The 57,671-nt window shown below is 58.0% G+C and carries 49 protein-coding genes and 4 pseudogenes (1 of these 53 cut by a window edge); 23 read left to right on the top strand and 30 right to left on the bottom strand.

Annotated elements, in window-relative coordinates; all coding sequences use genetic code 11:
• The 4 genes from HX851_RS42195 to HX851_RS45355 form a co-directional block, all read left to right on the top strand.
• Positions 1-1,371, top strand: partial view of a hydantoinase/oxoprolinase N-terminal domain-containing protein gene (locus tag HX851_RS42195; protein WP_177063957.1) — the 3' portion only. 168 nt of this gene lie to the left of the window's left edge; 1,371 of the gene's 1,539 nt are visible here — the last part of the coding sequence; its start codon lies beyond the left edge, outside the window; it ends in the stop codon at positions 1,369-1,371.
• Positions 1,372-1,406: 35 nt separating this feature from the next.
• Complete coding sequence (locus tag HX851_RS42190) at positions 1,407-2,519, top strand: S-methyl thiohydantoin desulfurase family protein (protein WP_177063956.1); 1,113 nt, start codon at positions 1,407-1,409, stop codon at positions 2,517-2,519.
• A gap of 134 nt (positions 2,520-2,653) precedes the next feature.
• Positions 2,654-3,574, top strand: coding sequence for a hypothetical protein (locus HX851_RS42185; protein WP_177063955.1), 921 nt, complete (start codon positions 2,654-2,656; stop codon positions 3,572-3,574).
• A gap of 102 nt (positions 3,575-3,676) precedes the next feature.
• The gene (locus HX851_RS45355; protein WP_177063954.1) at positions 3,677-6,373 is read left to right on the top strand and encodes a helix-turn-helix transcriptional regulator; all 2,697 of its coding nucleotides are present in this window, start codon (positions 3,677-3,679) and stop codon (positions 6,371-6,373) included.
• A 34-nt stretch (positions 6,374-6,407) separates the two neighbouring features.
• On the opposite strand, the gene HX851_RS42175 is transcribed toward HX851_RS45355, so the two are convergent.
• A complete protein-coding gene (locus tag HX851_RS42175) occupies positions 6,408-7,022 on the bottom strand; it encodes a Rossmann-fold NAD(P)-binding domain-containing protein (RefSeq protein WP_177063163.1) in 615 nt (204 codons plus the stop codon).
• A 62-nt stretch (positions 7,023-7,084) separates the two neighbouring features.
• Complete coding sequence (locus HX851_RS42170; protein ID WP_177063953.1) at positions 7,085-7,294, bottom strand: ABC transporter permease family protein; 210 nt, start codon at positions 7,292-7,294, stop codon at positions 7,085-7,087.
• A 63-nt stretch (positions 7,295-7,357) separates the two neighbouring features.
• On the opposite strand from HX851_RS42170, the gene HX851_RS45535 reads away from it, so the two are divergent.
• The 9 genes from HX851_RS45535 (at position 7,358) to HX851_RS42130 (ending at position 13,733) form a co-directional block, all read left to right on the top strand.
• The gene (locus tag HX851_RS45535; RefSeq protein WP_439899231.1) at positions 7,358-7,627 is read left to right on the top strand and encodes an amidase family protein; all 270 of its coding nucleotides are present in this window, start codon (positions 7,358-7,360) and stop codon (positions 7,625-7,627) included.
• Positions 7,522-7,905 (top strand): amidase family protein, encoded by a 384-nt coding sequence (locus tag HX851_RS42165; RefSeq protein ID WP_177063165.1) that lies wholly within the window; start codon positions 7,522-7,524, stop codon positions 7,903-7,905. The genes HX851_RS45535 and HX851_RS42165 overlap by 106 nt, the downstream gene beginning before the upstream one ends.
• A gap of 211 nt (positions 7,906-8,116) precedes the next feature.
• Positions 8,117-8,965, top strand: coding sequence for a transporter substrate-binding domain-containing protein (locus HX851_RS42160; protein ID WP_177063166.1), 849 nt, complete (start codon positions 8,117-8,119; stop codon positions 8,963-8,965).
• A gap of 11 nt (positions 8,966-8,976) precedes the next feature.
• Positions 8,977-9,633: an amino acid ABC transporter permease gene (locus HX851_RS42155; protein WP_177063952.1), complete on the top strand. Its 657-nt coding sequence runs from the start codon at positions 8,977-8,979 to the stop codon at positions 9,631-9,633.
• Entirely contained in the window at positions 9,633-10,280 is a 648-nt protein-coding gene (locus HX851_RS42150) for an amino acid ABC transporter permease (RefSeq protein ID WP_177063168.1), read from the top strand. The genes HX851_RS42155 and HX851_RS42150 overlap by 1 nt, the downstream gene beginning before the upstream one ends.
• 4 nt (positions 10,281-10,284) lie before the next feature.
• On the top strand, positions 10,285-11,091 hold the full coding sequence (locus HX851_RS42145; protein ID WP_177063951.1) for an amino acid ABC transporter ATP-binding protein: 807 nt from the start codon (positions 10,285-10,287) through the stop codon (positions 11,089-11,091).
• Positions 11,088-12,320, top strand: coding sequence for a M20 family metallo-hydrolase (locus tag HX851_RS42140; RefSeq protein ID WP_177063950.1), 1,233 nt, complete (start codon positions 11,088-11,090; stop codon positions 12,318-12,320). The genes HX851_RS42145 and HX851_RS42140 overlap by 4 nt, the downstream gene beginning before the upstream one ends.
• A gap of 14 nt (positions 12,321-12,334) precedes the next feature.
• Entirely contained in the window at positions 12,335-13,045 is a 711-nt protein-coding gene (locus HX851_RS42135) for a DUF1989 domain-containing protein (protein ID WP_177063171.1), read from the top strand.
• An 85-nt stretch (positions 13,046-13,130) separates the two neighbouring features.
• Positions 13,131-13,733 (top strand): cupin domain-containing protein, encoded by a 603-nt coding sequence (locus HX851_RS42130; protein WP_177063172.1) that lies wholly within the window; start codon positions 13,131-13,133, stop codon positions 13,731-13,733.
• A gap of 17 nt (positions 13,734-13,750) precedes the next feature.
• Here the strand turns inward: HX851_RS42130 and HX851_RS42125 are convergent, their stop codons facing one another.
• The 5 genes from HX851_RS42125 to HX851_RS42105 all read right to left on the bottom strand — a co-directional run bounded on the left by HX851_RS42125 (position 13,751) and on the right by HX851_RS42105 (position 22,272).
• The gene (locus HX851_RS42125; RefSeq protein WP_177063949.1) at positions 13,751-15,697 is read right to left on the bottom strand and encodes a sensor domain-containing diguanylate cyclase; all 1,947 of its coding nucleotides are present in this window, start codon (positions 15,695-15,697) and stop codon (positions 13,751-13,753) included.
• A 16-nt stretch (positions 15,698-15,713) separates the two neighbouring features.
• Positions 15,714-16,355, bottom strand: a complete 642-nt coding sequence (locus tag HX851_RS42120) for a response regulator (protein ID WP_177063174.1) — start codon at positions 16,353-16,355, stop codon at positions 15,714-15,716.
• A gap of 519 nt (positions 16,356-16,874) precedes the next feature.
• Positions 16,875-17,897, bottom strand: coding sequence for a chemotaxis protein CheW (locus tag HX851_RS42115; RefSeq protein ID WP_177063948.1), 1,023 nt, complete (start codon positions 17,895-17,897; stop codon positions 16,875-16,877).
• A 566-nt stretch (positions 17,898-18,463) separates the two neighbouring features.
• Positions 18,464-19,096, bottom strand: coding sequence for a response regulator (locus HX851_RS42110; protein ID WP_177063176.1), 633 nt, complete (start codon positions 19,094-19,096; stop codon positions 18,464-18,466).
• On the bottom strand, positions 19,093-22,272 hold the full coding sequence (locus tag HX851_RS42105; protein ID WP_256262755.1) for a PAS domain S-box protein: 3,180 nt from the start codon (positions 22,270-22,272) through the stop codon (positions 19,093-19,095). Before HX851_RS42105 ends, HX851_RS42110 begins: the two co-directional genes overlap by 4 nt.
• Positions 22,273-22,477: 205 nt before the next feature.
• Between HX851_RS42105 and HX851_RS42100 the strand changes: the two genes are divergently transcribed.
• A complete protein-coding gene (locus tag HX851_RS42100; protein ID WP_177063178.1) occupies positions 22,478-22,816 on the top strand; it encodes a hypothetical protein in 339 nt (112 codons plus the stop codon).
• A 103-nt stretch (positions 22,817-22,919) separates the two neighbouring features.
• On the opposite strand, the gene HX851_RS45530 is transcribed toward HX851_RS42100, so the two are convergent.
• From HX851_RS45530 to HX851_RS45515, 10 genes and pseudogenes are all read right to left on the bottom strand, one after another.
• Positions 22,920-23,762, bottom strand: a complete 843-nt coding sequence (locus HX851_RS45530) for a methyl-accepting chemotaxis protein (protein WP_438362386.1) — start codon at positions 23,760-23,762, stop codon at positions 22,920-22,922.
• Between the two features lie 12 nt (positions 23,763-23,774).
• Positions 23,775-24,848, bottom strand: a pseudogene (locus HX851_RS45525) (Cache 3/Cache 2 fusion domain-containing protein); the annotation flags it as partial.
• Between the two features lie 417 nt (positions 24,849-25,265).
• Positions 25,266-25,670, bottom strand: a complete 405-nt coding sequence (locus tag HX851_RS42090) for a type 2 periplasmic-binding domain-containing protein (protein ID WP_177063180.1) — start codon at positions 25,668-25,670, stop codon at positions 25,266-25,268.
• Between the two features lie 11 nt (positions 25,671-25,681).
• Positions 25,682-26,842: a hypothetical protein gene (locus tag HX851_RS42085; RefSeq protein WP_177063181.1), complete on the bottom strand. Its 1,161-nt coding sequence runs from the start codon at positions 26,840-26,842 to the stop codon at positions 25,682-25,684.
• A 24-nt stretch (positions 26,843-26,866) separates the two neighbouring features.
• A complete protein-coding gene (locus HX851_RS42080; protein WP_177063182.1) occupies positions 26,867-28,489 on the bottom strand; it encodes a methyl-accepting chemotaxis protein in 1,623 nt (540 codons plus the stop codon).
• A gap of 314 nt (positions 28,490-28,803) precedes the next feature.
• A complete protein-coding gene (locus tag HX851_RS42075; protein ID WP_177063946.1) occupies positions 28,804-30,438 on the bottom strand; it encodes a sensor domain-containing protein in 1,635 nt (544 codons plus the stop codon).
• Between the two features lie 533 nt (positions 30,439-30,971).
• Entirely contained in the window at positions 30,972-31,838 is an 867-nt protein-coding gene (locus HX851_RS42070; protein ID WP_177063945.1) for an HDOD domain-containing protein, read from the bottom strand.
• A gap of 551 nt (positions 31,839-32,389) precedes the next feature.
• The gene (locus HX851_RS42065) at positions 32,390-33,040 is read right to left on the bottom strand and encodes a hypothetical protein (RefSeq protein WP_177063944.1); all 651 of its coding nucleotides are present in this window, start codon (positions 33,038-33,040) and stop codon (positions 32,390-32,392) included.
• 135 nt (positions 33,041-33,175) lie between these two features.
• Positions 33,176-33,904, bottom strand: a complete 729-nt coding sequence (locus tag HX851_RS45520) for a methyl-accepting chemotaxis protein (RefSeq protein WP_438362385.1) — start codon at positions 33,902-33,904, stop codon at positions 33,176-33,178.
• A 126-nt stretch (positions 33,905-34,030) separates the two neighbouring features.
• A pseudogene (locus HX851_RS45515) lies at positions 34,031-34,801 on the bottom strand (MCP four helix bundle domain-containing protein); the annotation flags it as partial.
• Between the two features lie 546 nt (positions 34,802-35,347).
• On the opposite strand from HX851_RS45515, the gene HX851_RS42055 reads away from it, so the two are divergent.
• The gene (locus HX851_RS42055) at positions 35,348-35,767 is read left to right on the top strand and encodes a molybdopterin-dependent oxidoreductase (protein ID WP_256262746.1); all 420 of its coding nucleotides are present in this window, start codon (positions 35,348-35,350) and stop codon (positions 35,765-35,767) included.
• Positions 35,768-35,816: 49 nt separating this feature from the next.
• Here the strand turns inward: HX851_RS42055 and HX851_RS42050 are convergent.
• Both HX851_RS42050 and HX851_RS42045 read right to left on the bottom strand, forming a co-directional pair.
• Positions 35,817-36,073, bottom strand: a pseudogene (locus HX851_RS42050) (XdhC family protein); the annotation flags it as partial.
• 410 nt (positions 36,074-36,483) lie between these two features.
• Entirely contained in the window at positions 36,484-37,869 is a 1,386-nt protein-coding gene (locus HX851_RS42045; RefSeq protein WP_177063187.1) for an aminotransferase-like domain-containing protein, read from the bottom strand.
• A gap of 271 nt (positions 37,870-38,140) precedes the next feature.
• Here HX851_RS42045 and HX851_RS42040 point away from each other — a divergent pair, with 271 nt between their 5' ends.
• The 6 genes from HX851_RS42040 (at position 38,141) to HX851_RS42015 (ending at position 43,069) form a co-directional block, all read left to right on the top strand.
• Positions 38,141-39,010 carry a substrate-binding periplasmic protein gene (locus HX851_RS42040; RefSeq protein WP_177063188.1) on the top strand — a complete coding sequence of 290 codons (870 nt, stop codon included), beginning with the start codon at positions 38,141-38,143 and terminating at the stop codon, positions 39,008-39,010.
• A 57-nt stretch (positions 39,011-39,067) separates the two neighbouring features.
• Positions 39,068-39,748, top strand: coding sequence for an amino acid ABC transporter permease (locus HX851_RS42035; protein ID WP_177063189.1), 681 nt, complete (start codon positions 39,068-39,070; stop codon positions 39,746-39,748).
• Positions 39,749-40,525 carry an ATP-binding cassette domain-containing protein gene (locus HX851_RS42030; protein WP_177063190.1) on the top strand — a complete coding sequence of 259 codons (777 nt, stop codon included), beginning with the start codon at positions 39,749-39,751 and terminating at the stop codon, positions 40,523-40,525. It begins immediately after the preceding gene.
• 20 nt (positions 40,526-40,545) lie between these two features.
• Complete coding sequence (locus tag HX851_RS42025; RefSeq protein ID WP_177063191.1) at positions 40,546-40,941, top strand: RidA family protein; 396 nt, start codon at positions 40,546-40,548, stop codon at positions 40,939-40,941.
• A 56-nt stretch (positions 40,942-40,997) separates the two neighbouring features.
• On the top strand, positions 40,998-42,599 hold the full coding sequence (locus HX851_RS42020; protein WP_218173482.1) for a gamma-glutamyltransferase family protein: 1,602 nt from the start codon (positions 40,998-41,000) through the stop codon (positions 42,597-42,599).
• Between the two features lie 80 nt (positions 42,600-42,679).
• Positions 42,680-43,069 (top strand): HNH endonuclease, encoded by a 390-nt coding sequence (locus HX851_RS42015; protein ID WP_177063193.1) that lies wholly within the window; start codon positions 42,680-42,682, stop codon positions 43,067-43,069.
• Positions 43,070-43,158: 89 nt separating this feature from the next.
• Here the strand turns inward: HX851_RS42015 and HX851_RS42010 are convergent, their stop codons facing one another.
• Positions 43,159-43,494 (bottom strand): DUF6124 family protein, encoded by a 336-nt coding sequence (locus HX851_RS42010; RefSeq protein WP_256262745.1) that lies wholly within the window; start codon positions 43,492-43,494, stop codon positions 43,159-43,161.
• A gap of 643 nt (positions 43,495-44,137) precedes the next feature.
• On the opposite strand from HX851_RS42010, the gene HX851_RS42005 reads away from it, so the two are divergent.
• Positions 44,138-45,004 carry a MurR/RpiR family transcriptional regulator gene (locus tag HX851_RS42005; RefSeq protein WP_177063943.1) on the top strand — a complete coding sequence of 289 codons (867 nt, stop codon included), beginning with the start codon at positions 44,138-44,140 and terminating at the stop codon, positions 45,002-45,004.
• Between the two features lie 41 nt (positions 45,005-45,045).
• Here HX851_RS42005 and HX851_RS42000 read toward each other — a convergent pair whose 3' ends face one another.
• From HX851_RS42000 to HX851_RS41960, 9 genes are all read right to left on the bottom strand, one after another.
• Entirely contained in the window at positions 45,046-46,263 is a 1,218-nt protein-coding gene (locus HX851_RS42000; RefSeq protein WP_177063942.1) for a DmpA family aminopeptidase, read from the bottom strand.
• Positions 46,264-46,284: 21 nt separating this feature from the next.
• A complete protein-coding gene (locus tag HX851_RS41995) occupies positions 46,285-47,613 on the bottom strand; it encodes an aspartate aminotransferase family protein (RefSeq protein ID WP_177063941.1) in 1,329 nt (442 codons plus the stop codon).
• A gap of 66 nt (positions 47,614-47,679) precedes the next feature.
• The gene (locus HX851_RS41990; RefSeq protein WP_177063940.1) at positions 47,680-48,501 is read right to left on the bottom strand and encodes an ABC transporter ATP-binding protein; all 822 of its coding nucleotides are present in this window, start codon (positions 48,499-48,501) and stop codon (positions 47,680-47,682) included.
• A 35-nt stretch (positions 48,502-48,536) separates the two neighbouring features.
• Positions 48,537-49,256 (bottom strand): ABC transporter permease, encoded by a 720-nt coding sequence (locus HX851_RS41985; protein ID WP_177063235.1) that lies wholly within the window; start codon positions 49,254-49,256, stop codon positions 48,537-48,539.
• Positions 49,253-49,939, bottom strand: coding sequence for an ABC transporter permease (locus tag HX851_RS41980; protein ID WP_177063236.1), 687 nt, complete (start codon positions 49,937-49,939; stop codon positions 49,253-49,255). Before HX851_RS41980 ends, HX851_RS41985 begins: the two co-directional genes overlap by 4 nt.
• A gap of 10 nt (positions 49,940-49,949) precedes the next feature.
• The gene (locus HX851_RS41975) at positions 49,950-52,031 is read right to left on the bottom strand and encodes an oxidoreductase (RefSeq protein WP_177063939.1); all 2,082 of its coding nucleotides are present in this window, start codon (positions 52,029-52,031) and stop codon (positions 49,950-49,952) included.
• Between the two features lie 132 nt (positions 52,032-52,163).
• Positions 52,164-52,940: an ABC transporter substrate-binding protein gene (locus HX851_RS41970; RefSeq protein ID WP_177063938.1), complete on the bottom strand. Its 777-nt coding sequence runs from the start codon at positions 52,938-52,940 to the stop codon at positions 52,164-52,166.
• Positions 52,941-52,968: 28 nt separating this feature from the next.
• Complete coding sequence (locus HX851_RS41965) at positions 52,969-54,303, bottom strand: acetyl ornithine aminotransferase family protein (RefSeq protein ID WP_177063937.1); 1,335 nt, start codon at positions 54,301-54,303, stop codon at positions 52,969-52,971.
• Positions 54,304-54,338: 35 nt separating this feature from the next.
• Positions 54,339-55,910, bottom strand: a complete 1,572-nt coding sequence (locus HX851_RS41960) for an aldehyde dehydrogenase family protein (protein ID WP_177063936.1) — start codon at positions 55,908-55,910, stop codon at positions 54,339-54,341.
• Positions 55,911-56,156: 246 nt separating this feature from the next.
• Here HX851_RS41960 and HX851_RS41955 point away from each other — a divergent pair, with 246 nt between their 5' ends.
• On the top strand, positions 56,157-56,543 hold the full coding sequence (locus tag HX851_RS41955; protein WP_177063935.1) for a hypothetical protein: 387 nt from the start codon (positions 56,157-56,159) through the stop codon (positions 56,541-56,543).
• Here the strand turns inward: HX851_RS41955 and tnpA are convergent.
• Positions 56,429-56,731, bottom strand: a pseudogene (tnpA, locus tag HX851_RS41950) (IS66-like element accessory protein TnpA); the annotation flags it as partial. The gene HX851_RS41955 and the pseudogene tnpA overlap by 115 nt on opposite strands.
• Positions 56,732-57,671 lie beyond the last annotated feature (940 nt).

Here is a 57,671-nt window from a genome sequence, read left to right as displayed (position 1 = left end):
CTTGGCGCCGTCATGATCGGCACGACACATTTCACCAATGCCGTCGTCGAGCGGCGTGAACTGTCCAGGGTCGGAGTACTTCGCCTGGCGCTTCCTGCGAGTTCCGATGTACCTCCGTTGTCGGGTTGGCCGGCGGACCTTGTAGAGGCCATCAACCCTCTGGTGCGGTTGAGCGCTGGAGGGTATGAGTTCGATGGGCGGGAAATTTCTGGCATCGACACCTCGTCCGTTGTCCGGTTTGCCGAGGAATGTGCGAAAGCCGGCATTCATTACATCGCCATATCTGGCGTCTTTTCTCCACTGGTGCCCGACCAGGAACTTGAGGCGGCCGACATCATTCGCAAGGTCTTGCCGGATGCCCACATCACGCTTTCGTCTTCTCTCGGGAATCTAGGGCTGCTCGAGCGTGAGAATGCCAGCATTCTCAATGCCGGCCTGGTTGACCTGGGCAAGCGCATCAGTCGTTCCTTTGCCGAAGCGATGCGAACCACTGGGGTCGTCGCGCCCTTTTTTCTTACGCAGAACGATGGCACCTTGATTGCGGCAGAACGGGTCGCGGACTTTCCGATCCTGACGGTCGCCTCCGGTCCTACGAACTCCATGCGTGGCGCGGCTTTCCTGTCTGGCACCCAGGATGCGATCGTCGTGGATATCGGCGGCACCACCTCCGATGTGGGGTTGTTGCAGAAAGGCTTCCCGAGGATGTCGGGGGTGGCGGTCGAAGTCGGCGGTGTGCGCACCAACTTCCGGATGCCTGATGTGCATTGCATTGGTTTGGGCGGCGGCTCGCACGTCGACCTCAATGCCTGCACGTTCGGCCCGCGCAGTGTCGGCTATCGACTCTACGAGAAAGCACTGGTCTTTGGGGGCGATGTCCTGACCGCCAGTGATATTGCAGTGGCCGCCGGCATCGCCAGGTTCGGTGAGGCAGCGCTCGTTGCCCATCTGGATGCTTCGGCGGTTCGCCGGGCAGTTTCTCGCATGCAAGACATGGTGGCGACCGCTGTCGATCGCATGCGCGTGTCCGATGCGCCGATACCGGTGCTGGTGGTGGGTGGCGGGAGTGTCCTGCTCTCCGGCGACATCGATCGCTTGCCCACTGTTCGACCGCCTTCGTTTGAGGTGGCCAATGCGGTCGGTGCGGCCATCGCCCAGATTGGCGCAGAGATCGACCACGTCTATCGCTTTTCGGACATCAGTCGCGATGAGGCTATTGCCGATGCCACTGCGCGTTGTCGGCAGAAGGTCATCGACGAAGGCGGCGTGGCCGATACGGTTGAAACCATCGACATCGAAGACACCCCCTTGGCTTATTTGCCGGGAAAGGCCACGCGCATCCGCGTGAAGATGGTGGGAGACCTCCAGCTATGAACGGCTCACCTTGCACAACCTCTGGAGAACACGACATGTCGCACATCGATGCCGAGCAAATGGAAGCGATCGCCCTGGGTAGCGCCATCTATGGCACCGGTGGCGGTGGCGATCCCTATCTGGGCAAGCTGCTGGCCCAACGCATCTTGCGAGAGTCCGGCCCGGTCAGTTTGATCGACGTGTTGTCGCTGTCGGACGATGCCTTGGTGATCCCGGTGGCCGGCGCGGGAGCGCCCGTGGTTCTCACGGAAAAGCTGCCTAGCGTCGAGCCCCTTATCGTCGCGTTGCAGGCGCTGGAAAAACACCTCGGTAGAAAGGCTGACGCCACCCTGTGTCTGGAGGCTGGAGGATACAACTCGACCATCCCGTTCTCGATCGCCAGCCGTCTCGGCATTCCGCTGATTGACGGGGACACCATGGGGCGTGCATTTCCGGAGTTGCAGATGACCACCTGTACCCTCAACAACATCACGGCGACGCCGATGGCGGTGGTTGATGATCGTCTCAACGTGCTGATGATTCAGTCGGGAGGCAACAGCTTCGCCGAACGAATCACCCGCAGTACGCTGATGGAAATGGGCGGCTCGTGTGCCTGTGCCTTGTACCCGATGACTGGTGCACAAGCGAAAAAAGCCGTGATTCGCGGATCGATTCGCTCCTTGCAACGGGCTGGCCAGGTGGTGCTCGATGCCCGCCGCAGTGGCGCTGACGCAGTCCAAAGTCTGCTCGAAGCGCTGGGTGGTTTCAGGTTGTTCCAAGGCAAGGTCGTCGGTGTCGACCGGCGTCTGGAAGGTGGATGGCAGCGGGGTGTCGTCACTCTCCAGGGCCTCGACGCGTTTGCCGACAGCACAGCAAGGCTCGATCTGCAGAACGAATTTCTCTACGCGAGTGTCGACGACCAGGTGATCGCGATGACCCCCGACCTTATCTGTTGCCTGGACTCCCAGTCCGGCGAGCCGATCACTAGTGAGGCCATGCGATACGGGCTGCGTGTCACCCTCATGGGCCTGCCCAGCCACACAGCCTGGCGTACACCGGCAGGCCTGGACCTCGCCGGGCCGCGCCACTTTGGTTTTGACAGCAATTACATATCGCTCGAAGAACTGCCTGCTGGACATACAAGGAATCGATCGACCGTAACGGTCTGATTGACCGGCGTCGGTTCCCCACGGCAACCCAAAACAAGAACGATCTTTTCGCCCCTTCGAAAGAAGGGGTTCTCCAGGCTTTTGCTCAATTTCTGCCCCTACAAGCTACCCACAATAATTAATGGGACATTGATATGAAAAATTCACGTTTGGCCATCGCTCGCCCTGGAGTGCTTTTCCAGTCTGTGGCTTGCTCGTTTGCCGTCTTTGTCATTGCATTGCTCTGGGCGACGACGTCCAGCGCGGGTAACTTTATCGGCCTCGCTCAACCGGGTGTACCTGGCACCTTCGGTGTCTTGCTGATGCCTTCGGTTTCCCATTCACAACCTGACACCAATACAGGGAAAATGTTTTCGGAACTGGCCTACTACAGCGAGACGGGGTTCACCGGCACCACCCGTGACCAATTCGAGGCATGGCTGGGATTTTATGGTGGGTACCAGGACACACCCGAAGGCTCCAGGGATTCGAGCTGGGGTGTCACGATGCCGGAACTGGGGTTCGAGTATTACTATCAGGCCGTCCAGCCAGGTAGCGCAGCGTTTGGCAGCGATGAGTACAGGAGCTGGTGGGTCAGTCCCGAGCTGATGTTCAACGGTCCGAATAGCAGTGACAAGACCACGGGGTTTGGCGCGGGTGGTAACCAATGGTCGATTGCTACCACGGTCAATAACTACGTTGCTTATGGCCGCTGGCACGCGACCTTTGCGCCGGTGTCGCTGGTGTATCTGTTTAAAAACCGTAATTCGACCGATCTGGGGGATGGGCAAAGTGTGAAAATGCGTGGCGCGTTGAGTGTCAGCCTGGCGGATGTGGCCGCGGGTTATCAGGTCAAGGACGACCTGATTGTCGGGCTGCACCATGCTTACAATATCTACAACATCGGCGATTCGGATTATGCTCGCGCCTCGGAGGGGATGATTGGCCCTACCTTCACTTACCTGGGATTCGCCAAGGATAATTTCTACTTGGCAGGAACGCTTGATTTCGATTACCACCATCAAGGCGTACCGCGTACCACTTCTTTGAATTTCTTGTTGGTAAAGTCCTTCTAAGGCCGCCGAGGCTTAAAAATCGGGCAGGCCCGAGCGTGTCAATCGGGGCTGGCTTTGCCGCCATGGAAGGTGGCGTCAAACCCCTCTGATTGGAGAGTGTGTGTGGAACCCAATGTTCGATCCAAAGCCGTTTCCCGCTTCATGCCGGACGTGCGAATCGATGCTGCGTTAGTGCGTGAGCGACTGTTACTGCAACTGGATGGAACCTCTGTTGCCAGCGCGTCAATGACTATCCTTCGAGCGCCGGCCGGCTTTGGAAAAACCACGCTCTACGCACAGCATTCGCGACAATTAAAGGCGTCGGGCATTACAACGATATGGATGAATGCTCAATCTCAGGACCGGATGTCATCCTTGTCTGATGTGTTGTCTGAGGCGCTGCATCATTCGGGGCTTTGCGGTTTCCGATCCTGCGAGCGAGTCACCGAGCTGCTTGCCCAGGTCAGTGAGCGTGTCGGGCGCTTTGCATTATTCATTGATAACGATGAATGGCTGGATACGGAAGCAGATGCCCAACTGATCGAATTGGCCAGAGAACTGCCGGATGGCGTGAGTTGCTACCTGGCCGGACGGCGTCGCCAGGAGGCGAAGTTGAGTCAGTATTTACTGGGAGGGTACGTCCGCCTGATCGGACCGGAGCATCTTGCCTACACGTTCGACGAAGCCGCGAGCCTGTTCACCGAGGGTGTGTCGACCGAGGCACTGACGCAGGCCTGGACTCGCAGTGAAGGCTGGCCCGCGGCGATGCAGTTGATGGCGCACCATCATGCCTTCAGATCACCGGAGGACAGGGAGGCATCATTCGTCAATTTCAATCCGATGGCCGCCGCATTGGTGGAGTCCCATGATTACATCGCTTCGCAGATACTGGCGCCATTGCCCGACGAGGAACGCCGTTTCCTGCTGGACACATCCATACTGGATGAGGTGACAGTCGACATTGCCAATGCAGTGCTTGAACGCTCTGACAGTGCCAATCATATCGCCTGGTTCGCCGGACTGACTCCGTTGATCAAACATCGGACTGACGCGACGTCGATTCATGTGAACCCCTGGTTGCGCGAATCCCTGATCTGGCACGCACGCCTCAGTGGAGATGACGCGATTGCGCGTCGGCACTTGCGAGCGGCGAATGCCTATGCTGCCCATCAGGACTTGATCAGGGCGGTGGACCAGGCGATACAGGGCGGGGAGCCGGAAACAGCGGCCCGAATTGTCGAGCACAACGGTGCTGTACGGTTAATAGCCGATGCCGGTATCGGCAGAACCCAGGTCTTGCTTTCACGCCTGCCATCGGCGGTCAGGCAGGCCCATCCCAGACTGCGCCTGCTGTACATCGCGCATCTGCTGACTGAAAACAACGCCCGCGAAGCGCGCTGGGACATGGAGCGATTGCAGCGCGAACTGCAGCTGGCGGAGCCAGGCAGCCCATTCGCGCGGCAGGTTGCCGATGAAAATTTTCAGCTCGAAGTCTCGTTGGTCGATTGCCTGGTCCTGCTGAATCGGGCCGAGCACGAACTCATCATTTCACCTTGGGCACAACTCGATCGGGTCACGCGCCTGGCGATGGTCCAATTCTGCGATGACTGGCGAATACTGGGTCTGTTGCTGCCCCTGCAAATACTCTTTTTGCACCGCTATGGCCCTTTGTCGGGGGCGGCTCGCTACATCGCCCGGATCGAGTTGATGTACCGCTCCGAAAACAGTGATTACAACATCCAGTGGGTGCGTTTTAATCGGGCACGCGAATGTGTGGGGTCCGGGCACCTGGATCAGGCCGAAGACATTCTGCTCAAAGCGATTGATTCAAGTCATGCGGTCATCCGCTTCGAGCAAACGTCATTCCGCAACATGGTGGCGGCCTTGCGCGCGCGCGTTGCGAACCTGAGCGGCGAACTGGAAAACGCCCTGGCCATTCTTGAGGGAATCGAAGCGCATTCTGCCGGACTTCTGTTTGAGGTGACCGCCGCGGTCTACATCGAGCGCGCGCGTTGCTTGTACGCCCTTGGCGATACGGTGGCCGCGATGGCTCAACTGGACGCTGCACAACGGCTCGCCGACGCCGAAACGTTGCCGCATCTTGGCGTGTTGGCCGCCTGCACCAGGCTGGTCTGGCTGGTCGACGAGGGGCGTAACGACGAAATGGAAGTGTTGGCGATGCAGATCAATCTCAAAGGTCTGTGGAAGGACGCTCGCGGTACCCGCAAGTTACCGTGGGCCGACGTAGAAGCCGTCGGGCGTGCCGCCATTCGGTTTGCGTTGGCGCGCGGTGATTTGAAGTACGCCAGCCTTTATGCCGATCGACTCCAGATACTGGCAGAGCAGATGGAGGAGCGTCCTGCGGTGATCGGCGCCAGGTTGTTATACATGCGTGTTCTGATCGCCATCGGTGATGAGTGCGGGGCACGGGAGATGTGGCAATCAGCACTTGCCATCGCCGCTGAGGGCTGCATCTCTCAACCGTTCGTGGATGAGTTGGTGGACATCGCCTGGCTCGAAGCCCGAGGGGACGACGAGCCGACGGCGATCATCGTATTGAAGCACCGGATTCGTGATGGCCGACTGGCCGCTATACGTCGAAGGATCGAGCGCAATGTGCAACTGACCGTCCGGGAACGCGATGTCATGTACTGGCTGGTGCAGGGGCTGGCGACCAAAAGGATCAGCCGTGAGCTGGGTGTTTCACCGGAAACGGTCAAGCAGCATCTGAAGACGATTTTCACAAAGCTGGGCGTCAATAGCCGAGGTGCCGCGACGGCCGCAGTCATCGGCAACGTCATCCCGGTGAGTGAAAGGTAAATCCCGCGGGCTGTTCGTCAGTTTGACCGGGTATTCACACGAGGTCTCTGGAGGTGGGCATGTGAATGCCATCTGTCCTGGACAGCACGGCATCGATCATCACCCTGGCGATATTGGCTGGGGGATTGATCCACAGGCCTCGCGGCAATATCGGCCGAAGCAGGGCGGCCAAGGGGAGTATCAACCGTTCGGCAGGGCGAAACTCTTCGCGGCTGCCACCGATCATGCCTGGACGGATAATCGTCATTGAAGGGAACCCGATACCCTGAATCTCCCGTTCGAGCTCACCTTTGATCCGGCAATAGTAAAGCGGTATGGACAAAGAGGCCCCGGGCGAAGAGATCACTGCGCAAGCCTTGGCTCCCAGCGACAAAGCCAGTTCCGCAAACGTTATCGGCAACACGTAATCGACCTGTCGGAACGCCTGCCTTGAAACCGCCTTCGCGATCGTTGCTCCAATCGCGCAGATCATGGCGTCGATTGACAGCTTGGCGACATCCGGAACGGTACGCCGTAGATCCTCTGACACCGGATTATTGAGTTTGGGGTGTGCGGGGAGGGCACGGCGCGTGGGCGCGTTGGCCACTGCCTGGCCGTGAGGGGCGGCGTATCGAGCGGTCAGTCGAGTGATTTCAATTCCGGATGGCATCTAGTTCCTCTCCACGAACACGCGGTTTTCATAGCGTTTGGCGAGCAAGGCGAAGGGGATTATCACCAACGCGTAGCACAGCGCGACCATCGTGTAGACCGCCAGAGTTTGTAGGTCTGGTTGACGACCACCTGGGCGGTATTGATGATCTCGAACACGTCGATCACCGATGCCAGCGATGACATCTTCAGGGTGGTGTAGTACTGCCCCGTCAGCGGCGGTATCGAGTTGCGCACGAAGTGCGGCAGCGAGAAGTATAGGAACGTCTGCACCGGCGTGTAGCCCATGGCCCGCGCAGCCTGCATCTCGCCGCGCGGCATGTTGCGGCGGGAAGTGTGGCGGCAGTAGCGGGGGGGGGGGTGGTGCCGTTAGCGGTTGGCACCGACACCGGTGGTTCGATCCGGATTCCGTCAGCCCTTTGCGGTACGGTCGGGTTCAAGCCAGGTTTCAATTCGGTGTCGGTCGAGGGCGTCTTCGCGCTTTCAAACATGCTCAGCGAATGGAGGAGCATCCTGAACTATTCGACCAAGAGGTACGGGCGCGCCTTGAGCTGTCGGCGCAGGTGCGCGGTTGGGAATACGTTCGTGCGGTGCAGATACGCTTGACCCTTCAGAGGCGTATGGCTGAACTGTTTGAACAGTACGACTTGTTGGTCATGCCGGCCCTGCCGGTCACCGCGCCGATGTTGGGCCAGCGCGAGGTCGACATCAACGGAAAGTCTATTCCCGTGCGTGATGTCCTGCTGAGCCTGACAAGCGCCTGGAACGTGACCGGTCTGCCGGCGATCAGTCTTCCAGCAGGTCAGGTAGATGGACTTCCCGTTGGCCTGCAAGTGATCGCACCGGCACAACAGAATGCCTGGTTGCTGAGTGTGGTTGCCTGACGCTGTGGGGTGACCACTGATGCCATTGACTTGCACCGATCTGAAGCGCGTCGTGCCTGATTTGTATAAATTTGGCACCGTTTTCTTCCTTTGATTTTGATTCAAACCACTTGAGTCGACAGGTTTAAGGTGTTGGCATGGTTCATGCCTTTGTATTTTTATTCAAGTTACTTGAATAAAAATATTGCCGATTCAAGTGGAGTAAACACCGATGAAACGTCATGCACTCAAAGCGCTGTCCCTGTCGCTGGTCACGTTGTTCGTAGCCTCCATGGTCCATGCGGACGATTTGTTGCAACGGGTTAAAGAGAAGAAAGAAATCGTTGTTGCTACCGAAGCACGTTTTGCTCCTTTCGAGTCGGTGGAGAACGGCAAGATCGTCGGTTACGGCGTTGACCTTATGCACTACGTCCTGGATGCCGATCTGCCCGACGTGAAGGTGCGCCAGCTGGACCTGCCATTCCAGGGCATTCTGCCGGGGCTGGATACTCGCAAGTTCGATTTTGTGGTGACGTCGGTGACCGTGAACAAGGCGCGTTACGACCAGTTCGCCTTTACCTTGCCGATCGCCGAGTCCACCGTAGCGTTGCTCAAGCGTGCCGACGATAACGGCATCAAGTCGTTGTCTGACCTCAACGGCAAGGTGATCGGTTCGCAGGCTGGTTCCGGTCAACTGACGGTGCTGCAAGCTTTCGATGCCAAGCTCAAGGCCGAGGGGCAGCCAGGGATCAAGCGCATCAAGGAATATGTCGGTTTCGATGAGGCTTACGCCGATCTGGCCGCCGGTCGCCTCGACGGTGTGGCGCAGTCGTTGTCCAACCTTGGTCCGCTGATGAAGTCTCGCCCAGGCGTATTTGCGACCCTGTCGGACATGGTAGGGCCGACCACTTATTTCGGTTGGGTCGGTCGCAAGGAGGCTGACAGCGCCAGCCTGGTGAAGTTGTTCAGTGACGGCATCGCGCGGGCCAATGCTGACGGTACCTTGAAGAAACTGCAGGAAAAATGGTTCGGTTTCACCATGGTCCTGCCGACCGAAGCCATGCCGGTTCCGACCATCTGAGCGGCGTGGCGATGAACGACTTCAGCACGCGCTTCGCGCTTTACTGGCCGGCTTTGCTTGACGGTGCGCTGACTACGTTGTGGTTGTGTGCGGTCGGCATGGCCCTGGGTTTTGTCATCGGAGTGTTTATTCACTTGATCGGCAATGGCCACAGCCGAAGCGGTGCGGCGTTCGCCAGGGCGTATGTCAGTTTCTTTCGCGGCACGCCGATGCTCGCGCAACTGTTGCTGCTGTTCTATCTGCCGTCGGCATTAAACGTGGACGTGCCACCGTTGGTGGCCGCCGCGCTGGCGCTGGCGTTGAACACCGCCGCCTACCAGTCGCAGATCCTGCGCAGCGGTTTTGCGGCGATTCCCAGAGGACAACTGGAGGCCGCTTCGGTGTTTTCCATCGGCAAATGGAAAACCCTGATGCACATCCAGTTACCGCAGGTGTTGCGGCTGACGTCGCCAACGCTGATCAGCGAACTGATCGACGTGATCAAAGTCTCGGCAGTGGTCTCGGTCATCTCCATCACCGACTTGATGCGGGTCAGTCAGCAACTGGTGTCGCAGACCTATCGTCCGCTGGAGGTTTATCTGGTCTCTGCCCTGTTCTATCTGGCGCTGACCAGTCTGCTCAGCATGCTGGGCCGGATGCTGGAACGCCGTTGGCAGGAGCGCACCTGATGCAAGAGTTCATGAGTTATCTGCCGGATTTTGGCGAAGCGCTGCTGGTGACCCTGGGCATCAGCCTTGCCGCCGCGATGTTGGGGCTGGTGTTGGGGTTCGGGCTGAACGCCTTGCGTCTGGCGTTGCCGCTCTTTACCGGATTCTATCGGCTGTATATCTGGCTGATTCGCGGCACGCCGTTTCTGGCGCAGTTGGCCATTGTCTATTTCGGGTTGCCGGTGCTGGGCCTGAGACTGGAAGCCGTCGAGGCCAGCATCCTGTCGCTGGGGCTGTACAGCGCGGCCTATTTCGCCGAGCTGTTTCGTTCCGCCTGGGCCAGCGTACCCAAGGGGCAAATCGAGGCGGCACGGGTTCATGGAGTGTGCAGGCACCAAGCGTTCTGGCACATCCAGGCACCCCAGGCATTCGCCTTCGCGCTGCCGTTGCTGGGCAATCAGGTGATGCTGACCATCAAGGAAAGCGCTGTCACTTCGATCATTACCGTGCCCGAGCTGACCATGACGGCCGGGCGGATCGTTTCCACCACTTTTTCCTACGTCGTGCCTTACGCCTTGCTGGTGCTGAGCTACTGGTTGCTGACCTCTTCGGTCGCAGTCCTGGCCGAGTACCTGGGGCGACGGGCGACGCGCTATCTGCGAGGTTGATGCCATGAGCACGCTACCCCTTCTTCAACTGCGCAGTGTCGGCAAGTCTTACGGCGCCAACCGTGTGCTGACAGGCTTTGATCTGTCGGTGCAGGTGGGCGAGATCGTCTCGCTGATCGGCCCCTCGGGGTCAGGTAAAACCACAGCCTTGCGCTGCATGAATTTCCTCGAAACCTACGATGAGGGCGAGATCTGGATTGACGGCCAGTTGCTGGGCTACAGCGGTTCGGGTCGCAGCGCCGGGGATCGTGACAGCGAAGCCACGATCGACGAGGTCCGCAAGCCGCTGGCCATGGTGTTCCAGCAGTTCAACCTGTGGCCGCACATGACGGTGCGCGAGAACGTCATGGCACCGCTGGTGTTGGGCAAGCGCATGGCCAAGGCTGAAGCGCGGACCTTGGCTGATGCCGCTCTGTCGCGTGTCGGTCTGACCGCCAAGGCCGATGCCTGGCCGGCGCGCTTGTCCGGCGGTCAGCAACAGCGGGTCGGCATTGCCCGAGCATTGGCGGTCAAGCCGCGCCTGATGTTGCTGGATGAGCCGACGTCGGCGCTTGATCCTGAATTGGTCGAGGAAGTGCTGCAGGTCATTCGCAGCCTGGCCGACGACGGTATGACCATGGTGATGGTCACCCATGAAATGAGTTTCGCCGCACAGATCTCCAATCAGGTGGTGTTCATGGAGGCGGGCCAGATCGTAGAGACCGGCGCGCCATTGTCGTTGTTCCAGACCCCCAAGACCGAGCGCTTGCAACGCTTTCTCACCCCGTGGTTCAACCGCAGCCTCACACCTCGTACGCAGGTCACGCCATGACGGCACAACGTGTTCTCGAAGGGGTATCCGCCAAACGCCTGCACGACTTGCTCGACGCCCTGGCGCGCTTCGGACCGGGCGAGCGGGGCGGTATGAATCGCCAGGCGTTGTCTGAAGAAGACTTTCAGGCCCGCGCCTGGCTAATCGAGAAGGCGCGACAACTCGGCTGTCAGGTCTGGACTGACGGTTGCGCCAATCTGTTCATTCGTCGCGAAGGCCGGGAAGACCTGCCATCGGTGATGACTGGCAGCCATATCGATACTCAGCCTACTGGTGGGCGCCTTGACGGCTGCTATGGCGTGATGGCGGGACTTGAGTGTCTTTATGCGCTGGAAGATACCGGCATTCGCACCCTTCGCCCGATTGAAGTGGTGGTCTGGACCAATGAAGAGGGCAGCCGTTTCAGTCCCGGTGCCATGGGCTCCAGCGCTTATGTGGAACCGGCACGGCTGGACGGATACCGAAGCAATCGTGATGCCGCTGGAGTCTCTGTAGGCGAGGCGCTGGACGCTCACTCACGACGCTTCGCCGATCTGCCCTTGCGCACAAAGATTGATGCCCATGCATTCGTGGAACTGCACATCGAGCAAGGCCCGGTGCTGGAGCAGGCTGGCATCCCGCTGGGCGTGGTGACCGGTATTCAGGGCGTGCGCTGGTATCAGGTGCGTTGTAAAGGCGTGTCTGCCCACGCTGGGACCACGCCGATGTCCATGCGCCGTGACGCAATGTTGCTGGCGATGGAAATTGTCTCGCGCATTGATGCCCTGGCAGACCGGATCGCCGGTGACGAGAAACGCCTGACCTTTGGACGTTGGAATGTCTCGCCCAACGCCATCAACACCATTGCCAACGAAGTCACGTTCAGTATCGATTTTCGTCATGCCGAACCTGCCGTACTGGCGGCTTTCGATGCCGGGCTGGCGACATGCCTGCCGATGGATGCCGAGTTGCAAAGCCTGTTTAGCCACGCGCCGACCGCGTTCGACCCGGCGGTGATCGATTTGCTGCAGCAGGCGTGCGATGCCACTGGCCTGACACGGCAGCAGATACGCTCCGGCGCCTTTCACGATGCCATGTACCTGGCCGGGCATTGCCCGACCGGCATGCTGTTTGTCCCCAGCCGTGACGGTATCAGTCACAACCCGCTGGAATTCACCGAACCCGCGCAGTTGGAGGCGGGCACCCGGGCACTTGCCTGGAGCCTGGTTTCACTCGCCGAACAACCGTAAATCAAGGAGTCACCATGACCAATCTCACCCACGTTCATGACTATCCGGCCTGCTGCCAAACCGACAACGGCTCTTCTCTGGGCGTCAACGCTACCCTCAACGAGCCGATTTCTGCCGACGGCACGCCTGTGCCCGGCGAAACCTACACCGTCCCGGCGCGCAGCGGTCGCGCGGTCCGTCTGAACGCCGGTCAGGTCATCAAGATCGTCAATACTCACGGTACTCAAGTCTGTGATACCTGGCTGTTCAACACAGAAGACATGAGTGAGTTCCTGTCCATGGAGCACGCCCGCGCCCACTGCAACAGCATCATTCCGAAAGTCGGCGATGAGCTTTACAGCAACCGCCGTCGTGCCCTTGGCACTCTGCTGAGCGATACCTCGCCAGGCATCCACGACACGCTGATGGCCGCCTGCGATCTGCATCGCTATACCAACCTCGGCGTCGAGGGTTACCACGACAGCTGTGCCGATAATATGCGCATGGCGCTGCAAGCCATCGGCCTGCGTTCACGCGAAGTGCCACAGCCGTTCAACCTGTGGATGAACATTCCAGTCAAGCCGGACTACAGCGTCGCCTGGCTGCCACCGGTCTCCAAGGCTGGAGACTATGTCGAGATCCGCGCCGAAGTGGATGTGGTGGTGGTCATGTCTGCCTGCCCTCAGGACATCGTGCCGATCAACGACCTGAATCCGGTGGAGGTCCAATTCTCGGTTCACGACTGATAGTTGCTCAGGCAGTGGACGACAGGCCTGCGCACAACCTAGGATGCCTGTTGCCACGCCTGCTTACATTTTCCATGAGGGACGCATGTCCAAACCGAGCAAGACCCCCACCAAGGCTCTGCATACCGAGGGCTTGCCAAGCCTCGGTCTTCGTCTGCGTCACGCGCGCAAGGTCGCGGGCCTGACGTTGAAACAGGTGGCCGAGGCCGCCAGTTGTTCCGAAAGCCTGATTTCCAAACTGGAGCACGACGCCGCTTCGCCGTCGCTGGCCATGCTGCACCGCCTGGCCCGTGCGCTGGGCAGTAACGTGTCCGAACTGACCTCCGAGGACTGGGTGTCGCAAGAGCCGATACTGCGTGCCGGATCGCGTCAGGTTAATCGCTTCGCCAAGGGCGGAAGATCCGGTTACATCGATCTTGAGCGAGTGACCCATCCACAGAAGGGCAGCTTGCTGCAGGGCGATATTCATATTGTTGCGCCAGGCATGATCAGCGAGAGGATCGAGCATGTCGGGGAAGAGATGGGCTATGTGATCGAAGGTAGCCTCGAACTGACCTTGGGCGAAACCACCTACACACTGAGCCCGGGCGATTCGTTTCACTTCCCCAGCAATGTGCCCCACGGTTATCGGAACATCACCAGCGAGATCGTGCGGATTTTGTGGGTCAACACACCCGCTACGTTCTGATCCTCCAGCATTGCCGATCAGGCCAGCCTGTTGGCGCTCAACGCGGCCATTGAGGTAGCCAGAACAGCCTGATTGCGGCCCTGGGCCTTGGCGCAATAGAGGGCCAGGTCGGCTTGCTTGAGTAGATATTCTGGCGTCCGGTCCTCTTTGGGAATCATGACCGCCACGCCAATGCTCGCGGTCACGAAGCCGAGTGGAGACAGTGCATGTGGCAGCGTCAGTTTTTCCAGTGCACGGCAAAGCGCTTGGGCATGCTGCAACGCTTTTTCGGTGTGGGGGATTGTGGTGATGAGCGCAAACTCTTCCCCGCCGTAGCGGGCCACGAGATCACCCGCCCGCAGAGCATGGGCTTCCAGCACGCTGGCGACGCTGCGCAGGCAATCGTCACCGGCCTGGTGCCCGTAGTGGTCGTTGTATTTCTTGAAGTAGTCCACATCAATCAGCATCAGCGACAAAAACGTTCCGGTGCGCTGGGCACGGTGCCATTCGCTGATCAGTGCTTCATCGAAATGACGGCGGTTGGCCAGGCCCGTCAATCCGTCGGTGGTGCTCAGCACCTTCAATTGGCGGTTGGCTTCTTCGAGCGCGGCAGTGCGGTCCTGTACCTGGAGTTCCAACTGCTCTTGCGCGCCCTGGATTCGGTCCGCCATGTTTGCAAAGTCGCGGGCCAACTCACCAATCTCGTCGGTAGACTGGGTCGGCAGGGCGTCATGGCCCAGGCGCTCTCTGGACAAGCCAACCAGCCGCGTTGCCTGCATCAGTCGGGACAGAGGAATGGCCACCTGCTTTTGCAGAATGGAGCGCAGGATAAAGATCTCCACCAGCAGGGTGAGCAGCCCGAGGGCAATCACGATGGCCAGGTTGGTCAAAATGGCCGGGGTCATCTGTGCTCGGGGGTAGTGGACGGCGAGTACCCAGGGCGTTCCGGGAATGATGCCCATCGCGACGATGTCATTGTATGTCTGCACCACCGTCGCCTTGCCTGGCGTCAGAGAGTGAATGGCGTCTAGCAGCGGGTAATCATGGACAATCTTCAGCGACTGGATCGACGCCTTGCCCTCGCTGCTTTTGACTTGCTCCATGAAGTCGGGGTGGTAGATCAGCGTGCCCTCGCTATCGGCGGTGAACAGGACACTGTAGGCGTCCTGCACGAAGGGCTTGGCGGTGCGTTTCATGAGCTCATCCAGTAGCACATCGACACAGACCAGGATGCGATGCTTGCCGGACGTATCGGCCACGTCGGGCGTGGCAATGGTCGTCATCCAGGCGTTGTTGGAATAATCCCAATACATGCGGGTAAACAGCGTGCTGTTCCCGGGCGTACCGAAACCACGTTCATAAAACTCATAAGTCTCGAGTTTTAGCGCGTCCGGGCCCGAGTATGTAAACACCTCGGCGATATTCGACTCCTGGTAGATGGGGAAGCCTTTTTCAGGCACCACACCATAGAAATTGAACAGTCGACCCTTGGTGCTGGAACCGTATTTGTGGGACAGAATGTAAGACAGGGTTAACCGTGTCTTGACGTCGTCATTGGGGGGGGTATCGGGCGCGTAGGTGGCCGACATCCCGGCGAAGCGGCGGCCGTCGGCAAGCGGTTTGCCTTCAAACAGCATTGGCCGTTGTGTATAGGAACCATCCTCGTGGCGATAGAAAATCTGGTTGAAATCGCGCACGAGCGTGGCCTCTATGCCTGGTCTGGCGAGGATACTCTTGAAGTCATTCAGAAAATTCTGCTGCAGATCCTTGATTTCCCGAAAAGGCAGGGACTCCAGTTGCAGGGTTTGTTCGGTCGACAGCAGTAGTTGTTCGGTAATGGCCCCCTCGATCGAGGACAGATTGACGAAATAGGAAACCGTGCCGGCAGACAGTGAAACCAGGCCAATGCGCAACACGGCCAGATGAAGTGCTCGCGCGGTGAGCGAGCGCTTATGGGATGTCAGAACGAAGTCAACTTTCACCATTTTTGATTTCCTTTCGTCACTGGATAATCCTTTGGCTCACTGCGTAGCGGATGATCTCGGCATTGCTGGAAAAACCCATCTTCTCCATCAGTCGCGTTTTGTGAGTGCTGACGGTCTTGCTGCTGATGGCCAGTTTTCCAGCTATCTGAGTCACGCTGGCGCCAAGGGCGAACAGGTGCAGAATCTGGGACTCACGCTCTGTGAGGGAGGCATGACGGACCTGCTGTTTCAGCCCACTGGCCTCGAAGGCTATGGATTGGGCTATTTGCGGATCGATGAATCGCTCGCCGCAGGCCACGCGACGGATCGCACTCAGCATTGTCTCGAGTGAGCACACCTTGCATAGGTAGCCTGTGGCCCCGGCCTTGAGCGCGCGTATGGCGATCTGCGGGTCGTTGTGCATGCTGAGCACCAGCGTTTTCTGCTGGGGATGCTGGGTGTGGATGAGTGACACCAGATCCTCACCGCTGAGTCCTGGCATGTTCATATCGAGCAGCAACAGGTCGATATCGGCCTGCTGCAAGTGCTGCAGCGCTACGACACCGTTCTCGGCCTCCGCGACTACCGTCAAGTCACAGGCCAGGGCAAACAGTTGTTTCAACCCCTCTCGCATGATGGGGTGGTCATCGACGATCAGTAGACGAATTTTTTTGGGCATAGTTATGGGGGCTTACGCAGAGCGGACCAGGTGGTCGATAAGGGACGTTCAGATAGCCAGAGAGAGGCTTGGTGTTGGAAAAATGATGTCACTAGGCTATTACTGGAGCCATCGGACATTACTGATTTTTCGGTAGGGTTTTTCGCTGATGGGTAGGCAACGACGTACAGGTCTGCGACGGAGTCGATGGCACGATGCCGCACAAGTTGCGGCCAAAAAAAAGGTTCTTCACGAAAGATCGGGAAGAACCAAGAGTCGCCATCCCCGCAAGACGCGGGGATCCATGTTCGGCCGAACCATGAGGGGGGTCATAGGCAGCGCGACACGGGCTCCTGTCCCAGGAGCAGCACACACACACATATGTCGAACTTTCTGCGGAGTTTGCGTAAGCGAGTCCACGCTTTGGAGTTGACACGCGATTAAGGATGCAGGCACGCAGGTTCTGTGACCATCAGCGGGGGCTGATTTTCGAGTAGGGGAATGTCCGTGGCGACCCAGGGGCGACCTGAATGACGGCCGCTATCCACGAGACAAGTTTTCCTGTACCTCCGATCGGGCTGTCGAACGCAACACGACGAACTCACTCGCCAACAGTCCCCGCCCGATATCCAGCAAGGTGACCGTGTGGTTGTTGACCGTGATCGTGCCGAGGGTGAAGTCGTTGTGGATCTTGCTGACAAAGGCCTCACGCGGTTCTATTTCCCTTGGGGGGATTTCTGCTACTTTGCTGACCGCATCGACAACCACGCCGATCATCTGCATACGATCGTCGATGGTCACTTCCAGGATGATGATATTAGTGCTCCGGCTGATCTTGAGGGGCTGCTCACCGAGGTACGCCCCCAGGTCGATTACCGGTACCAGCGTTCCGCGCAGCTTGATCGCCCTGCGGTGCCTGGTCAGCACGTCAGGCCTGGTGATTAGTTGAGTGGCCTCGACGACGCCGCAGACGTTCAACGTGCTCACCGCAAACGGCTGGTCGCGCAGAGTGAAGGAGAGGTAGCACCTGTCCGATAGTGTATTGTCGGCGGCCAACACCGGGGCGGCGGTCGTATGGTCAAGGGACTTTCTTTTGTCATTCAGGCGAGCGGTGAGCTTGGCCATCTCGTGTATGTTGGCAAGGAGTTCAGCGAAGTGCTTGTCCAGAACGGCGTTACGCGGCGTTTCGATGACGGAGCCGGGTGCCAGCAGGTTTGCTGGAGAGCCGGTTTTTTCGTGTGTATCGACCGGCTTGTCGATGTACTTTGTGGTCGTCGCGCAATTGCGCACCACTGCAGAGATCGCGGTGATCTGCGCGATTGTATTTCGCTTGAACTGCTCGATCTCCTCGGGCTCCGCTTCGACAAGCGGCTCAATGGGAGCACTTATTTTGATGTCCACGCGCGAGTTTCGGTAGCGAATGCCCAGTGCGACGAGCATCACTGTGCCTGTGGTGGCGGCCAGGCACAGCGAGAACGATAGGTCGTGCATATCTATTGAGGAAACCTGGCCAGCTGTTGCGCCGAGACAAAGCAACAATACCAGGACAATGACGATATTCATGCCGAGTTACTTTCCTGTTCAGTGACTAAAGAAGCCAAGTCTGTAGGGGGCCCATATTGCTGCTGATGCTCTCCACCTTGATCAAGCGGTCCATGGCATTACTCCTCAACGCGCACAAAGCCGGCCGGCACAGTCGGGCAGCGAGTGTTAGCGGGTAGGGCGAGCTGCCTTGGGCCTGGTAGATGCAGCAGAGATTTGGGTACCACACTCGCTTCAATCGTGGTTTGTTAGCGGGAGAGATCGTTACGTTCAACGCGGATTCTCTATCCGGCGACCTGAGCTGCTGGTGGGTGCCGGAGCTGGTAGTTCTATGTCGAAAAAAGTGCAGCACAATCCCGGTGGCATCGAATGATGCAGGCCTTGTAACGGGGCTGGACATCGGTCAGTGCTGGTTTTTTGGTGGGTATGTTGCGGGGGAAGGGTAGGTATCGCCCTACTGCGTATCGCGAGAGGTTTGCTTTTCTTTTGTAGAGTGTCTTGGGCTTGATGTGCGTCCTTGCATCTCGACTGCGCCTGCGCGCAGCACCTGCTTCCGCCCGGCATGGAGCAATGCAGGGAGACGTTTGTCACTCGATAAGCCGCTGACTCACCGCATAGCGGACAATCTCTGACATGCTGGTGAAGCCCATCTTTTCCATCATGCGGGCTTTGTGGGTGCTGACAGTCTTGTGACTGATGGACAGTTCTGTTGCTGCGCGCGAGACGCTGAGGCCGCGGGCGAGCAGGCGCAGGACTTGCAGTTCCCTGTCAGTGAGCATGTCGTGCTGGGTATACGGGCCCAGACCGCTGGCCGCAAAGGCGATCTGTTCGGCCAGTCCGGCGTCGATGTAGCGTCCGCCGCCAGCCACTCGACGGATGGCCGTGAGGAGGGCCTCGGGGTCGCGATCCTTGGTCAGATACCCGGAGGCACCCGACCTGAGCGCTCGTTGGGCGATCTGCACTTCATTGTGCATGCTCAGCACCAGGATCGGCAGTTGCGGATAGTGAGTATGGATGCGCGCAACCAGATCTTCGCCGCTGATGCCTGGCATGCTCATGTCAAGCAACACCAGGTCGGCATCACCCTGGCGCAGCTGCTCAAACAGCATGACGCCGTTTTCTGCTTCACCTGTTACGTGCAGATCGCCGGCCAAGGCAAAAAGCTGTTTCAAGCCTTCGCGCATGATGGCGTGATCATCAGCGATCATCAGTTGGATCATGGAGTCTCCGGATTTGCCTGGAAGGGGATATTCACCCGGACATGAGTACCCTGTCCGAGGGGGCTGTTTACAGTGACTGTTCCGCCGAGCATGTGTCCTCGCTCGCGCATGCCGAGCATCCCGAGCCGGCCTTTGGGCAGTTGCTCCGGGTCGAAGCCCTTGCCGTTGTCACGCACTTCAATCAGGACATGCTCGACGTCGCGCTTGAGGTCAATCTCTACCCGACTGGCCTGGGCATGGCGGGCAACATTGGTCAGGCACTCCTGGATCACCCGGAAGATCGCGGTAGCACGTTCGTCGTCGAGTTCCAGGCGAGCCGATGGCGCTCTCAATCGGCAAGGAACGCCGGTGTTCTGCGAAAACTCGGAAACCAGCCATTCAAGGGCCGACGTCAGGCCCATGTCGAGCGCAGAGGGGCGCAGGCTGGTGGCGACGTTACGAACTACCTGAATGGTTTCGTCGACCCGCACCATTAGCGCCTGGACTCGCTCTACCAACAGTGGATGGTCGCTTCCGAATTGCAGGCGCAGCAGCGAAATTCCCATGCGCAGGACGGTGAGCTGCTGCCCTAGTTCGTCGTGAATTTCCCGGGCTATGCGCTTGCGCTCCTCTTCCCGTGTGTTTTCGCGGTAACTGGATAGCTGGCGCAGTTGTGCATGGGATTCCTTCAAGCGTCGCTCGGCTACACGCATTGCACTGATGTTGCGACCGACCGCGAGAATGCTGACGACGCCCCCATGTTGATCGCGTTCGGGCACCAGGCGGACCAGGTAACAAGCCGCTTCTCCGTCTTGTTCCACCGGGACGTCCAGGGTCAATTCCTCCTCGGTGGTTTTGCCGGTCTGGATGATGTGTTCGAGCATGTCTTGAAAGGGTCTCGCGGCACTCGAACGGGGCGATGCCTCGCTGGAGTTTTTACCGAGCAGAAAAGCCAGCGGGCGTTTGAGCATGTTTTGCGCCGCGGGGTTGGCATACAAAAAACGGCACTGCAGATCGAAGCGGGCGATCACATCCGGAGTGTTCTCCACCAAGGCACGAAACTCCTGCTCGCGGGTGTGTAGAGCCTGCTCCGCATTTTTGCGCGCGGTGATGTCGCGGGCGATACCTACGATTCTGTGGACGCGTCCGTAAGCGTCACGTACCGGGATCAGCGTTGAATGAAAATAGGTCAGTTGCCCGGTGGGCAGGTCGAGTACCATTTCCTCGTCGAGCGGAGCGCCGCTTTCCACGCAGTGTCGACTCTTGGCAATGGCAACGGCTGCTATGTCGGGTGGAAGCGTTGCTTCGATGTTCTTGCCGATCAGTTCGGCGCGCCCCATACCCAGGTAATGTTCGTAGGCCGGATTGACCTCGATGGTACGAAAGAATCCGTCCTCGGTTACTTCCATTAAAAACAGGGCGTCCAGAGACTTATCGGAGATTTCCCGGTAGCGCTGCTCGCTCTCGAGAAGTGATGTCTCGGCACGTTTGCGTTCAATGGCGATGGCGGCCATATGACTGGCTTGACGAACCAGCCTGAGATCGTCGTTCGTCGGTCGCCCCGGGTGACGCAAATAGATGCAGAAGGTCCCCAGGACCTTGCCGGCGGAGTCATTGATCGGCTCCGACCAGCAGGCGCGCAACCCGGCCTTGAGGGCCTGTTCGCGAAAAGCGTCGCAGTAGGGATGTGAGGCCAGATCCTCGGCGATGATCGTGGTGCCACACCACGCGGCCGTGGCACATATACCGAAGCCTTCGCCGATCTCGATGCGACCACGCCCTTGCGTGTAGCTGGACGGCAGGCTGGACGTCGAACCTGGAAGCAGGCAGAGGCCATCGTCGTCCAGCAGCATGATATTGGCCAGGAACTCCGGGCGTGCCTGCTCGATATATTTCGTTACCAGCGTCAAAACTTCCGGCAACCGGGCGCCCTGCGCCAACCGCTCAAAAATGTGCAGCAGCGCTTCTTCCAGCCGCTCGTGACGTTTGAGCGCGGTTATGTCATGCCCCTTGGCCAGAACGCTGACGACCGTCCCGCTTGCATCCAGCTCGGGAATTAACTTCAAGGTGTGCATGACGATCTCGCCTCTCTGCGGGCGTGACCACTTCAGAATGATCTCTTGAGGTAATCCGGTAACGATCACCTGACGCAGTTGCTTTATGTATTCTTCAACCGGGACATCGGTGCACCAGCCTTCTCCGAGATAACGTTGCAATGCGTGTGCCGCCGGGATGCCGGTTTCCCGCTCGAAAGCCGGATTGACGTAAGTACGGCGGCAATTGAGGTCGTAGCGGATGACAAGGTTGTGCGTGTTTTCCGCCAGGGCATGGAACTGTTGCTCGCTGGTCAACAAGCGGGCTTCCGTCAGGGAGAGGCGCTTCTGGACTTCAAGGAGGCGGCTGAGGTCTACGATTTGGATCACGAAATACAATGGCGTGTTGTCGCTCGAGCGTATCGCGCTGCAGGTCAGTTGTACCCTGATGTAGTGACCGTCTCGGTGCCGATAGCGCTTTTCCAGGTGAATGTCGGGCGTCTCGCCCATCAGCAGGCGTTGGCCGCAGGCGAGCGTCCCGGGCAGATCGTCCGGATGGGTCAGGGCTTGGCTGGAGGTTTGCTGCAATTGGGCCTCACTGCGTCCGAGCAGCTCACAGAGGGAGCAGTTGACGCGCAACCAGCGACCGTCGAGCGCCAGCAGGGCCATTCCGGTAGCGGCGGACTCGAAGGCCAAGTGGGACCGTTCCTCGTTTCCCAGCAGTGCTTGTGCTGTGGGGGGGATGGGCTCCGAGGGCATGAAGGCCTGGCTGTCATCGTCCAGGTTCCGGGGGGCTTGAATCGGAACGATTTCACAGAGCAGTAGTGAACCGACGGCAGTCAGCTTGCTGCGCCCATGCTGACCACTGCCATCCTTGCGTCGATAATGCAATTGAAGTGGCTGAACCGGCGAGAATTGGCCAAACAACACCTGCTGAGCCTCGTGCCCGGTGCAATGGAGCAGGCTGGAAAAGGGGGCACCGAGCAATTCCGGCAGGGTGTAGCCCAACAGCTCGGAAAAAGCGCCATTAGCCTTCAGTATCTCGCGCTGGTCATTGAGCAGAACCAGAGCGGAAGACACCAGGTCAAAGGTCGCCTCGAACAGCTGAGATTGGCGCGCCTGTGCGTCTGCGGTATCCGGTTCGGTAGATGGTATCATCTGCATTTCGCTCAATTTGAATCGTCTCTGATTTGCTTTTACCGGGCGAAATAGATATGGCCGTCTTGTTTTTCACGAATCTTCTTGATCATTTTTCGGCCAGCCCAACAGTTTCTTGATACCTCCACTGTCGCCGAGAACCCTGCCGCTGCCTTTGTGGGGAGGCGATACAAGGGGAGGCCGACGGGGTCGCGCGAGCCCCGACAGTCTTGTGTATGACCAGAGTGCGATAATTTCCCTGTCCATTGCACTGGGGACAGAGGCCGCGAAATTTGATTCAGAGCCCTTGGATGGAGTATCGAGACACAGGGTTGAGGAAAGCCTGAAAGACACCTTCGACTCACTCGGCGAAGATACTAACGATCAAGCCTGTGCCTGCGTGCAGACACTCGACGAACGGCTGCCACTTTTCCAGGCCGACAGCATCACGGCGCGTGAAGGTGATGAGGTTCTCGGTCAGGCCATGACATCGATCGAACGACTGATCCGTTGGCGAATAAGAATGTCGGAAATGACCTTCGCTTGTAAGGCTGGATCGACCTTTGAATAAATGCGCAGCAAGGTGAAATGACAACGAAGCCAACCGTTGAGTGGGTCGTCCATGACACAACGGGACCGATCAAGACCCTGGCAAGAGCGCAAGTTTGGTCGGCTCACAACTTGAACAGGTCGACGGTTGCCTGCAGTGAGTTGGAAGATTCTTGCAACTCTCTGGATGCCTGCGCGACTTGCTGTACAGCAAAAGTGTTTTTCCCAGACATGGTCGCCATGTTGGCCACATTGAGGGCGATCTCCTGATTGGCAGCGTTTTGCTGATCAAGCGCCGCGGAAATGCTATTGACTGCATCCACGACCTGTTCGGAGCAACCGCTTATCTGCCTCACGGCACGTCCGGCTTCACTGGCCATTTCAACGCCAGCGTTGGCACGATCCTGCCCTTGGCGCATCGTCTCCACCGCATGCTCCGTCCCGGATTGTATGGAGCCGATCATCGTTGTTATTTCCACGGTGGATATGGCTGTGCGCTCGGAAAGTTGTCGTACCTCATCGGCGACGACTGCAAAGCCGCGCCCATGCTCGCCGGCGCGTGCCGCCTCAATTGCAGCGTTTAGTGCAAGCAGATTCGTCTGGTCGGCAATGGATTTGATGACGCCGACAATGGCCGAAATCCTGGCCGAATGCTCTCCAAGTAAAACTATTCGCTCGGAAGATTGGCTTACGCTGTCGGCGATGTCGTGCATTTCCGCCGAAGCTTTCTCCACCACGACACCGCCCAGCCTGGCTTTGTCGCCAGCGTCTTGAGCCAAGGTAAAGGATTCACGGGCCTTGTCAGAGACATGGCCAATGCTTGTGGCCAGCTCTTCTATCGCCGCGGCAGCAGAAGCAGCGGCGTTACTCTGTTGCTCCGATTGAGCGGCTACATCCTCGGCGGAAGTAGATAGCGAAGACGATAGAGTGGAAATACGCTGGGCATTCCCCGCGATGTTTCCGATCATCTGACGCAATGACGTTTGCATATTGTTCAGTGAACGGGCCAGATCACCAATCTCATCGTTACGTGAAGTGGAAGAGGGCGGTAATGACAAATCACCCGCAGCGATCTTACGTGCAACCGATACCGCATGGCCCAGAGGCGCGACGACCAGCGAACGCGACAACCAGAAAACAAGCCCCATCAACACACCTGACAGCGCCAGCCCAATAGTCGCTACCTGGATAATTTCATTCTTTACTTCAGCGCGAACCTCATCCTCGGGGTAAGCCGCAATCATGGTAAATCCCCAAGGAGTGAAACTTTTACGTTTTACGACCCAGCCATGCAAGTTGCCATCTGCAACACTTTTGGCGGTAGCCGGGGGAACGCTTTTCGATTGAAAGCGCACATTACCCTTGTCGTCCAGTAACGCGACGAAGCCACCTTTTAGTACGCGGCTCGCGGCGATGGACGTTTGCAAGGCTTGCATGTCGACTTTGTAACCCGCATACCAAATGCCTACAGTCTGTTTCTGGTTGTCCAGAATGGGCTCGTATCCTGTCAGATAGGGATTTCCCAGGATATCTACTTGCCCATAGAACGACTCGCCCTTTCGAATAGCGGTGATCGGCATTCCATTGGGGTCCAGTATTGTGCCAATGACGCGCTTGCCCTCGACCTGCACATTGGTACTGATGCGCACAAACTCGTTATCGACCTTGGAGAATAGAGTAGCTCCACCCCCCTGACTTGACGCCACCTGGTCAACCAGTTCGAAGTTGTTCGCTTGTGCCTGCCCCCCCAGCAGGAGGTCGGGAACCCTCCTGCCGCTAACGGTTACTTTCTCGCCTTGCTGCGCCGGCCCAAGGTACTGACCCCGCTCCATCAGCAACTTCATCGCCCCCTTCACCCGCTCCATCATGAGGGTATCGGTGACGTCGAGAACATACTGCATGCTGGAGAGTTGTTCCTGCATTTTATCGTGCGCAGACTGTTCGATATTATTTCTGGTCCTTGCCGAAATGACGATGACCAGAAGAAGCGTGGTAAGAGTCACAATAGCCGAAACTGGAAAAACGAACTTCAATTGAAGACTACGAGAAAACATAGGGGCATCCACTCGGTGGTGTTGTCATGTTTTTAACGAACAGGCTTCTATACGCCGGCCTGTAATTTAAGTGCTTAACCTCAATTGTTTTGCTTTAACTGGAAGTTCTACAGCCAAAGCAGGTAATTGCTCCCTGAGTCATTCGGGATTTGGATGAGCCTATGGGGCAGACAGATCTCTGCCCTCCATAAGCTGATTCGTTAATGAAAAGCCGGGTTGGGCTGTGTGTTCGTCGACGGATAACTTGGGAGGGCCTTCTCTAAGGCGACGTTAGTTCGCAGGTGAACCATCCTGGTTAGCGGACCGTTATCCGATCAGGTTTCATTTTTTCGACGTTCCCACTTGCAGCCCAACGGGCAATAACGACGGTTGTGTATTCAATACAAAAAAGATTGAGCGTGTTACCGGCAACCGCCATCAAGGCAAGGTAAACAGTACCTTGACCTTGTCGTTCACAGTCGCTTTATCCACATACCCGATGGCGTCCGGTTGAGCGCTCACCTGGGCGACCACTGCGGCATCGTCAGCAACGTGCGGCAGTGGCTGACCCTTACCGGTGAACACCAGGCCCGACCAATAGGATTTTAACTGTGATTCACTTTTGCTGGTCACGGCGCTGTAGAACTTGTCCTTGGTGGGGGTCCAGCTATCTTGATCGACACCTTTGAGGGACTTGTCCTTTCCGAGAAAAATATTCGCCACCTGTGACTGGGTCGGTGCGGTAGTGAGCGCAGGATTCACAATCACCGCAACCTCTGCGTGGGCCACGCCAACCATGCTTAATAGGGTCATCACGCTTTGAGCGACAATAGACAATTTCATTGAAACGCTCCTTAGAAGACGAAATCGACGCCGAGACTAATGATGTCACCGTCGAAGTTGCGCGAAGGCGAACCTTGCTGGCCGTTGCTGGCGCTATAGACAGCATCGTCGACGGTCTGCTGGGCATTGCGCGAGAAGAATCCCGGGGCACCACCCGAGGTATCGATTCTTTTGAACTCGCCCTTCACCACGACGGTTGGCGTGACGTTGTAGTTCAAGCCGTAGGTCCACGATGATTCGCGTCCCGAACTGTCGTCCATCTGGCCATAAGTGACGTGGGCCAGGAAGCTACCGAATCGACGTCCGGCCATCGTATAGAACGCGTTGATCGGCTCGGATCCGGTCGCGCGGATGGTCAGTTTGGTGGCTTCGTTGCTGCTCACCCAGGTTCCGTTGTCGAACTGATAGCCGATCGAGGCGAATTCCGCCTTGTTGCCGTCCAGGTGCATGAAGGTGATGTCAGTCGGAGGGCCAAAGGGGGGCTGAACGCTGCTATGCACGTTCGTATGCAAGTTGTTTTGCGAGTAGCTAATTCGCAGGGAACCAAAATCATTGGTGCTCAAGGTCGCATTGGCGAAATAGGCATTCTTGGAGTCGGCTGTGCGGATTTCATCCAGCACGTAGTTCTTGTCGTTGGTCGACTGTCCGCCAGCGACCTGCAAGGTGAGTGATCCGAAAGACAGGGGTTGGGTAAAGACCGCACTGAGACCACGAGTGGTACTGAGCTGAACCTGGTTATATACCTCCTCCGGCAGACGGATCCACGGATTGGTAAAGCCAACATTGAGGGTTTCCGAGTACATGTAAATCGGGGTGCCGAGCTTGCCCGCACTGAACTTCAACTTGTCGGTCGCCTCCCAGGACAGGTACAGCCATTCTGGTCTGAGTCGCCATTGGTCGCTGTACGCCTTGGCCAACATCTGGACGGTGAAACCGATGGTATCGGTCAGGCCGTACTGGAGTTGACCACCCAACTTGGAAAGTTGGTCACCACGCCAGCCATCGGTGGTCTGGCCGCTGATACCGTAGCCGTGGCTCTGGCTGTCGCCACCCAGATGGGTTACGCCGACAGTGCCGAAGCCATTGAAGCGATAGTCGCCTTGATCCAGTGCGAATACGGGTGCACTGGCCACGCAAATGGCGAGTGTGCTGAGGACTCGATAGTTGAACATTCGGGGGGTGTTCTCTTTAGGGTGTTAAACGCGGAACTGAGAAGTGGTCGCGCGCAAGTGATCCCCTGTGCTGACCAGTTGCTCACCGAGGCGGGCAGTGGCATCGGCACCATGGGCGGATGCTTTGGAGTCCTGCTGGAGGACTTCCGTGTCTTTCTGTATTGAATGGCTGAGGCCTATTTGTTCGTGTGTGAACTGCGCGATGCCGGCATTGAGCTGGTTGATCTGACGTACGGTTTGGGCGATGGCGTCCAGCGTTGCAGTGGCCTGTACAGAGCTTTCGATACTGGCTTGGGCTTTCTCGCCGTTGAGCGTCATGACATTGAGCACGCTGTTGGCGCTGTTCTGCAGACGCTGGATAATTTGTCTTATCTCTGCGGTAGAGGCGGCAGTCTTCTGTGCCAGGGACCGGACTTCATCGGCGACCACCGCAAACCCTCTGCCTTGTTCACCGGCCCTGGCCGCCTCAATGGCGGCATTCAGGGCCAGGAGATTGGTTTGCTCAGCAATACTGTGAATGACGGTCAGCACAGTGCCGACCTGCTGGGTTTCCTCTTCCAGCTGCTGCATGTCCTGCACTGCACTGAGTACGCTGATGCCAAGGTCTCTGATATTGGTCGACAACCCGCTGATGACCTGGCGTGCCGTATCGGCCTGTCTGGAGGCGGCTCCTGCTTCCTCGGAAGCTTGCTGCGAACGCTGTGCCACTTCCTGGATACTCACCGTCATGGTGTGGATATCGCGACTTATCGAGTCGGTGCGATCCTGTTGAGACTTGGTGTTTTCTTCTGAGTTTTGTGTCAGGCGGTACAGCTCCTTCGACACGTTACCCAGCGGGTTGGCCGAATCGATTATCTGGCGAAGGGTGCTTTGCAGTTTGTCGAGGACGCTGTTGAACAGGATGATCATGGTGCCGATTTCATCTTCGGAGCGGACATCTACCCGGCGAGTCAGGTCTCCGTCGCCGCAAGCAATGGCCTTCAGTGAGTCGACTACGCCATGGATGTTTTTCATGATCTGGCGAATGACCACAATCGAGCCCGACATAACCAGCAGCACCAGCACGAGCGTCAGGCCATAGCCCGCATGGGTGGTGGTCGCGTTGTCTGTGCGGGTTTGAGAGAGGTTGGTCTGAAAAACCTTATAGGCATCCGCCCGAAAGTCTGCGCCGAGTTTATTGGCCACCTGCAGATCTATGGCCATGCGATCCAGGTTGGGTCGTAATGTTTCGAATGTACGGCTGCCGTTGATCAATTGCTCCGACGCTGAAATGGCATTGTCGCAATAGCGCTTGATGGCCTCATTCCAATCCACGAGCTGTTGATTGCGCTGCTCCTGCTTACGGCCCAGGTCCTGGAGCTCCTGCTGTTTCATGGCGATATCATCGAGCACTTTTCGGGCGTCGTTGAGGGCTGATATTTCTCCTGCGGTCACCGCACCGTTGAGCATTCCTGGCAAGCGCGAGAACTGGAAAATTATCGAGTCGGCTTTTTCCAGGATGGGGTAACTGTTGTCCTCGAGAGCAATCAGTCTCGCATCGTTGTTGGACAACTGAATTGAGGTATAACCGACGAAAATCAGAAGTCCGATCAGTGCCACGGCGGGCATCAGAGAAAGCTTTAAAGTCAGGGGTATTTTTTGGAGCATTTCAGGGGTCTCAATCGTAAATAGAACATGAGCCCCGGCGCGAGGATGTTCTTGGCCGCAAACGTTCAGGGATTTTGGTTGCTACGCTCAATAGGGCTTTTCCTGCAGATGACTCGACTCGCCAATCAATGTCGGAGCCAAACATTTCATGTCGAAATCATACGAACCAGGCGCAGCGGCTGACCATCGGGCAGTGCTTATTTTGGGGTGGTCATTCCGGTGGTTTTGGTAGGTATTGCCCTACCTCATGGGGCGCGACATTTCGCTTTGTAGAGTGCTCGGCGACGGCGCCCGGGCATGGGCAGGCCACTGGCCTAGGCCAACAACAGATTTTCGAAATCCTCTTGTGGCATGGCTTTGCCATACAGCCAGCCCTGCGCAGTGTGGCAGCCGTAGCATTGCAGGAACGCTTGCTGGAAGGCTTCTTCGACACCCTCGGCTACCAGCGATAAACGCAAGCTGTGCGCCATGGAAATGATCGACTTGACCAGCTCGGCGCTGTCGCGGTTGTGTTCGATGTCGTAGATGAAGGTACGGTCGATCTTCAGGGTTTCGATGGGCAAGCGACTGAGGTAGCCGAGTGCGGAATAACCGGTGCCGAAATCGTCGATAGCGATGGAGAGGCCCATGGCATTCAATTGTTCAAGGGCTTCGCGTACAGCGATGCTGTTGTCCAGTAACAAGCCTTCGGTGATTTCCAGTTCCAGCCAGCCCGGTTTGCATCCTGTTACTTGCAAGATGGTGCGGATTGACGAAATCAGGTCGCTTCTCTGGAACTGCCGCGGTGACAGGTTGACGGCTATTTTCAGCGGAGGGTAGCGGTTACCACTGTTCCAGGCGACCGCACAGCTGCAAGCCTGGTCCAGGACCCATTCGCCGATACCTACGATCAGCCCGGCCTCTTCGGCGATTGGAATGAATGTGTCCGGAGATACCTGACCATGCTGTGGATGGTTCCAGCGCAACAGGGCTTCGGCACCGATCAGATGCCCGTTGGCCAGGTTTATCTGCGGCTGAAAGTGCAGCGACAATTCTCCGTTGTGCTGTGCATGGCGCAAGCTGGCTGCCAGGGCCAGGCGTTCTGCGGTCTGCTGGGTCAGGCGCGGCGAGTAGCGCTGAACGTTGTTTCGTCCCTGTAGTTTGGCGTAGGACATAGCCGAATCGGCGTGCTGCAAGAGTTTGCTGGCACTGTCGGCATCTGTCGGACTGCTGGCGATGCCGAGGCTGCCGGACACGAAGACTTCCTGATCCTGGAGCCCGTAGATACCGGTGATGCTGTGCAGGATTTTTCTACCCAGGTTGTCCAGGTCTATTGTCGTGCTGACACCGGTAAAAATCAGGGCGAACTCGGCACCTCCGAGGCGTGCAACGGTATTGTCGCCGTGCTCGAAACTCTGCAAGCGTGCGGCTGCTTCCCGCAGTAGCTCATCACCAGACTCTTGGCCCAAGGTGTTGTTTATCACCTTGAAGTTGTCGAGGTCGAGAATCGCCACGGCGACCTGGTGGCCGCTGTGTTTGGCCTGGAGCGACGCTTGCTGAAGGTGCTCCTTGAACAGTTCGCGGTTGGGCAGCCCGGTCAACGCGTCATGGAAGGTCAGGGCATGCAGCCGCTGCTGACAGGTTTTCAGTTCGCTGATGTCCTGGACGGTAGCGAGCATTTGCAGGGGCGTGCCGTCAACGGCGTATTCGACTCGCAGACATGAATACAGATGCAGCTGCTGCTTGCCCATTGCTACGCAATACTCCAGCGCCAAGGCGGTGGTGCGCTCGGAAAGGGCTTGTCGGATACGCCCGACAACCCGCCTGCGATCTTCTGGCACGAGTAGGGCGAGGGCTTCGTTGCGCGATGGTGACCAATGGCGTGGCTTGTCGACCATGCGGCAGGCTTGCGCCGACAGCCGCAAGGCGACCTGTCGATAGTCGAACTGCCAGTGGCCGAGTCGGGCCATGCTCTCAACCTGATCGAGAAGCTGTTCTGTCGTCTTGAGAGCGGACATATCGCAGGAGTAGCCATCCGCTTGCTCGGAGGGAGAGTGGCGTATGGGGCGTTTTTCTCTCATGCACGCCACCTTGATTTACCGGTGCAATCGTCGCGCTTCATGGGCAATTTCCGGTCTGGGATTGGTCAATCGAAACGCAGGGGTCAGCCGGCGTATGGATAAATGTTCCTGTTCAACGCCCGTCCAGTTCACCCGTCTACGTATGAGGTTTGCGGCAGGGTGGGTGACAATGAACTAACTGCCCGGCCACGGTAGGTAATGAATCATGCGGACTATGAAGGGGGGACGACTATCGGGGTACGCTGGTTTTTAGCTGGGAGTTCCCCTACTGAGGCGCAGGAAACTCGCCTCAAGGATGATCATGACTTTGCTACAGCGCTTGGGGTTACAGCATTTTTGCCAAATTGCACGGCTGATCCAGGAGACGTCTTTTTGAAAGCCGCAAGTGCCCCGGGTAGAGGAGAGGGGGGCTCATGTGATTTCTAGCGGGAACCAAGATCACGAATATTGGATTTGAGTTCCTCGAAGTCGTACTCCGATAAGCCGACATAATCGAGTATTAGATGACCTACAGTGTTCCATTCATGATCCTGACGCTCTTTCCCCAATACTAAATGTGATTCGCAGATATGCTCGGACATCTTTAGAATTGAAAGCAGGTTTTTGAGTGCGCTATGTCGACTGGATTCGTCACTAAACACAGCAAGTGCGTTATGGTGATTGGCAATGGTGATGCTCAAGTGCTCGGGAAGGTGCCAGGCTTTTGCTGTGAAATAACCGACGACTGCGTGATTGGTATTAAAGTTTTTATTTTCGATATCCACAATGCGCTGATTGCGGCTTGTTGATGCATAGCCTTGTTCCAGAATGGTCATGTAGTTAGGGAATTTTTTAAACATCAAGGGGACTCCACAGTCATGGAATAGCCCCAGTGCATAGGCTTCATCAACGGCCTGCGAGCCAATTCGCTTGGCGAGAGTCAAACAGGTCATTGCAACATCTTGAGCCGTATCCCAGAATCGATTGAGCGTCACTATTGCATCGTCAGTCATCTCACTTTTAATTGAAAGTGCATTAATAAGGTTAATGATGGAGCGGCTTCCCAGAAGGTTGACGGCGCGTTGAATGGAAGAGACACGATTGCTTAGACCGAAATGACTGGAATTTATTAGTTTCAGCAATGCTCCTGCCATGCCTGGATCTTGAGAGATCAATCTGGCGATCGCTGTCAAGTCAGGATCTGGCATGTACTGTTCAATTTGCAGGTCCACCATGATTTGTGGCTGGGGCGGCACACTAATACCCTGTAAAGCGAGTTTTATTTGTTCAGCGGTGAGTTCTGTCAGCATCAGGGAACCTCTCTGCACGGTCATGACAGAGGTTGGTGTTAATGGTTGCGATATGTTGTTATTAATTTAAACAGCTTTTTATTTTTGAGGGGCAGGTGGAGGTGGATCCCCTTTTAGGGATAGTTTCAAGTTGCTAAGCAGAATCATCTCTTCCAGTCTATCCATTTGCAAAATGCCCGTGCGAGGGTTTGTGAGTTCCAATTGCCATGCCAGTAAGTTGCAGCATTTTTTAAGTATTTGCAGCGTGGCGCCTTGCAGTTTTTTTTCGATGCTCGGTGTGCTTATTAATTTGTGGAGCTCTAGGAAAAAAATACTCGTCGATGCTAATAGCGCGGTGTCGGCTGACAGGGCTAGCCACCTTATGTGCCCAACTAAAGATCTGGCTGCATCAGGGTCGCAGGGTATTAGTTCAAGATGGCTCAGGCATTCTTGTATATCTATCATTCGAGCTTGTGATGCGGTCAGTGACTGTGTTGCTGATAGATGGCGCGGATTCCAAGACATGATGTTTCCTCATTGCAATTAAAAATAATCTTAAGTGGTCTCGCTTATTAAATTGTCCTGCGAAGTCGGCGTGACGATAATAAGGTGAAGGTGCCTAATAACAGCGCCGAGACTAATATCGCCAGTGTGCCCGTCAGAATGGTCTGGCTTGCGTCAGTACGAATATCGCGAGATTGCGCGTTGCTCTGGTTGCGAAGGTCTATTACCAACTGGTTCATCTGGTTGATGACGGTGCGATCGATACCGATCACTGCCTGATCAGTCGTCATCGCGTCAGCGCTCGTGGTAACGAAGGCATCCCTGACTTTGCGATAAGCGTTAGCCAGGACACGGTGCTCCTCGCTCAGTTTGTCAATCCGGGCCTTCACTGCCGGATCGATGCCATCGAGTACACGCAAGCGCTTGAGGGCGTCTTGTACTTGATGTTCCTGATTCTCGAACTTGCTCCAATGCTCCTGATAATCAGCGGAGTTGTTCTTGCCCTGCAAGAGGATGGTCTTCCACTCCTGCATCTGCAGCTTGAACTGTAAATTGGCTTCGTCGGCCAGGTGCGATGCCTTTAATGGCCCTTCAATCAAGTCTCTATAGTCCTGTAAGTTGCTGGACAGGGAGTAAAGCCACGCCAAACTGATCGACAATATCAACGCGAGGCAGGCACTCAATAACATCAGCGTCTGGAATCTCAGGGACTTCGTCATATGGGGGGGATCTCATCGAAATTGAGCGCGATCTCGGGGCCGTTGAGCCTTTGGTTCTCGACGCGTACTGGGTGTCTTCTCAAAACTACCGGGTACGGAGAGCGGCTTTATTCAAGCTGCCGAGCCCCGCATAGTTCACAGCCTGAAGTGTTCAACCAAATGATTGAGGCTCACGGCCAGCTTCGATAACTCGCCGCTGACAATGGCAGTCTGGTGTGAGCCGGTAGCGGTTTGCGTCGACAGGTCGCGAATGCTGATCAGGTTCCGGTCCACTTCTCGAGCGACCTGCGCCTGTTCCTCGGCAGCCGTCGAGATTAGCAGGTTGCGCTCGTTGATCTGCGTGATCGACTCGGTGATCTCTGCCAGGGCCTGACCCGCCGCCTCCGCCAGGCGCAAGGTGTTTTCCGCCTGCACGGTGGTCTGGTCCATGGACGCCACGGCATTACCGGTCCCGGTCTGGATGTTGGCGATCATTTGCTCGATTTCCCGGGTCGAGACATGAGTGCGATGGGCCAGCGCCCGTACCTCGTCCGCCACCACGGCGAAGCCACGGCCAGCCTCTCCGGCACGCGCGGCCTCAATCGCCGCGTTCAGGGCCAGCAGGTTGGTCTGCTCGGATATGGCGCGGATCACCTCCAGCACCTTGCTGATGTCCACGGCCATGACGGCCAGCCGCTTGACCTCGTTGGAGGTGGAACGCACGCTCGAGACCATCAGGCCGAGAGCGCAGAGGGTTTCATCAACGCGGCTACGACCACTCGAAGCGCTCGCGCTGGACCGGGTCGCCGCGTCAGAGGCCAGTGCCGCGTTGCTGGCGACTTCATCGATCGCAGCGCTCATCTCGGTGACGGCCGTGGCGGCCATCTCGATTTCATTGTTCTGACGAATCATCCCTTTGGAGGCATCCTCCGTCACCGCGTACAGTTGCTCGGTGGTGGCGGCCAACTGCGTCGATGACCCGCCAATCTGAGTAATTGTCTCGCGCAGGTTGGTCTGCATGGTAACCAGCGCTGCCAGCAATTTGGCCAGTTCATCGGAACCGCTGACCACAATGGACTGGCTGAAATCGTTGTTGGCAATACGTCTGGCAATCTCGAGGGACTGGCCCAGCGGAACCGTGACACTGCGGGTGTACAGCCACGCCAGCAGCACCGTCGCAAGCAACGACGTGACGATCAACACGCTGACCATGACTTGCGTCTGCAGATAGACAGCATCGGCTGCTTTACCGGCCTCTTTGGCTTTGATCTCACCCAGCTTGACCAGTGCCTGGATGCCGGAGGACACCTTGTCGATGCCTGGTCGCACGTCCGTCACCGTGAATCTGTTGGCCCCGATCAAGTCGTTGCCATTGATAAAGACCAGGTATTTTTCTTCGATGGCGTTGAAGTCCCGGATGCTGGCTTCGAGCTCATTGAACGCCGCCTTTCCTTCGGGGGAGATTAGTTTTGACAGGAGTTTGATTTTTTTCTGAGTGCTGGAATATAACGTCGCGATGGCATCCAGGCTCTGGGTTTTGATTTCTTCAGTTTCGAGCGTGCTACGTAAGTTGGCATTGTGAGGGCGAAGGCTGATGAAGTTTTTATCAAGCTCTCCGAGTATCTCGATAGTCGGAAGAATGTTGGTTTCGACCAAGTCTTCTGCATTATTCAATGCGGACGCTTGTATCAATGTGAGCAGCCCAATGACAATAATCAACAGGCAGAAAGATCCGAAGCATAAAATCGAACGAGGTGCGAGGTTGAGTGCCCTGAGAAACATAAATCACTCCAAGTAAATGCTTGCGTTTTCGACGTGTTAGAGGTTGGAGTAGCCCGTCCGAACCACGCAGGTGTCGGCTCAAATGATGAAGTTGTCATTCAGCATATTCCATGCGCTTAAGGACTGTCCTTGCATCACTATTCAACGTATCGATGTACGCCACTGACTCTTCTGGGAAGTGGAGCTTCCCGGACTTAAAGCCTGAATTGGCTCACCAGGTTATTGAACGAAATAGCCAGGCACGATAGATCCTGGCTCGAAGTGCTGGCCTGGTTTGCACCCGCAGCATTGAGCGCCAACAGGTTGGTCTGTTCACAATATGGTTTTTCCTGCAGATGACTCGACTCGTCAAACAATGCTGGAGCCAGCGTTTCATGTCGAGAATCATACTAACCAGTCGCAGCGACTGACCATCGGGCGGTGCTTATTTTGGGGTGGTCATTCCGGTGGTTTTGGTAGGTATTACCCTACCTCAATGCGGTGCAATATTTCGCTTTTGGGAGGGGACTCAGCGTCTGCTGGCCGGAAGGATCCAGGTCGGCATAAATGTCGTTTTCGACGATGGCGACGCCATACGCGACCCGAGTGGCCCCTACGATTATTCCCAATATCGGTGTCAGCTACATCCGGCATGAGCCGCCTGCAGGAATTACCACCGGTTTCTGGCGAGGTGTCGGGCATACGCAAAACGTGTTCATGGTCGAAGGGTTCATCGATGAACTGGCCAGCAGTGCCGGCCAAGACCCCGTGGCCTATCGCCTTGCACTGCTGGAAAAGCACCCTCGGGCGCGCAAAGTGCTGGAGGCTGTCGCGCAAAACTCAGGGTGGGGAACGCCCCTGGAAAAGGGTCATGGCAGGGGTGTCGCCCTGACATTCTGCTTCGGTACTTATGCCGCTCAAGTGGCGCAGGTGAGTGTCGATCAACGTGGGCAGGCGCCTGCGCAAGTTGCCTGTCGATCCCCGTAAACTGGCCAGTGCTTGAGTCGGATCGATCTTTCTGAATAATGCTGCGCGATCAGTTTGAGGCTGTGATGCGCAGCTCTGAATCATGGATCGGACGTTCCCGCCACTTCAACATTTGGCCGCTGCGCTCATTGAGCACAGCGGTTATTTCCGTCAGCACCTCTAGCGCCACGGACTCCGGGCCGTCTCCACCGACGTCCAGGCCCATGGGGTCATGAAGCCTGGCCAGTCCCGGCAGCAGAGGGGAGGGGCCTGGATGTGGGCGAGCAGTCTTTCGGTTCGGTTTCGTGGCCCGAGTTGGCCGATGTAGACGGTGTCGACTTGCTCGATCTCGAGTGAAGCGCCAAAGCGTCGATGCAATTTGGTCCGCCCTTGCGAGCTGCCACGGCAGGTGGCAATGACCTACCCGCCACGGGTGCAGTATTCCTCGGCGAGCGCTAGACCCAGATCGCGGGAGGCGCCAACGATCAATGCAGTTGATCTGTTGCTCATGACCAATCTCCTGAACGTGGCCACCTCGGGGTAATGAAGTGGCACTGACGATTGATCGCAGGCTATCAACTGGGATGGACTTGCAGGACGACCAACAGCCAGTGGACTGATGACGAGGTGCCACGAAGGCGGGTTTAGACGCCAAAAGTTGAGGCCGAGGAAGGCCGCTCCTGCTCGAAGATTATTGCTGTGTTGAGTGGCCCGATGGGTGAGGGCGTTGGTCGCGATCAAACCAATGCTCCCCCCAGCAGTGGGCCATCCGTAAGCAACTCCATCAACGTACCCAGCGCCGTGGTTAATGCCGCCTGATCGCTGGCGGCCGACACGCAGATGCGCACCGCATTCTCTCTGCGCGCCGGGTCGAGGGAAAACAGGTTGCCCGCCGCCACGCCTACCCCGCGCTCGCGGGCAACGGCGGCGAAATCGGTGGAGCTCCACGACGGGCCGGTCTTGAGCCAAATGTGAAACGCCTCCGGGTGGGTGACTGCCCGCTCCGGCGGGAGAATGGCGCGGGCCCAGCGCTGGCGGTCACGTGCCTGCTCTCGACGGGCGCTTGCCATACGGGCCATCACCCCATCCCGCATCAGGCGCGTGGACAGCTCCACCATCAGCGCCGGCGCCATCAATGTGGTCGAGCGCAATGCGGCGCCGATTCGTCCCTGCCACTGCCGGGGAGTGGCGACAAAACCGACCCGCAGTCCCGGGCCGACGATCTTCGACAGGCTGGAAATGTACAGCGTCTGTTTGGGCAGGTAAGACCAGAGCGTGGGCAACGGCTCGGTCAGCAGGAAGGCATAGACATCGTCTTCGATGATGGTGACATCGTGCTTTTTACACACCTGGACAATAGCTTCACGCCGGTCACGGCTCATGGTCGCGGTGGTCGGGTTCTGCAAGGTCGGCATGCAATACAGGACCTTGGATCCGGTACGTCGGCACGCTGCATCCAGCGCTTGCGGCAGCAGGCCCTGATCATCGGTGTCGACCCCTTCGATGGTTCGCCCCAGCATCGAGCAGGCCGATATCGCGCCGTAATAGGTGTGACGCTCCGCCAGCACGATATCCCCGGCCTCGGTGGTCGCCTGCAGCGCCAGCAGCAACGCATGTTGTGCGCCGGCCGTCAGCACAATGTCGGCCGGTGCGGCGTCCATCCCGAAACCCGCCAGCCAGCGCGCGATTTCTGCGCGGTGCAGCGCGTGGCCGACATCGGCCTGAAAGCTCATCAGCGAAGGCAGGTCAAACTGCCCGCGCAACGCCTCGGCCATGTCACGCAGCTCGGGGTTCTGCGGGCTGCTGGAAGGAAAGTTGTGGGACAGATCAATAAATCGCTCGCCCATCGCCGTTCCCAGGGTGTCGGGCGCTTCAGCTTTGGGGTGTCGGATAAATGAACCGCGCCCGACTTCGCCCGCGATCAACCCGCGTCGTTTCAGCTCCGCATAGGCACGGGTGATGGTGCCCACATCCACGTTCAATTGCTGCGCCATCTCGCGATGGGTGGGCAGGCGGTCGCCGGGCAGCAACTCGCTCAGGTTGATCGCGCGCTGAACGGTGTCGGCAATTGCCAGGTAACGGGGGCCAGGCAGGTGCAGGGCGTGGGTAATGCTGAATGTCATTGAAGCGTGGCCTCGTCAGGTAGGATCGATACATACAATATCCTAAATGTGTGCTTTGTAATGGATGACTTTTTTGGTGCGGGTGTGTGCAGTATTGGGGCAATAAAAATCGAGAATTTTTGCTGAAAAAGCCGGATTGTCCGAAGAAAAAAATGCCTTTTACAGACAATGAATCCAGGCTATCCGGACTTTTGTAAGTGGCACGGTACTCGCTTGTATGCAGTCAATCTTGAATTGTCTGCATTCAAGCTAACCCTAGTGAGGAACGACCATGAACTTCGCGATTTCCGCTTACGCTCGTACTACCCGTCGTCTGTGCGCCGCACTGGTGGCGGGCGCACTGTTATTCAGCAGCGCGTCCTACGCTGATGACACCCTGTCGACCATCCTTAGCCAGAAAAAACTGACAGTGGGCTACATCCCTTACGATGACCTCACACACCGCGACCTGGCCACCAGCAAGATCGTGGGTTTTTTCCCGGACGTGATTGAAGCCATTGCCAAGGAAGCCGGCATCCCGCCTGAAAACATCACTTATGTGGCCACTGACTGGGCCAACTTTGCCGTGGGGCTCAAGGCGCACAAATACGACATCAGCATTTCCGGCACCTTCAAGACCATCCCGCGGGCCACTGCGGCGGCCTTCACACAACCGATTTTCTACCTGGGTAACTCGGCCGTGGCCCGCAAGGGCGACGAGCGTTTCGCGCACATCACCGACGTGATGCAACTCGACCAGCCGGGCCTGACCATTGCCGTGGTCTCGGGCGAGCAGAGCTACGACTTCGCCAAGTCGCGCTTCACCCACGCCACATTGAAAGTGATCAAGTCGGCCGACCTGACATCCGCGCTGATGGAAGTATCGTCGCAACGTGCCGACGTGGCGCTTTCGGACCACTACGTAGTCAAGTCCTACACCGCGAAGAACCCCGACCTGATCGATGTGTTCGCCAGTAAACCGTGGAACATCCAACCCATCGCCTGGGCCGTGCGCACCGAAGACCAACCGCTGCTGAACTTCCTCAATGCCTCGCTGGACTACCTGCAGAGCACCGGCCGCATGGCGCAAATCATGGCCAAGCCGGAATACGCCACCGTGCCGTTCCTGATGCCGGCCAACACCGTACAGCCCCTCAAATAGTCATTGCCGGCCAACGTGTATTGACGCGTATCCGTTGGTCGGCAAGAGGAATCAACGTTGAATTATTCATTCGATTTTGGCGCGGTCTGGGCATTTCGCTGGGTGTTTGCCAAGAGCATCGTCCTGACCCTGGAAATCTCGCTGCTGGCAATTGTGCTGGGCACGGTGCTCGGGGTGCTGATGGGGGCCGCCCGCGCTATCGATAAGCGTGGCCTGATACTCACGCCTCTATGGGCATTCAGTACCTTGTTCGTCTATCTGCAGCTGTCGATTCCGGCGCTGGTGCTACTGGTATGGATGTATTACTGCTTGCCATTGCTGGGCATCAATATCAGCTCCTATTGGACGGCCATCCTGGCGCTGGGGATAAACCTGTCGCCCTTCGCCGCGGAAATCTTCCGTTCCAGCCTGCGCAACATGCCGCGCGGCGAAATGCAGGCCGCGCGGGCGATGGGCTACACCTCGCTGCAGACATTCCTGTACTTCTCGCTACCGCATTTCGTGCGCAATTCGATACCGCCGCTGATGGGGCAGTACTACACGACGCTGAAGATGTCGTCGCTGGCGTCGGTGATCGGTGTGTTCGAGATCATCAATACCGCGCAGGAAGTGATCAACCAGACCTACAAGACGCTGGAGGTCTACACCATGGTCGCGCTGTGCTACGCGCTGGTGGTCATTCCCTTCGCGCTGCTCGCAAAACGCTATGAAGATCGCGTGTTCGTGGAGAGGAATTAAATGTCATCCGGAATTGAAATAACCCGTTTGACCGCCCGTTACGCCGCGTCGCACGGTCAGGCGCAGGTCAACGCACCGGCGGTGCTCAACGACCTCAGTATGAAAGTGGCGGCCGGCTCGATTGCCGTGGTGGTCGGGCCAAGCGGTGCAGGTAAAAGCACCTTGCTCAACTCGATTGCCGGGCTGCAGCCGATCGCCGGCGGGTACGTCGCCATGGCGTTGGACAGTCGCCGAGGGGCGATCGAGCATGGCGTCGATATGCGCCTCGGACCCCAGGAGCGTCGCCGGATTGGCGTGGCGTTCCAGCAATCGAACCTGTGGTCGCATTTCAGCGTGCGGGAAAACCTCGTGCACCCGCAGGTCAAGCTGGCAGGCCGTTCAAGTCGGGAGGCCAACGAGTGGGCGCAGCACCTGCTGGGCGCACTCGAGCTGCTGGAGCATGCGGACAAAGACGTCGGCGCCTTGTCCGGTGGGCAGCGTCAGCGCGTGGCGATTGCTCGGGCGATATGCCTGCGCCCGGATGTGTTGCTGTTCGACGAAATCACCGCCAATCAGGATCCGGAAAATATCCTGCGGGTGTTCAACCTGATTCGCGGCTATGTGAAAGACACCGGCTGCACCGCGCTCACCGTGTCCCACGACATGGGGTTTGTCGAGCGGGTGGCCGACACCGTGCACTTTCTGCAAGGCGGCGTCATTCGTGTCGAAGCCGCCACCCACGATTTTTTTCACGGCCAGCACGACGAGTTGGTCTCACGTTTTCTACAAGCTTTTTAACGTGCATAGAGGGTTCTTTAATGTCAGCTCCACTGTTTCATATGTTCGCTGGCGCGCCGGCTCCGGTCGCTCCGTTTTCCCATGCCTGCGAGGTCGATGGCTGGGTATTTGTCACCGGGCAATTGCCGATTGATCCGGGCAACGAAAGCTCGCCCTTGCCAGAAGGCATTGAGGCGCAAACCCATAAAACCTTCGATAACCTGAAGGTGGTGCTTGAAGGCCTGGGCCTGGGCCTGGAACACGTGGTGTCGGCACGGGCGTTCCTCACGGATTTCTATGGTCATTACGAGACGTTCAACGCGCTCTATGCCAACTACTTCCCGGTCGGCAAGCGCCCGGCGCGCACCTGCATCGGCACCACCGGGCTAGCCCGTGAGGCCTTGGTGGAAATCGACTTTATCGCTCGCCGTCCTTGAGCGTTTTATGAACCGAAGGGGCCGTGGCTACGGCTCCTTTTTTCTCAGGTAGTGATATGCAAAATCCTGTCAGAGGCCGTCGGGGAATGGCGGTTGCACCGCATGCCCTGGCTTCGCAATCGGCGCTTGCGGTATTGCGCGAAGGCGGCAATGCCATTGAAGCGATGGTGGCAGCCGCTGCAACCATTGCAGCCGCTTATCCACACATGAACGGGATCGGCGGAGACAGCTTCTGGCTGCTCTCCATCGCAACCCCTGAAGGGCCGCAGGTTATCGGAGTCGAAGGCTGCGGCGCTGCGGCGAAGGCGGGCAGTCGAGACTTTTACTCCGGCCAAAAAACGATCCCGTTCCGCGGGCCGAGCGCTGCATTAACGATGGCCGGCACGGTCAGTGCCTGGGAGCGCAGCCTTGAGGTCGCCAGTCGGTACATGCCGACCCGACTGCCGTTGTCACGCCTGCTCGGTGATGCCATCTATTATGCGCGCCAGGGCGTGCCCGTGACCGCCAGCCAGCATCGCTGTACGGTGGCAAAGTCAGCGCAGCTGCAATCGGTTCCCGGTTTTTCGGCTGTCTTCTTGCCGGACGGCGATGTGCCCGGGGTTGGTTCACTGTTCCGCCAGCCCCGGCTCGCCGACACCCTGGAGCGCTTGGCCGGCCAGGGGCTCAGTGATTTCTACCGGGGAGACCTGGCCACCGACATGGCCAGGGAGCTTGAGCACATTGGCAGCCCTCTGCGCCTGGAGGATTTCCATGCCCATGCCGCGGTGGAGCGCCAACCGCTGCAACTGACCCACAGCCAGGGGCAGGTCTATAACATGCCGCCGCCCACCCAGGGCCTGGTGTCCCTGATGATCCTCGGCATCATGGATCGTCTGAAGGACAGTGATGCAGACCACCTGAGCGCAGCCTATGTGCACAGCGCCGTGGAGGCGGTGAAACAAGCCTTCAACGTGCGCGACCGACACATCACCGACCCTCTGCACATGAGCGTCGATCCCGCGAGTTTTCTGACCCCGCAAGCACTGCAAGGCATGGCAGACGTCATCGACCCGCAGGTGGCTGCGGCATGGGGCAATGGCAAGGGCCCGGCGGACACCGTATGGATGGGGGTAATAGACGAACAGGGCAACGCGGTGTCGATGATCCAGAGCGTCTATCACGAATTCGGCTCGGGCGTGGTGCTCGCCGACAGCGGCGTTAACTGGCAGAACCGAGGCGCGTCGTTCTCGCTTGACCCGACGCACATCAACTGTCTGCTGCCCGGCAAAAAACCCTTCCATACCCTCAACCCGGCACTCGCTCATCTGAATGACGGGCGCACGATGGTGTACGGCAACATGGGCGGCGACGGGCAACCTCAAAGCCAGTCGGCCGTATTCACTCGCACGGTGGTTCATGGCCTGAACCCGCAGGCCGCGGTCAGCGCGCCACGCTGGCTGCTTGGCCGAACGTGGGGTGAATCATCGGACAGCTTGAAACTCGAGAGCCGTTTTCCTGCCGAGACCGTCGAGCAATTGCGCAGCAAGGGCCATCAGGTGGAAATGCTCGACGCTTTTGACGAGGTCTGCGGGCATGCCGGGTGTGCGCTGCGCTACCCGGATGGCAGCCTGGAAGGTGGCGCCGACCCACGCTCGGATGGCGCGGTTGCGGCATTCTAGAGGCTGAAGTTGCCCCTCCTTCAAGCGAGGGGCAGTGCCTGCACCGTCTTCTCGTGGCTCTCGCGCTCGCCAAGCGGCTCATGCGAAACGAGATCACGTTTCAGGCCGCGTCCGACGAGCTCATCACTCGCTATGGGTTTGCGGGGCACACGGCCAGTGCTTATCTCAATGGGTACGCGCACTTGCGCTCTGGCACGCCCATGAAGGCAACCATCAACAATGCGGGCCTGCGCTTGATGCCGGGCTATGACCGGAACCCGGATGTCGTCGTGCAGGTGCTGTTGAGGGCCCAGGGCATTTGTGAGGCGTGCGCCAAGCCGGCCCCTTTCCGGCGCTCTTCAAACGGTACTCCCTACCTGGAAGTACACCATATTGTGCAACTGGCGCATGGCGGTGACGACTCCGTGGATAACGCGCAGGCGCTGTGCCCAAACTGCCATCGCGAGATGCATTTCGGAGTGCAGGCATAGGCGTTGGCCAACCGCCTTTCTGTCATTCCAGGTGGGTGAGCCGTGACAGTGATCGGCAGCCGCGGTATCGCGCCTGCCGATCACGAGGTTCAGGTGTGCGATGGCACGCCCGGCCCATCAAGCAATGCATCCACCACCGTCCTGGACAATGTCACGGAGTGAATCAGCCCCATCAGCAGATCCCGCTCGAAAGCCTCCAGGCGTGGACAGATTTCATCGGCATTCAGCTCGGCGGACCTGAGCAATTCCGATACTTGGGTCAGCGCAACCTTGGCGGTGATGCCCGGTTGGACCGAGAACAGCGGTGGGGCAGACGAGGCCTCGGACTCGACGGTTCTGAACGCCGTAGTGGAGAGTGTTTCGAGCAGTACGGGTTCTGCATTGTGCGGGGGCTTTGATTGGACCTGGGCCAAAGAGTCATGCATGACCTTGCTCAGGTAGGCCGCTTTTTCCGCGACACTGGAAGTGCTGCAGGGCGGCGGGTCGGGGGGGCTACTCGGACAGTATCGTACGCGACCGGTACAAGCCCAGAAGAGAAGCCTACAGTACGGTCCCTCTGCCGCTGCTGACCTGCAGCAATGGGTCGTTTTCAGCCGGTCGTGACCGGCTGAAAATGGCCGATTCTGTTGAAAAAGTCGACCCGGGCCGACTGCCCGTGCATTGAGCGGTGAAAACGCTATTTTTGCACGCTGCTACGTGAAATCTGAGTCCGGATGCCTCTGCCAAAAGTAAAGATTTCAATCTCGAACGCGTACTTTTTGCTGCGCAAACCATGGCCGATTTTTTCAACAGAATCGGTCAGAAGCTGTCATTGACCATCTACAAGATCAGGGCCCGTTCAGCGGCTGAATGCGCAGCAATGGGTACCGGTCCACCTGGCTGGAGTTGTTGATTCTAATGGCTCATCGCCAAAGTTCGCATGCATAAGGGTGCCGGAGATTCAGACACTGAATAGTGCGGTCCAGTCAGCTGATTTCTGAAGTTGCCGGTGTGTCGTTGAGGACGAAATGTGCCGTTGATTTCTCACTGCATGTTAGAATTCGTGAGAAATTAGGGGCGAAGCGATCTATGGATAAGCACCAACTAGACAAGCTCATTGAAGAAACCTTTCACTCGCTTACACCGACACTCCAGCGTGCAGCGCGCTTCATTCTTGACCATCCCAACGAAGTTGCCTTGCAGTCGATGCGCACGGTGGCCGGTATGGCTAAGTTACAACCAGCGTCGATGCTGCGTCTGGCTCGGCAGTTGGGTTTTGGTGGTTATGAAGAGCTGCGCGATTGTTTTCGACGCTGGTTGACGGAGCGCGACTCGATGTTCACTCAGCGCGCTGACGGGCTGCGCAAACGTTCGAAGGGCGATCAAAATACCGGGCTGATCAGCGAGATGCTAAGTGCCGAGCAGGCCAACCTGGAAGACACGTTCAGCCCTGAACGATACGAGCAGATTCTGGCGGCACATAGCTTATTGACCAGCGCCAGGCATATTTATGTTGTTGGCTTGCGCAGTCTCTTTCCCGCAGCGTATTACTTCAGTTATGTCTGTGGCATGTTTCTCAATAACACCACCTTGCTCAGCGGCATTGGCGGTGCGTTCGCCGATGAGTTACGGCGCATTGACCCGGAAGACGCATTGGTGGTGTTCAGCTATCACCCCTATGCGCAGGACGCATTGCGTGCGGTGCATTTTTCCCGCGAACACGGGGCCAAAATCGTTGCGATCACCGACAGCCCGGTATCGCCGGTAGCGGCGCCTTCCGATGTGTTGATTGTGGTGCGCAACGCCACACCATCGCTTTTCCCTTCGGTGGTTCCCGCGCTGGCGGTGTCCCAGACGCTGGCGGCCTTGCTGGTCGCCAATGGCAGTGAAGACAGCCTGCAGAAAATCGCCAACAGCGAAGCACAACTCAAGCAGTTCAGCGTTTACGTCGAATAAACCTTGCAAGCACCTCCCTGCAGAGGTGCTTGAGGTTGGCCTCAGGGCTGCAGCCGATTGTATTTTTTCAGGATTGCGTTCAGTTCGCCGTGGGGCAGGGCGTATGACGTGTAACCGTTGATTCCGGTCATGTCGCGAGCCGCTACCAGAGCATTGGTGATGGCTTCTTCTGTAGCCTGCACGGTGGCATTGAACACCGGGTCAATTTTGTCGTTCGGAAACTGGGTAACCGTGACCGGATTTTCTTCTTCGACATCGTTGATGGCGTCGCCTGTCGAGAACGACACGATGATGTCACCCGAGCCATTCCCTGCAAACGAACCCATGCGAGCCAGCCCCATCGAGGCGCGTTTGGCGATGCGGTTCAACTGGGTACTCAGCAGCGGTGCGTCAGTGGCGACTACGATGATGATTGAGCCTTGATCCTTGCTCGGGGCACCGCCATCGCCGCTTTTCAGGCAATGCGGTGTTTTGTCCGTCGCCGCAACACCCGGCTGGAAACAGCCCAGCCATTTTTGCGCCAGCTCCTGGCCGACCGGCGCCCCCGCTACGCGCAAGGTGTCGCGCTGCCCGGTGTTGCATTGCACCAGCACACCCACGGTGTACGACTTGCCATCGACCTCAATCACACGCGATGACGTACCGATGCCGCCCTTGAAGCCGAAGCACACCATACCAGTGCCGCCGCCCACGTTGCCTTCCTGTACGGCGCCACCCTTGGCCACTTCGATCGCCTTGATCGCATGCTCCGGCTTGACGTGCAAGCCTTCAATGTCATTGAGGCGGCCGTCCCAGGTTTCCGCCACCACCGGCCAGATCGCATTGCCGAACGTCTTGGCAGACCATTCGGTAATCCCCGCATACACCGGACCGATGGCATTGGTGTTGGAAATGCCGATCGGGCCGTACACCAGGCCGAAATCCTGCAAATACGATTGCCCGGTCATTTCGCCATTGCCGTTCAGGTTGAAAAAACCGCCGTTCACCGCTTTCACCGACGCCTTGCCACGGGGGATGACCATGGTCACCCCGGTGTGTATAGGGCCTTTCCCTGGCACCAGTTTGCCCTCGCCACTGTTGAGGGTGACCTGGCCGACTTCCACGCCGGCGACGTCGGTAATGGCGTTGAGTTTCCCCGGCGTCCCTTCAAAGGGGATGCCCAGGTCCCGGGCGCGTTGTGGTTCAGCAGCCAGCGCAGCCTGACTGAGCAGGGCGGCACCGCAAGCCAGGAGCACAGAGTTCAGATAACGGTGATTCATTGCTTATGCCTCTTGTGGTTGTCATTGAAGGGCGAGTGATTCATCCAGCGCCACGGCGAGTGTGTCGACCGCGAACGCCAGTTGTTCTTGAGTGCTGATATAGGGTGGGGCGAGCAATACGTGATCCCCCGTGACGCCATCAACCGTGCCGCCGCCGGGGTAGCACAGCAGGCCGTGCGCCTGGGCGGCCTGTTTGATTTTTGCGTGCAGGCGCAAGCCCGGCGCGAACGGCCGGTTACCGTCGCGGTCCTGCACCAGTTCGATGGCCCAGAACAGGCCACGGCCGCGAACATCACCCACGTGCGCGTGATTGCCGAAGCGCTCGTTGAGCAGCCCGCCGAGCAATTCGCCGCTGCTGCGCACGGTGGCGCAGAGGTTCTGCCCGATGATTTCCTGTTGCACCGCCAGGGCCGCGGCGCACGCGATCGGATGGCCGACGTAGGTGTGGCCGTGCTGGAAGCTGCCACTGCCGCGACTGATGGTTTGCACCACTTGGTCGCTGGCCATGACGGCGCCAATCGGTTGAAAACCTCCGCCGAGGCCCTTGGCCAGAATCAACAGGTCAGGCACCACCCCTTCCTGTTCGAAGGCGTGATAGCTGCCGGTTCGACCGATGCCACACATGACTTCATCGAGAATCAACAACACGCCGTAGCGGTCACAGACTTCACGCATCCGCGCCAAATAACCCGGCACTGGCGCTACCGCGCCGGAGGTCGCACCCACCACCGTCTCGGCGACGAACGCCGCCACGGACTCGGGGCCTAATTCAACAAAGGTGTGTTCCAGTTCCAGGCCCAGGCGCTCGATATAATCAGCGTCGCTTTCATTGGCCATGCGGTAGCGAAAGGCGAAGCAGGGTGAGACCTGAGTGGTCTTCATCAGCAACGGCTCGTACAACGTCCGCCGTGGCAGATTGCCGCCGATGGCCAGCGCACCGAGGGTGTTGCCGTGATAGCTCTGGCGACGGGACACGAAGTGACAACGCTGAGGCTGGCCGTTCTCAACGTGGTACTGGCGCGCCATTTTCAGTGCGGTTTCCATGGCTTCCGAGCCGCCGGACAGAAAGTACACGTTGCCCAGCGTTGCGGGGCTTTGCCCGGCCAGCAGGCTGGCAAGTTGCTCCGCCGGCTCGCTGCTGAAAAAACTGGTGTGGGCATAGTCCAGCGTTTCCATCTGCCGCTTCATCGCCGTGATGACCGTCGGATGCCTGTGGCCCAGGCACGACACAGCCGCACCGCCGGAGCCATCGAAGTAGCGCTGGCCGGCGGCATCGATCAAGTAGCAGCCCTCGCCACGCACGGCGAGGGGCAATGTCAGGGCAGGATTTCGGTGAAAAATATGAGTCATACGGACACTTCCTTGGCGTCACCCGTCATGGGGATTTAACGCGACTTGTCTCGGTTGTTTTATTTTTTAGATTGATGAAGCAAATGGTTTATTTTCAGGCGTGGCAAAGGGTTCAGGGCTGCGCAGCGACGTCCCGAGGAAAGCCTTGAGTCGTTCGCTGGCTGGCGAGCGGAACAGTTTCGCGGGCGCGCCTTGCTCCTCGATCCGGCCCTGGTGCAGAAAGATCACCTGGCTGGACACCTCGCGGGCGAAGCTCATTTCATGGGTGACCATGATCATGGTGCGTCCCTCGCTGGCCAGGTTCTGGATGACCGTCAGCACTTCACCGACCAGTTCCGGGTCAAGGGCGGACGTCGGTTCGTCGAGCAGGAGCATTTCCGGTTCTACGGCCAGCGCCCTGGCAATCGCGACGCGCTGCTGCTGGCCACCGGAGAGCTGCGACGGGTAGCTATGAGCGAACCGCGCCGGGTCCATCTGCACCTTGTTCAAATAGTGCAGGGCTTTTTCCGTGGCTTCGGCCCGGCTCAGTTTCTGCACGCGCATCGGCGCGGCGATGACGTTTTCCAGCACGCTGAGGTGCGCCCATAAATTGAAACTCTGAAAAACCATCGACAGCTGTGTGCGCAGACGTTGCAACTGGCGCGCTTCCTTGGCCTGCAGGCTACCGTCACGGGCGCGCTTCATGGCGATGGGCGTGCCATCCCAGATGATCTCGCCGGACTGCGGTTGCTCCAGCAGGTTCAGGCAGCGCAGGAAGGTGCTTTTGCCTGAGCCGCTGGAGCCGATCAGGGTGATCACATCACCGGCATTGGCGGTCAGCGAAACACCCTTTAGCACCTCGTGCTGACCATAGCGTTTGTGCAGGTCGTTGACCTGGAGTTTGGACATGTTGTTCACCTTTGCAGCCATGCCTGGCTGTCTTGTCATGGATGGGTTGACCGAGGGCGCAGGTACGCCAGCCATTTGCTTTCGGCAAGGCGAAACAGCAGGAACACCAGGCCGGTAAACAAGGCGTAGAGCACCAACGCGGCGATATAGGCTTCGTAAGGCGAGGCGTAGCGCATGCTGATCGAGCGGCCGACCCCCGCGAGGTCAAGCAAGGTGATGCTGGACGCCAGTGCGGTGCAATGCAGGGTCAACACCACTTCGTTGCTATACGCTGGAATTGCCCGGCGCATCGCACCCGGGAGGATGATGTGGCGCATCTGCGTCCACCGGCTCATGCCCATGGCGCGAGCCGCCTCGATCTCGCCGTGGAAGGTTTTCTGGATGCAGCCCGCCAGGATTTCAATGGTGTAGGCCGCAGTGTTCAAGCCAATCGCCAGCCATGCGCAGATGTAGGCCTCGCGTAGATACGTCCAGGCCCAACTGGAGCGGATCCAGCTGATCTCGGCGAGGCCGAAATAGATGATGTAGATCTGCACCAGCAGCGGTGTCCCGCGAAACAGGTAGGTGAACAGCCAGACCGGCGTTCGCAAAAGCGGGTTGCTCGACACGCGCAACAACGACAGGGGAATCGCCATCACGAGGCCGAGCCCCAGTGACGTGATGAACAACTCGACCGTCAGCAGCAGGCCCGTAGTGCGGGTACCGTCGCCCCACAGAAACAGTGTCAGGTTATCGAACACGACATGCCAGTTCATAAGGTGATCTCCTTGCTGCCAGCGGCATAGTGCGCAGCGATAAATCTGAGGGCGACAACCGAGACCGTGCTCAGCAGCAGATAAATAAGCGCCGCGACGATCAGCAATTCCAGGCCGTGGCCGGTGGCTTTACCGGCCGAGCGTGAAAGGAAAATAAGTTCGTTCAGGCTGACCATCGACGTGATGGCGGTGGCCTTGAGCATCACCAGCCAGTTGTTGCTGATGCCGGGCAGGGCGAAGCGCATCATTTGCGGCACGACGATGTGCATCTGGATTTGCAGCGTGTTGAAGCCGAATGCCTGCGCCGATTCCGCCTGGCCCTTGTCGACCGCCAGGAAGGCGCCGCGAAAGGTCTCGGCGAGGTATGCCGAATAGATCACCCCGAGAATGATGACGCTAGCAGCGAAGGCATCGATATCGATCGCCTGAAAACCCATGCGCTGACCAAGCAGGTTCAGCGCGGTCTGCCCGCCGTAGTAGAGAAACAACAACCAGACAAAGTCCGGTGCGCTGCGCATCACCGACGTGAAGGCGGTGGCGGGCCAGGCCAGCCAGCGGTGTTTTGAGAGCTTGGCGTTGGCGACCAGCAAACCTAGCGCCAACGCAACGGCAAAAGAAAACACGCCGACTTTGATCGTGACCAGGGCGCCCGCAAGGATGCTGTCCGCATATCCATAAAGCATGTTCGTATTCTCACTGTTCACAGAGGGGCACAGGCATGCAAATCAACGGAAGCTCGCGTGCGTACTCGTGGGGCGCAAGGTCGCTGTCCAGATATCGTGCGAACTTGTGACCCTGATACACCGCCGCAGCGATTGTGCCGGGTGCCAGGCTGTCGCCAATCAGACTGACCGTGCTGATGCCCGCTTCGCTCAGCGCAGCCCCCTGGTCGAGCAACGCTTCATGAAGTTCATCCCTGGGTAGGCGGGCGGTGACGTTGATCAGCGACTGACAGGCCAGCACCTGCGTGCGCCCGCTGATCTCGCAACGCAGATGCACGCGACCAGACTCGAAGCGGATGATGTTGTGATGCCGGACCAGATCAACCTCCAGCGTCATCAGGCGCTTCAGGATGTGGGTCGATTCCAGGGTGTTGCCAGCCCAACTGGCAACCTGCAAGGCAGGGGTGACCAGGGTCACTTGCAGGCCCAGCTCGACACAGCGTTCTGCCAGGACATTGCCCATGTAGTAATGGTCGTCATCGAAAATGACTACCGGACCCTCCGGAAGATGCCCTGCCATAAGGTCATCCGGCGTGTACACACCGGGCGAATCAAAACCGGGGATGGCGCAGCCATTTGCCCTGCCGATGCCATCGCGACGCCAGTAGGCACCGGTGGCAATCGCAACGTGGCCCGCGCCAAATTCGAGGATGTCGGTGGCGCTCATCGGGCTCATGCGGTAGATGCTGACATTGGTCATGGGTAACAACTGGCCGATACGCCATTCGCGAACCCGCCCCCATTCGTGCAGACCGGGCAGGCCGGATTCGCGCAAAACCCGCCCACCCAACTCTGCGCCGGCTTCAACCAGGTGCACTTCATAGCCGCGCTTGGCAGCGGCCAATGCGGCCTCGAGCCCTGCCGGTCCGGCACCGACGACCAGTAACGTCTTGTCGGAACCGCGCGCCGGGATTTTTTCCGGGTGCCAACCGCGCCGCCATTCCTCCCCCATTGTCGGATTCTGCGTGCAGCGCAGGTTGGAGCTGGAATAGTCACTGGACACGCAGATGTTGCAGCCGATGCATTCGCGAATATCATCGGTGCGGCCCTCGTTGATCTTGTTCGGAAGGAACGGGTCGGCAATCGAAGGTCGGGCCGCGCCGATGAAATCCATCACGCCACGGCGAATCTGGCTGACCATGGTGTCGGGCGAGGTGAAACGGCCTACGCCCACCACCGGTTTGCTGGTCAGGGATTTGACGAATGCGGTGTGTTCTTCCTGATAACCCTCTTGTTTGAACCGCGAGGTCACGCTGTCATTGGCCCAGCTGCTGACGTTGACGTCCCACAGGTCGGGCAGTTCGGCGAGCATCGCAATGATGTCGCGACCTTCTTCGGCGCTGACGATGCCGTCCGGCCCCAGCAATTCCTCGACGCCAAGGCGCACGGCGACGGCGCAACGATCACCCACGGCGTCTTTGGTGTCCTCGATCAGTTCGCGAAGGAGGCGCACGCGGTTTTCCAGGCTGCCGCCGTACTCGTCGTAGCGATCATTCTTGCGGCGCTGCAAAAAGTGCATCGGCAAGCCGAGATCATGGGAGGCGTACACGTAGACGATGTCGAACTCGGCGCGTTTGGCCCGTAATGCAGCCTGGCGATGCCACTGGCGCAGTTCGCGAATGTCGCTTTTGCTCATGGCGCGGGCCTGCACCGGCGCATTGTAAGTGATGGGGCGGTGCGACGGGCCGATGGGAATCTCGCGGCTGTCGTAGTTCGCGCATGAAGGGCCGTGATGCATGATTTCGATGCCGGCCAGTGCGCCGTAGGCGTGGACGGCTTCGGTCATCAGCGCCAGGGCCGGAATGTCGAGGTCGCTCCAGAGGCGACCCTCGTGAAAAGGCGAGCAATCGCTGCTCGGATGGATTTCTACTTCTTCGGTACAGATCACGCCCCAACCGCCTTCGGCTTTGATCCGACGCAGTTGCGCGAGCCCGCGCGGTTGCGTCCAACCCATGCCGTTGCAGTGCGGTACCTGGAAAAAGCGATTCTTCGCCGTGACCGGGCCTATCTTCAAAGGCTCGAAAAGGATGTTGAAACGTGGATCGCGAGACACGGCAAAACCCTCCGGCTGATCACGCAGCCGCGTTGTTCTTATTGTTCGGACTAACCGGTTAAACGTGCAGTAGCAGCCGCTCGACGCTCGACTGCTCTTGCACGGACGGGCGCAGGTAGTGCCCGCCAGCGATCAGAGGATCGGTACGTCGAAGTACTTTTTGCGCAGGGTTTCGTACGTGCCGTTGGCGATGATTTCCTTGAGCGCCTTGTCCATGGCCAGGCGCAGATCATCGTCTTCCTTGCGCAGGCCGATGCCCTGGCCATCACCGAAGTACCGCGGGTCGTTGAGCTGTTGCCCGACCAGTGCAAACCCCTGGCCATCCGGTTTCTTCAGGAACCCTTCGACGCCCGGAATGGTGTCTTGCAGCGTGGCGTCCAGCCGGCCGTTTTTCAGGTCCATAAAGGCTTCTTCCAGCGACGGGTAGCTGACGATCTCGGCCCCGCCCTTGGCGAGTACTTCATTGGCGAATTTTTCGTGAGTGGTTTCGCGCTGCACGCCGATGCGGATGCCTTTGAGTGTCGCGGGTTGCGCCGCGTCAAAGCGCGCCCCGGCCTTGGCGATCAGTTGCACCCAGGAGGTGTAGTACTTGTCGGTGAAGCCGATTTTTTGTTGGCGCTCCGGCGTGATCGTCATGGAGGCGACAATCGCGTCGTACTTGTTGGCCAGCAGCGCCGGGATCATCCCGTCCCAATCCTGAATCGCCCACGTACAGCGGGCCTTCATTTGCTCACAAAGAGCGTTGGCGATGTCGACGTCGAAGCCCCTCGGTTTGCCGTCCGGCCCGATTTCATTGAACGGACTGTAGGCGCCCTCCGTCGCCAGGCGAATGTCCTGCCAATCCCTGGCCTGGGCGGTCAGTGCCGCGAGACTCAACACAACAGCCAATACACCGTGCAGCTTCTTCATGTCTACGTTCCTCGGAGAGTGATGGTGGTCAGTCGTTCAGGGTTTCAGCCAGTGCCGCGTCGAGTAACTCGATGGCTTCGTCACACAGGTTTTTGTCGATCATCAAGGGCGGCATCAAGCGCACGGTGCTGACACCGCAGGTCAATAGCAGCAAGCCCTTGCGGTAGGCGGTATGCAGCAAACGGTCAGCGAAAGCCTTGGCCGGTTTGCGGTTGGTGCGGTCGGTGATCAGCTCGATACCGATCATCAGGCCCTTGCCGCGCACCTGGCCGATCAGGTCCGGGTAGCGTTGTTGCAATTCGCCGAGACGGCCCATCAAGTACTCGCCCATCTGCGCGGCGTTCTGCATGAAGCCGTTTTCGACCAGCTCCAGCGTCGCCGACGCCGCCGCACAGCACAGTGGATTGCCGCCGTAGGTGTTGCCATGGGCGCCTCGTTTCCACTGTTGCATGATGGTTTTTTTCGCCGTAACCAGGCCGATCGGCAACCCGGAACCGAGGCCTTTGGCGAGGGTGATGATGTCCGGCTTGAGGCCCCAATGCTCGCACGCGAACATCTTGCCGGTACGTCCCGCACCCGATTGCACCTCATCGGCAATCAACAGGATGCCGTGGCGATCACATAACTCGCGCAAGCCTTCGAGGAAACCGCCCGGCGGCACCAGGTAGCCGCCTTCACCCTGAATCGGTTCCAGCAGAATCGCCGCCACTTCATTGGCCGGAACGTTGCTCTGGAACAACACGTTTTCCAGGTAGTCGAGTACTGCTGCGCCCTGATCCTCGCCCGCCAGCAGGGGCCGGTAGTTGTTCGGATAGGGAATGTGCGTGACGCCCGGCATGCTGGGAAAGAACCCCGCCTGTTGCGTGTACTTGCTCGCCGTGAACGCCAGTGAACCCATGGTGCGGCCGTGGAACCCACCGATGAAACCGATGAACCGCGAACGCCCGGTGACGTAGCGGGCCAGCTTGATCGCACCCTCAACGGCCTCGGTGCCGGAGTTGCAGAAGAACGTCATGGCCGGTTCACCGAAAGGTGACAGGCGATTGAGAGTCTCTGCCAAGTGCACCTGTTCTTCGTGCCAGTAATCGGAGGAAATGTGCAGGAATTTGTCCGCTGCATCCTTCACGGCCTGGACAACTTTCGGGTGGCTGTGGCCGGTGGAGCACACCGCGATGCCGCTGGCGAAATCGATAAAGCGATTACCGTCCACATCCCAGACCTCAGCGCCTTTGCCATGGCTCATCACGAATGGGTAATCGCGCGGATAGGACGGTGAGACGACGGCGCTGTCCCGCTCGATCATGGCGAGGGAGTTGGGGCCGGGCAGGGTGGTGAGCAGATGCTTGTTGTAGGTGTTATGCACGTGCGTTGTCCTCTGTTACTTCTGTGAATGGGCGATTACTTGACACGAGTCTGGGATTGTTCGCGCAGGTACTGTGGCAAGTAGTAGAACGAGGCAATGGCCTTGCCGGTGTTGCCCGAACCTTTCCAACCACCAAATGGCTGATAGCCAGGCCAGGCACCGGTCGTGGCCCCTTGCGGACGGTTGGCGTAAGTGACGCCGGCCTCGATGGTGTCGAAGAACGCGTCTGTTTCCTCGTCGTTGCCATAGAAACCTGCGGTCAGCCCGTACTGGCTTGCGTTGGCCAGTTGAATGGCGACATCAAGGTTTTTAATGCGAGCGAGCATCACGATCGGCAGGAACATTTCGACGGACCACAGCGGATGATCAAGCGGTGCTTCCGCCAGGGTCGGTGTGCAATAGAAGCCCGCTACGTACGACTCGCTCTTGAGCTGTTCGCCGCCGGTGATCAAGCGTGCGCCGTGCTCTTGCAACTGCTTGCTGTAGGCGGCGAAATCGTCATAGGCCTTGCGGGTGGACACCGGCCCCATCCAATTGCCGGGTACGGCCGGGTCGCCGATCTGAATAGCGTGAATTTTCTCCGTGAGCAGCGCGATCAACGAGTCCGCGACCTGTTCTTCGACGTAGATGCGCGACAACGCCGAGCACTTTTGCCCTTGCATGCCGAAGGCTGAACGGAGGATGCCCAATGCCGCGCGTTCCAGATCGCCGTGGCGGCTGACGATGACCGCATTCTTACCGCCCATTTCAGCGATGCAGGGCCGTGGATAGGCTTTGTCGAGTTGAGACCGGACAATCCGCATGCCCACCTCATAGGAACCGGTGAAGGTGATGCCGGCCGTGTGCGGATGCTCGACCAAAGCTTGCCCGGCGAGGCTGCCGCTGCCGTTGAGGTAGTTGAAAACACCGTCGGGAATGCCGGCGTCGCGAATGCATTCGGCCAGCAACAGGCCGGACCAAGGCGTCTCACTTGCGCCCTTGAGCACCACAGTATTCCCCGTCACCAGCGCGGCACTGGCGGGGCCGCCGGCAAGAGCGAACGGGAAGTTGTAAGGCGCAATCACTGCCCAAACACCGTAGGGTTTGAGTACGCTGCGATTGGTGCTGGTGAAATCGTCCAGCGGGTCATTGGGCAGGGTGTGATCGAAGCCGTTATTTTGTTCCATCAAGTCGCAGTAATGGTCGAAGAACACTGCGGTTTCCTGCACTTCACCCAAGGCTTCCATACGGTTCTTGCCGGTTTCAAGACTGACGGCGGCGGCGATCCGATAGACCCTGTCTTCGATCAGTCTTGCCACCTTGCGCAACAGTTCGATACGGGTTTTCCAAGGCGTGGCACGCCAGGCCGGAAAGGCTTTACTGGCCGCTTTCATGGCCGTGTCGACGTCCTCTTCCCGTGCCATGTGGAAACGCCCCAACAACCAGTACTGGTCGATCGGGCTGCGTTTTTCGATCTTCTGCGGGCTGAACACCTGCTTGCCGTCAATGAACAGCCCGTAGTCGCGTCCCAGGTCGTGTTTGAGCGCAGCTAGCGCCCGCTCGAATTGATCGTGCAGCTCAGCGGGAGGGTTGAACATCGTGGAATAGGTCAGCTTGAAATCGCTCATTATTATTTTCCTCGGGTGCCTGCCGGAATGGCGACTTGGGGGTGATGGCTTGACTTGATAATTCATCTGAATCATTTTTAAGTCAATAGATACATATGGATTATTTCTGCGATCGCTGCGATGCGCTCAGTCATTCAGAGGGCTGAAAGCTCGGGAGCGGACGTTGTGTAAGATTTTCTCTGTGCCACTTTTGTGTGGCATGGAGGCAGGCCTTCAATCACAGAGCAAAGAGAGATCGAAATAAAGATGACGACAAGTGACGTTCTGGCGGCGATGAAGCAGAGCACCAAATTTATCGAAGGGAAATCTCCTGCAGATCGGAAATGCTCCTGTGAAAAATGCGTCGTTTCTCTTTACCGCCATACCCACGAGCCTGACCTCGCAGATTCACGTCATTCGTTTTGGGACTATTTGCGGTTCTGCGTGATTGAACACTGCGATCACCCTAGCCAGCGCGGTCTCGGTACCGGCGCGCATATCCATGGGCTCGGTGGCAAGCCAGATGGCGTCGATGCGGATCACTGGGCAAGCTCACGGATAAAACGAGCGCATCCTTCAGGATCTGAGGACGGCCACTTCACGGTGAGCTTTTGCTGTCCGAAAGGCACCTCGATCCTGACAGCTGTTTGCTGATCGGCCTGAGTTCTGGGTTCTAGTTTCATCGGGACGAAAGCGGGCAACGCCGGCGGCTGATGATCACGATAGGCAGGTATCCACTTTTGAACTAGGTTGGCGTTGATGCCGTGGCGCAAAGCTACGCTGGCCATCGAAACACCGGGTTGCAGGCATTCCTGGACGACTTGGGCGTTAAAGGGTTTGGGATAAGAAGTTCTTTAGCGCATGGTAATCCTGACGATAAGGGTGATGGTGTCCACGTATTTTTAAGTGGAGACCATCACCCTTATCGCTGGGATCGGATAGGTGACTTCGCTGGACGCTTACCATCAGCGAGCGCTGGATACCACTGGACTCCGACTATGAATCCACCCTGGAGAAAAAGCTGACCGACGCAGGCCGCAGCTTCGAAAAACCACTGCGCTACGACGCCGCCGAGTGCGAGTTCTTCCCCGACTTCTGGCTCCTGGACATGAAGGATGATTTCCCGCTGGAAGTCTTCGGCATGAACACCCCCGACTACCTCGCGCAAAAATCCCGCAAGACCCAATGGTACGACCGCGTCTACGGCCCTGTAGGCTGGTGGAGCTAGGAGGCGGTCCAGGGGGCACAGGCCGCCCCTATTCCTGATCTGCCGGCAGTGAGGCGCTGGTAATCGCCACTGCTGGAGGCGGCTGATGTCCGGCGCACCTAGTGCAAGGGGCACACACCTGGCGGCACTTTTTGTCGAACTAAAATGGCTTCTTAGTTGAAAGACCTATCCGATGCCGCCCCCATTGGGAAACGTTGTTGATGGAATTATGCTTTTTTCATCTTAGTTGAGAGAATAAATTTTCTTTCTAATATAGCAATATTCATTCCAGCTGATTGTATAGGGGTGAAAATTTCATCTTGAATTTTGATTCTGAACCCAGGCTGAACGGAGCAGTGAAAGTTTAGTGCAAGACAGAAAGTAGTAGGAAAGCGCCACTATTGCCTGTTAAAAAGTGTAACGCTTCGTCGGTTTCCAACGGCAAGGCGCCAGCGCCAACAAAGCCGCAGCGTTATTTTTACTCTGATTTATAAGCGTATTTCATCGACTGATCGACTTTAGATCTCGGCAGCGTATCCGGTTTGTTACAGGGTCTGGCAAACATGCAGGCTTAG

Source organism: Pseudomonas gingeri (genome assembly GCF_013385635.1).
In the GTDB taxonomy this organism is placed as follows: Bacteria; Pseudomonadota; Gammaproteobacteria; order Pseudomonadales; family Pseudomonadaceae; genus Aquipseudomonas; species Aquipseudomonas gingeri_A.
This window is presented reverse-complemented; position numbering and strand designations above follow the sequence as displayed.

Excerpts from the sequence above, each read along its gene's own strand:
- HX851_RS42105 (WP_256262755.1), bottom strand. The coding sequence starts at position 22,272 with ATGCAGATGATACCATCTACCGAACCGGATACCGCAGACGCACAGGCG.
- HX851_RS41995 (WP_177063941.1), bottom strand. The coding sequence starts at position 47,613 with ATGACTCATATTTTTCACCGAAATCCTGCCCTGACATTGCCCCTCGCC.
- HX851_RS42045 (WP_177063187.1), bottom strand. The coding sequence starts at position 37,869 with ATGACATTCAGCATTACCCACGCCCTGCACCTGCCTGGCCCCCGTTAC.
- HX851_RS42145 (WP_177063951.1), top strand. The coding sequence starts at position 10,285 with ATGAGCACGCTACCCCTTCTTCAACTGCGCAGTGTCGGCAAGTCTTAC.
- HX851_RS42005 (WP_177063943.1), top strand. The coding sequence starts at position 44,138 with ATGGATAAGCACCAACTAGACAAGCTCATTGAAGAAACCTTTCACTCG.
- HX851_RS45530 (WP_438362386.1), bottom strand. The coding sequence starts at position 23,762 with ATGATCGGAAACATCGCGGGGAATGCCCAGCGTATTTCCACTCTATCG.
- HX851_RS42000 (WP_177063942.1), bottom strand. The coding sequence starts at position 46,263 with ATGAATCACCGTTATCTGAACTCTGTGCTCCTGGCTTGCGGTGCCGCC.
- HX851_RS42015 (WP_177063193.1), top strand. The coding sequence starts at position 42,680 with ATGCGAAACGAGATCACGTTTCAGGCCGCGTCCGACGAGCTCATCACT.
- HX851_RS42120 (WP_177063174.1), bottom strand. The coding sequence starts at position 16,355 with ATGCCCAAAAAAATTCGTCTACTGATCGTCGATGACCACCCCATCATG.
- HX851_RS42185 (WP_177063955.1), top strand. The coding sequence starts at position 2,654 with ATGAAAAATTCACGTTTGGCCATCGCTCGCCCTGGAGTGCTTTTCCAG.
- HX851_RS42155 (WP_177063952.1), top strand. The coding sequence starts at position 8,977 with ATGAACGACTTCAGCACGCGCTTCGCGCTTTACTGGCCGGCTTTGCTT.
- HX851_RS42075 (WP_177063946.1), bottom strand. The coding sequence starts at position 30,438 with ATGGCCCGACTCGGCCACTGGCAGTTCGACTATCGACAGGTCGCCTTG.
- HX851_RS41985 (WP_177063235.1), bottom strand. The coding sequence starts at position 49,256 with ATGAACTGGCATGTCGTGTTCGATAACCTGACACTGTTTCTGTGGGGC.
- HX851_RS42080 (WP_177063182.1), bottom strand. The coding sequence starts at position 28,489 with ATGCTCCAAAAAATACCCCTGACTTTAAAGCTTTCTCTGATGCCCGCC.
- HX851_RS45520 (WP_438362385.1), bottom strand. The coding sequence starts at position 33,904 with ATGGCCGCCACGGCCGTCACCGAGATGAGCGCTGCGATCGATGAAGTC.
- HX851_RS42065 (WP_177063944.1), bottom strand. The coding sequence starts at position 33,040 with ATGACGAAGTCCCTGAGATTCCAGACGCTGATGTTATTGAGTGCCTGC.
- HX851_RS42135 (WP_177063171.1), top strand. The coding sequence starts at position 12,335 with ATGACCAATCTCACCCACGTTCATGACTATCCGGCCTGCTGCCAAACC.
- HX851_RS42130 (WP_177063172.1), top strand. The coding sequence starts at position 13,131 with ATGTCCAAACCGAGCAAGACCCCCACCAAGGCTCTGCATACCGAGGGC.
- HX851_RS41955 (WP_177063935.1), top strand. The coding sequence starts at position 56,157 with ATGACGACAAGTGACGTTCTGGCGGCGATGAAGCAGAGCACCAAATTT.
- HX851_RS41970 (WP_177063938.1), bottom strand. The coding sequence starts at position 52,940 with ATGAAGAAGCTGCACGGTGTATTGGCTGTTGTGTTGAGTCTCGCGGCA.
- HX851_RS42030 (WP_177063190.1), top strand. The coding sequence starts at position 39,749 with ATGTCATCCGGAATTGAAATAACCCGTTTGACCGCCCGTTACGCCGCG.
- HX851_RS42175 (WP_177063163.1), bottom strand. The coding sequence starts at position 7,022 with ATGCCATCCGGAATTGAAATCACTCGACTGACCGCTCGATACGCCGCC.
- HX851_RS42025 (WP_177063191.1), top strand. The coding sequence starts at position 40,546 with ATGTCAGCTCCACTGTTTCATATGTTCGCTGGCGCGCCGGCTCCGGTC.
- HX851_RS42125 (WP_177063949.1), bottom strand. The coding sequence starts at position 15,697 with ATGGTGAAAGTTGACTTCGTTCTGACATCCCATAAGCGCTCGCTCACC.
- HX851_RS42115 (WP_177063948.1), bottom strand. The coding sequence starts at position 17,897 with ATGAATATCGTCATTGTCCTGGTATTGTTGCTTTGTCTCGGCGCAACA.
- HX851_RS42090 (WP_177063180.1), bottom strand. The coding sequence starts at position 25,670 with ATGAAATTGTCTATTGTCGCTCAAAGCGTGATGACCCTATTAAGCATG.
- HX851_RS42110 (WP_177063176.1), bottom strand. The coding sequence starts at position 19,096 with ATGATCCAACTGATGATCGCTGATGATCACGCCATCATGCGCGAAGGC.
- HX851_RS42160 (WP_177063166.1), top strand. The coding sequence starts at position 8,117 with ATGAAACGTCATGCACTCAAAGCGCTGTCCCTGTCGCTGGTCACGTTG.
- HX851_RS41990 (WP_177063940.1), bottom strand. The coding sequence starts at position 48,501 with ATGTCCAAACTCCAGGTCAACGACCTGCACAAACGCTATGGTCAGCAC.
- HX851_RS42140 (WP_177063950.1), top strand. The coding sequence starts at position 11,088 with ATGACGGCACAACGTGTTCTCGAAGGGGTATCCGCCAAACGCCTGCAC.
- HX851_RS42150 (WP_177063168.1), top strand. The coding sequence starts at position 9,633 with ATGCAAGAGTTCATGAGTTATCTGCCGGATTTTGGCGAAGCGCTGCTG.
- HX851_RS42165 (WP_177063165.1), top strand. The coding sequence starts at position 7,522 with ATGGAGGAGCATCCTGAACTATTCGACCAAGAGGTACGGGCGCGCCTT.
- HX851_RS42085 (WP_177063181.1), bottom strand. The coding sequence starts at position 26,842 with ATGTTCAACTATCGAGTCCTCAGCACACTCGCCATTTGCGTGGCCAGT.
- HX851_RS42010 (WP_256262745.1), bottom strand. The coding sequence starts at position 43,494 with ATGCATGACTCTTTGGCCCAGGTCCAATCAAAGCCCCCGCACAATGCA.
- HX851_RS42070 (WP_177063945.1), bottom strand. The coding sequence starts at position 31,838 with ATGCTGACAGAACTCACCGCTGAACAAATAAAACTCGCTTTACAGGGT.
- HX851_RS41960 (WP_177063936.1), bottom strand. The coding sequence starts at position 55,910 with ATGAGCGATTTCAAGCTGACCTATTCCACGATGTTCAACCCTCCCGCT.
- HX851_RS42055 (WP_256262746.1), top strand. The coding sequence starts at position 35,348 with ATGTCGTTTTCGACGATGGCGACGCCATACGCGACCCGAGTGGCCCCT.
- HX851_RS42040 (WP_177063188.1), top strand. The coding sequence starts at position 38,141 with ATGAACTTCGCGATTTCCGCTTACGCTCGTACTACCCGTCGTCTGTGC.
- HX851_RS42020 (WP_218173482.1), top strand. The coding sequence starts at position 40,998 with ATGCAAAATCCTGTCAGAGGCCGTCGGGGAATGGCGGTTGCACCGCAT.
- HX851_RS42190 (WP_177063956.1), top strand. The coding sequence starts at position 1,407 with ATGTCGCACATCGATGCCGAGCAAATGGAAGCGATCGCCCTGGGTAGC.
- HX851_RS41980 (WP_177063236.1), bottom strand. The coding sequence starts at position 49,939 with ATGCTTTATGGATATGCGGACAGCATCCTTGCGGGCGCCCTGGTCACG.